Source organism: Idiomarina sp. (assembly GCF_048260185.1).
Lineage (GTDB): Bacteria > Pseudomonadota > Gammaproteobacteria > Enterobacterales > Alteromonadaceae > Idiomarina.
The window spans coordinates 1-57,671 of the sequence record NZ_JBLXHB010000002.1; the positions used below are offsets into that span (position 1 = coordinate 1).

General features: G+C 48.2%; 51 protein-coding genes (1 of these 51 running past the window's edge). 22 read left to right on the forward strand and 29 right to left on the reverse strand.

All coding sequences use genetic code 11. The features are described from left to right. Positions 1-312 precede the first annotated feature (312 nt). From ACN0RF_RS05720 to ACN0RF_RS05740, 5 genes are all read left to right on the forward strand, one after another. Positions 313-2,712, forward strand: a complete 2,400-nt coding sequence (locus ACN0RF_RS05720; RefSeq protein ID WP_417438329.1) for a TonB-dependent receptor plug domain-containing protein — start codon at positions 313-315, stop codon at positions 2,710-2,712. 172 nt (positions 2,713-2,884) lie between these two features. Continuing rightward, complete coding sequence (locus ACN0RF_RS05725) at positions 2,885-3,202, forward strand: hypothetical protein (RefSeq protein WP_417438330.1); 318 nt, start codon at positions 2,885-2,887, stop codon at positions 3,200-3,202. 46 nt (positions 3,203-3,248) lie between these two features. Then, positions 3,249-3,662 carry a copper chaperone PCu(A)C gene (locus tag ACN0RF_RS05730; protein ID WP_417438331.1) on the forward strand — a complete coding sequence of 138 codons (414 nt, stop codon included), beginning with the start codon at positions 3,249-3,251 and terminating at the stop codon, positions 3,660-3,662. 27 nt (positions 3,663-3,689) lie between these two features. Further along, a complete protein-coding gene (locus ACN0RF_RS05735) occupies positions 3,690-4,379 on the forward strand; it encodes a TIGR04219 family outer membrane beta-barrel protein (protein WP_417438332.1) in 690 nt (229 codons plus the stop codon). Between the two features lie 96 nt (positions 4,380-4,475). Further along, complete coding sequence (locus tag ACN0RF_RS05740; protein WP_417438333.1) at positions 4,476-6,689, forward strand: EAL domain-containing protein; 2,214 nt, start codon at positions 4,476-4,478, stop codon at positions 6,687-6,689. On the opposite strand, the gene ACN0RF_RS05745 is transcribed toward ACN0RF_RS05740, so the two are convergent. The 5 genes from ACN0RF_RS05745 to ACN0RF_RS05765 all read right to left on the reverse strand — a co-directional run bounded on the left by ACN0RF_RS05745 (position 6,686) and on the right by ACN0RF_RS05765 (position 10,760). Further along, complete coding sequence (locus tag ACN0RF_RS05745) at positions 6,686-7,159, reverse strand: DUF3299 domain-containing protein (protein WP_011235493.1); 474 nt, start codon at positions 7,157-7,159, stop codon at positions 6,686-6,688. The two genes, ACN0RF_RS05740 and ACN0RF_RS05745, sit on opposite strands and share 4 nt — an antisense overlap. Next, complete coding sequence (locus ACN0RF_RS05750; RefSeq protein ID WP_417438334.1) at positions 7,156-8,433, reverse strand: ABC transporter permease; 1,278 nt, start codon at positions 8,431-8,433, stop codon at positions 7,156-7,158. The genes ACN0RF_RS05745 and ACN0RF_RS05750 overlap by 4 nt, the downstream gene beginning before the upstream one ends. Next, positions 8,430-9,125, reverse strand: coding sequence for an ABC transporter ATP-binding protein (locus ACN0RF_RS05755; RefSeq protein WP_417438335.1), 696 nt, complete (start codon positions 9,123-9,125; stop codon positions 8,430-8,432). The genes ACN0RF_RS05750 and ACN0RF_RS05755 overlap by 4 nt, the downstream gene beginning before the upstream one ends. 24 nt (positions 9,126-9,149) lie before the next feature. Further along, positions 9,150-9,680, reverse strand: a complete 531-nt coding sequence (ppa, locus tag ACN0RF_RS05760; protein ID WP_011235490.1) for an inorganic diphosphatase — start codon at positions 9,678-9,680, stop codon at positions 9,150-9,152. 96 nt (positions 9,681-9,776) lie between these two features. Next, positions 9,777-10,760 (reverse strand): class 1 fructose-bisphosphatase, encoded by a 984-nt coding sequence (locus ACN0RF_RS05765; protein WP_011235489.1) that lies wholly within the window; start codon positions 10,758-10,760, stop codon positions 9,777-9,779. Positions 10,761-10,910: 150 nt separating this feature from the next. On the opposite strand from ACN0RF_RS05765, the gene mpl reads away from it, so the two are divergent. The 6 genes from mpl to panP are packed head-to-tail and all read left to right on the forward strand — an operon-like array spanning position 10,911 to position 16,930. Beyond that, entirely contained in the window at positions 10,911-12,248 is a 1,338-nt protein-coding gene (mpl, locus tag ACN0RF_RS05770; protein WP_417438336.1) for a UDP-N-acetylmuramate:L-alanyl-gamma-D-glutamyl-meso-diaminopimelate ligase, read from the forward strand. A gap of 23 nt (positions 12,249-12,271) precedes the next feature. Then, positions 12,272-12,892, forward strand: coding sequence for a flavin prenyltransferase UbiX (locus ACN0RF_RS05775; protein ID WP_034822004.1), 621 nt, complete (start codon positions 12,272-12,274; stop codon positions 12,890-12,892). Positions 12,893-12,900: 8 nt separating this feature from the next. Then, the gene (locus tag ACN0RF_RS05780; RefSeq protein ID WP_417438337.1) at positions 12,901-13,830 is read left to right on the forward strand and encodes an ABC transporter ATP-binding protein; all 930 of its coding nucleotides are present in this window, start codon (positions 12,901-12,903) and stop codon (positions 13,828-13,830) included. Then, positions 13,827-14,606 carry an ABC transporter permease gene (locus tag ACN0RF_RS05785; RefSeq protein WP_011235485.1) on the forward strand — a complete coding sequence of 260 codons (780 nt, stop codon included), beginning with the start codon at positions 13,827-13,829 and terminating at the stop codon, positions 14,604-14,606. The genes ACN0RF_RS05780 and ACN0RF_RS05785 overlap by 4 nt, the downstream gene beginning before the upstream one ends. Next, the gene (gene trmB, locus ACN0RF_RS05790) at positions 14,606-15,280 is read left to right on the forward strand and encodes a tRNA (guanine(46)-N(7))-methyltransferase TrmB (protein ID WP_417438338.1); all 675 of its coding nucleotides are present in this window, start codon (positions 14,606-14,608) and stop codon (positions 15,278-15,280) included. Before ACN0RF_RS05785 ends, trmB begins: the two co-directional genes overlap by 1 nt. Continuing rightward, positions 15,281-16,930 carry a pyridoxal-dependent aspartate 1-decarboxylase PanP gene (gene panP, locus ACN0RF_RS05795; RefSeq protein WP_417438339.1) on the forward strand — a complete coding sequence of 550 codons (1,650 nt, stop codon included), beginning with the start codon at positions 15,281-15,283 and terminating at the stop codon, positions 16,928-16,930. Here panP and panC read toward each other — a convergent pair. From panC to sfsA, 7 genes are all read right to left on the reverse strand, one after another. Then, positions 16,923-17,768 (reverse strand): pantoate--beta-alanine ligase, encoded by an 846-nt coding sequence (gene panC / locus ACN0RF_RS05800; RefSeq protein WP_417438340.1) that lies wholly within the window; start codon positions 17,766-17,768, stop codon positions 16,923-16,925. The two genes, panP and panC, sit on opposite strands and share 8 nt — an antisense overlap. Beyond that, the gene (panB, locus tag ACN0RF_RS05805) at positions 17,765-18,565 is read right to left on the reverse strand and encodes a 3-methyl-2-oxobutanoate hydroxymethyltransferase (protein WP_417438341.1); all 801 of its coding nucleotides are present in this window, start codon (positions 18,563-18,565) and stop codon (positions 17,765-17,767) included. Before panB ends, panC begins: the two co-directional genes overlap by 4 nt. Before the next feature lie 18 nt (positions 18,566-18,583). Next, positions 18,584-19,090: a 2-amino-4-hydroxy-6-hydroxymethyldihydropteridine diphosphokinase gene (gene folK / locus ACN0RF_RS05810; RefSeq protein WP_417438342.1), complete on the reverse strand. Its 507-nt coding sequence runs from the start codon at positions 19,088-19,090 to the stop codon at positions 18,584-18,586. Next, a complete protein-coding gene (pcnB, locus tag ACN0RF_RS05815; protein WP_110014302.1) occupies positions 19,077-20,396 on the reverse strand; it encodes a polynucleotide adenylyltransferase PcnB in 1,320 nt (439 codons plus the stop codon). The genes folK and pcnB overlap by 14 nt, the downstream gene beginning before the upstream one ends. Before the next feature lie 150 nt (positions 20,397-20,546). After that, positions 20,547-21,398 (reverse strand): tRNA glutamyl-Q(34) synthetase GluQRS, encoded by an 852-nt coding sequence (gene gluQRS, locus ACN0RF_RS05820; RefSeq protein WP_417438343.1) that lies wholly within the window; start codon positions 21,396-21,398, stop codon positions 20,547-20,549. Between the two features lie 6 nt (positions 21,399-21,404). Beyond that, complete coding sequence (gene dksA, locus ACN0RF_RS05825; protein ID WP_011235477.1) at positions 21,405-21,857, reverse strand: RNA polymerase-binding protein DksA; 453 nt, start codon at positions 21,855-21,857, stop codon at positions 21,405-21,407. 142 nt (positions 21,858-21,999) lie between these two features. Beyond that, the gene (gene sfsA, locus ACN0RF_RS05830) at positions 22,000-22,704 is read right to left on the reverse strand and encodes a DNA/RNA nuclease SfsA (protein ID WP_153849759.1); all 705 of its coding nucleotides are present in this window, start codon (positions 22,702-22,704) and stop codon (positions 22,000-22,002) included. 56 nt (positions 22,705-22,760) lie between these two features. Between sfsA and pepB the strand changes: the two genes are divergently transcribed. The 3 genes from pepB to mrcB are packed head-to-tail and all read left to right on the forward strand — an operon-like array spanning position 22,761 to position 28,795. Beyond that, positions 22,761-24,059 carry an aminopeptidase PepB gene (gene pepB / locus ACN0RF_RS05835; protein ID WP_417438344.1) on the forward strand — a complete coding sequence of 433 codons (1,299 nt, stop codon included), beginning with the start codon at positions 22,761-22,763 and terminating at the stop codon, positions 24,057-24,059. 6 nt (positions 24,060-24,065) lie between these two features. Further along, a complete protein-coding gene (gene hrpB / locus ACN0RF_RS05840) occupies positions 24,066-26,528 on the forward strand; it encodes an ATP-dependent helicase HrpB (protein ID WP_417438345.1) in 2,463 nt (820 codons plus the stop codon). Next, on the forward strand, positions 26,528-28,795 hold the full coding sequence (gene mrcB / locus ACN0RF_RS05845; protein WP_417438346.1) for a penicillin-binding protein 1B: 2,268 nt from the start codon (positions 26,528-26,530) through the stop codon (positions 28,793-28,795). Before hrpB ends, mrcB begins: the two co-directional genes overlap by 1 nt. Positions 28,796-28,832: 37 nt before the next feature. Here mrcB and hemL read toward each other — a convergent pair whose 3' ends face one another. The 4 genes from hemL to ACN0RF_RS05865 form a co-directional block, all read right to left on the reverse strand. Then, the gene (gene hemL / locus ACN0RF_RS05850; RefSeq protein ID WP_417438347.1) at positions 28,833-30,116 is read right to left on the reverse strand and encodes a glutamate-1-semialdehyde 2,1-aminomutase; all 1,284 of its coding nucleotides are present in this window, start codon (positions 30,114-30,116) and stop codon (positions 28,833-28,835) included. A gap of 14 nt (positions 30,117-30,130) precedes the next feature. Continuing rightward, positions 30,131-31,144 carry an aspartate carbamoyltransferase gene (locus ACN0RF_RS05855; protein ID WP_417438348.1) on the reverse strand — a complete coding sequence of 338 codons (1,014 nt, stop codon included), beginning with the start codon at positions 31,142-31,144 and terminating at the stop codon, positions 30,131-30,133. A 70-nt stretch (positions 31,145-31,214) separates the two neighbouring features. Then, positions 31,215-31,646, reverse strand: a complete 432-nt coding sequence (hemJ, locus tag ACN0RF_RS05860; protein ID WP_272988964.1) for a protoporphyrinogen oxidase HemJ — start codon at positions 31,644-31,646, stop codon at positions 31,215-31,217. Next, positions 31,643-33,337, reverse strand: a complete 1,695-nt coding sequence (locus ACN0RF_RS05865) for a chloride channel protein (protein ID WP_417438349.1) — start codon at positions 33,335-33,337, stop codon at positions 31,643-31,645. Before ACN0RF_RS05865 ends, hemJ begins: the two co-directional genes overlap by 4 nt. A gap of 96 nt (positions 33,338-33,433) precedes the next feature. Here ACN0RF_RS05865 and ACN0RF_RS05870 point away from each other — a divergent pair, with 96 nt between their 5' ends. From ACN0RF_RS05870 to pepQ, 3 genes are all read left to right on the forward strand, one after another. Beyond that, the gene (locus ACN0RF_RS05870; protein WP_417438350.1) at positions 33,434-34,180 is read left to right on the forward strand and encodes a DUF6776 family protein; all 747 of its coding nucleotides are present in this window, start codon (positions 33,434-33,436) and stop codon (positions 34,178-34,180) included. A gap of 56 nt (positions 34,181-34,236) precedes the next feature. Next, entirely contained in the window at positions 34,237-34,587 is a 351-nt protein-coding gene (gene erpA, locus ACN0RF_RS05875) for an iron-sulfur cluster insertion protein ErpA (protein ID WP_011235467.1), read from the forward strand. Between the two features lie 82 nt (positions 34,588-34,669). Beyond that, positions 34,670-35,986 (forward strand): Xaa-Pro dipeptidase, encoded by a 1,317-nt coding sequence (pepQ, locus tag ACN0RF_RS05880; protein WP_417438351.1) that lies wholly within the window; start codon positions 34,670-34,672, stop codon positions 35,984-35,986. 5 nt (positions 35,987-35,991) lie between these two features. Here the strand turns inward: pepQ and ACN0RF_RS05885 are convergent, their stop codons facing one another. Both ACN0RF_RS05885 and ACN0RF_RS05890 read right to left on the reverse strand, forming a co-directional pair. Further along, entirely contained in the window at positions 35,992-37,101 is a 1,110-nt protein-coding gene (locus ACN0RF_RS05885) for an anhydro-N-acetylmuramic acid kinase (protein ID WP_417438352.1), read from the reverse strand. Continuing rightward, a complete protein-coding gene (locus tag ACN0RF_RS05890) occupies positions 37,101-38,393 on the reverse strand; it encodes an OapA family protein (protein WP_417438561.1) in 1,293 nt (430 codons plus the stop codon). Before ACN0RF_RS05890 ends, ACN0RF_RS05885 begins: the two co-directional genes overlap by 1 nt. Positions 38,394-38,629: 236 nt before the next feature. Here ACN0RF_RS05890 and tyrS point away from each other — a divergent pair, with 236 nt between their 5' ends. After that, positions 38,630-39,835 (forward strand): tyrosine--tRNA ligase, encoded by a 1,206-nt coding sequence (gene tyrS, locus ACN0RF_RS05895; RefSeq protein WP_417438353.1) that lies wholly within the window; start codon positions 38,630-38,632, stop codon positions 39,833-39,835. A gap of 94 nt (positions 39,836-39,929) precedes the next feature. On the opposite strand, the gene ACN0RF_RS05900 is transcribed toward tyrS, so the two are convergent. Genes ACN0RF_RS05900 through ACN0RF_RS05930 form a run of 7 tightly spaced genes read right to left on the reverse strand, consistent with a single transcriptional unit; the run spans position 39,930 to position 48,577 of the window. After that, a complete protein-coding gene (locus ACN0RF_RS05900) occupies positions 39,930-41,930 on the reverse strand; it encodes a methyl-accepting chemotaxis protein (protein WP_417438354.1) in 2,001 nt (666 codons plus the stop codon). A 33-nt stretch (positions 41,931-41,963) separates the two neighbouring features. Continuing rightward, a complete protein-coding gene (locus tag ACN0RF_RS05905; protein WP_417438355.1) occupies positions 41,964-42,782 on the reverse strand; it encodes a symmetrical bis(5'-nucleosyl)-tetraphosphatase in 819 nt (272 codons plus the stop codon). Between the two features lie 2 nt (positions 42,783-42,784). After that, on the reverse strand, positions 42,785-43,159 hold the full coding sequence (gene apaG, locus ACN0RF_RS05910) for a Co2+/Mg2+ efflux protein ApaG (RefSeq protein ID WP_417438356.1): 375 nt from the start codon (positions 43,157-43,159) through the stop codon (positions 42,785-42,787). Next, complete coding sequence (rsmA, locus tag ACN0RF_RS05915) at positions 43,146-44,012, reverse strand: 16S rRNA (adenine(1518)-N(6)/adenine(1519)-N(6))-dimethyltransferase RsmA (protein WP_417438357.1); 867 nt, start codon at positions 44,010-44,012, stop codon at positions 43,146-43,148. Before rsmA ends, apaG begins: the two co-directional genes overlap by 14 nt. Next, complete coding sequence (pdxA, locus tag ACN0RF_RS05920) at positions 44,005-44,997, reverse strand: 4-hydroxythreonine-4-phosphate dehydrogenase PdxA (protein ID WP_417438358.1); 993 nt, start codon at positions 44,995-44,997, stop codon at positions 44,005-44,007. The genes rsmA and pdxA overlap by 8 nt, the downstream gene beginning before the upstream one ends. Beyond that, complete coding sequence (gene surA, locus ACN0RF_RS05925) at positions 44,994-46,292, reverse strand: peptidylprolyl isomerase SurA (protein ID WP_417438359.1); 1,299 nt, start codon at positions 46,290-46,292, stop codon at positions 44,994-44,996. The genes pdxA and surA overlap by 4 nt, the downstream gene beginning before the upstream one ends. Before the next feature lie 11 nt (positions 46,293-46,303). Beyond that, the gene (locus ACN0RF_RS05930) at positions 46,304-48,577 is read right to left on the reverse strand and encodes an LPS-assembly protein LptD (RefSeq protein WP_417438360.1); all 2,274 of its coding nucleotides are present in this window, start codon (positions 48,575-48,577) and stop codon (positions 46,304-46,306) included. 137 nt (positions 48,578-48,714) lie between these two features. Between ACN0RF_RS05930 and ACN0RF_RS05935 the strand changes: the two genes are divergently transcribed. From ACN0RF_RS05935 to djlA, 3 genes are read left to right on the forward strand one after another with little or no spacing between them, the layout of a single operon-like run. Then, positions 48,715-49,719 carry an aminoglycoside phosphotransferase family protein gene (locus ACN0RF_RS05935; RefSeq protein WP_011235455.1) on the forward strand — a complete coding sequence of 335 codons (1,005 nt, stop codon included), beginning with the start codon at positions 48,715-48,717 and terminating at the stop codon, positions 49,717-49,719. After that, positions 49,716-50,384: an N-acetylmuramate alpha-1-phosphate uridylyltransferase MurU gene (gene murU / locus ACN0RF_RS05940; RefSeq protein ID WP_417438361.1), complete on the forward strand. Its 669-nt coding sequence runs from the start codon at positions 49,716-49,718 to the stop codon at positions 50,382-50,384. Before ACN0RF_RS05935 ends, murU begins: the two co-directional genes overlap by 4 nt. A 1-nt stretch (position 50,385) precedes the next feature. Further along, positions 50,386-51,216 (forward strand): co-chaperone DjlA, encoded by an 831-nt coding sequence (gene djlA / locus ACN0RF_RS05945; RefSeq protein ID WP_011235453.1) that lies wholly within the window; start codon positions 50,386-50,388, stop codon positions 51,214-51,216. Positions 51,217-51,255: 39 nt separating this feature from the next. Here the strand turns inward: djlA and ACN0RF_RS05950 are convergent, their stop codons facing one another. The 3 genes from ACN0RF_RS05950 to rapA are packed head-to-tail and all read right to left on the reverse strand — an operon-like array spanning position 51,256 to position 55,402. Then, entirely contained in the window at positions 51,256-52,041 is a 786-nt protein-coding gene (locus ACN0RF_RS05950; protein WP_417438362.1) for a DUF3530 family protein, read from the reverse strand. A gap of 44 nt (positions 52,042-52,085) precedes the next feature. Further along, entirely contained in the window at positions 52,086-52,742 is a 657-nt protein-coding gene (locus tag ACN0RF_RS05955) for a pseudouridine synthase (RefSeq protein WP_417438363.1), read from the reverse strand. Further along, positions 52,742-55,402: an RNA polymerase-associated protein RapA gene (gene rapA, locus ACN0RF_RS05960; protein WP_417438364.1), complete on the reverse strand. Its 2,661-nt coding sequence runs from the start codon at positions 55,400-55,402 to the stop codon at positions 52,742-52,744. Before rapA ends, ACN0RF_RS05955 begins: the two co-directional genes overlap by 1 nt. A 149-nt stretch (positions 55,403-55,551) precedes the next feature. Between rapA and ACN0RF_RS05965 the strand changes: the two genes are divergently transcribed. After that, positions 55,552-56,937 (forward strand): PhoH family protein, encoded by a 1,386-nt coding sequence (locus ACN0RF_RS05965; RefSeq protein ID WP_273025382.1) that lies wholly within the window; start codon positions 55,552-55,554, stop codon positions 56,935-56,937. Here ACN0RF_RS05965 and ACN0RF_RS05970 read toward each other — a convergent pair whose 3' ends face one another. Beyond that, a protein-coding gene (locus tag ACN0RF_RS05970) for a hypothetical protein (protein ID WP_417438365.1) crosses the window boundary here: on the reverse strand, positions 56,938-57,671 show its 3' portion. 226 nt of this gene lie beyond the right edge of the window; only the last 734 of its 960 coding nucleotides appear in the window; its start codon lies beyond the right edge, outside the window; the stop codon is at positions 56,938-56,940.

Consider the following 57,671-nt stretch of genomic DNA (forward strand, 5'->3'; position numbering starts at 1 on the left):
AACTCAGAAGTGAAACACACCAGCGCCGATGGTAGTGTGGGGTCTCCCCATGCGAGAGTAGGTCACCGCCAGACTACTAATAAAACAGCCCTTCGCTTATGCGAGGGGCTTTTTTTATGTCTGTCCGGTAGCCTGACGTTCACGTCAGGTGAGATACTCTCATAATATCCCCCAGTATAATCCCCAATCACCCCACCTGATGCAATAGCATCAGGCTACTATAACATTTGCTTATACCTAATTGCTTTCCAGACTGAACCAAACTGTCAATTTACTGCTATATTCACTGTAATAATTATAAGGGAGAGCAGTATGAAACGTTTCAATGCTATTACGCTTGCTTTGGCGAGCTCATTTTTCATTACGCCAGTTGCGTCAGCGCAACAAGATTCTGCGCAAGACGTAGAAGAAGTGATTCAGGTTGTAGGTTCCAGACTTTCAATGAGAACGGCAACCGACGGTGCAGCACCAGTGGACATCATCAGTGGCGCTGACTTAGCCGCTACAGGTATTACTGAAACGGCTAAAGCGCTTCAGTACGCGGTACCTAGCTTTAATTTTCCATCATCATCGGTTACAGACGGCACAGACGCAGTTCGTCCGGCTTCTTTAAGAGGTCTGTCTCCAGATCACACATTAGTACTCATTAATGGTAAAAGACGTCACAAGTCGGCCTTAGTTCATTTAAGCGGAACAACAGGAAGAGGCAGCTCGAACGTTGATTTGAATGCTATTCCTATGGCGGCTATAAAACGTATTGAAGTCTTGCGGGACGGCGCTGCGGCTTTATACGGTTCAGATGCTATCGCCGGTGTTATCAATATCGTTTTGAAAGATAACGACAGTGGCGGTAACGCGAGTATTCAAGGTGGCCAAACCTATAAAGGTGATGGCGAGCAATGGAAACTGTCTGCCAGCTCCGGTTTTGCTATTGGGAACGATGGTGCACTAACCCTGTCTGGCGAGTTGCATCATAAAAACAGAACCAATCGCGCCGGGCTCGATCCGCGCCAACAGTATCCAGAACTACCAAATGGTGATCCTGATCCAAGAGAAGAGACTTTTGACCGGCAGAGTTTCCACGTTGGTGACGCGGAGTACGAAAATGCTTCATTGTTTGCGAACATGGACATCGCTATAGGTGAAGGTAATTTCTACGCGTTTGGTGGTATCAGCGATCGAACTTCTGAATCGGGTGCGTTTTACCGTCGGGCAATTCAAAGTAATACGCTAACGGAACTGTATCCGGACGGATTTTTACCTATTTTAGCCCCTGACGTTAATGATCACTCAATTTATGCTGGCTATGAATGGCTAGTTGGCGAGTGGACATTAGATTTTAGCGGTGGCTACGGCTTTAGTAAGTTTCAGTATAACGTTGAGAACTCATTAAACGCGTCTTTAGGTCCGGAGCTTACACCGACTTCATTTGATGCAGGTACGCTGGAGAATAGTGAATCCAATGTTACCTTAGACGCCCAACGCTTTATTCCATTCGCGAATAACTCGGAAATTTCTCTGGCTATGGGTATCAGCTACCGGGAAAATTCTTATGAAGTTATTGCGGGTGAAGAAGCATCCTACATTAACGGCGGCTATGAAGATCGACCCGGTGGCAGTCAGGGCTTCACTGGATTTACTCCTGACTCAGAGGTAGATGAGTCGCGCGATAATGTAGGGGTTTATGTCGAAGCGGAAAACCAACTTACAACTGACTTTATGTGGGGCGCTGCCGTCCGATATGAAGATTACTCAGACTTCGGAAATAACACCAGTTGGAAGCTTTCTGGTCGCTATGATTTAACCGACAGAGTTGCGATACGTGGTGCCATTAATACTGGCTTCAGAGCACCTAGCGTACAACAATTGTACTTTAGCAATATCTCTACCCTGTTTGTTGATCGAGGCAACGGGTTAGAGCCTGAACAGTCAGGAACCTTTAATAATATTAGTCCGGTAACTCAGGCTCTGGGCATTGGTGCTCTGCAACCCGAAGAGTCTGAAAGCGTCAGCCTGGGTATGGTCTGGAACGGTTATGACGGTTTGGCAGTTACCATTGACGCGTTTCAAATCGAAATTGAGGATCGAGTAATTTTATCCGGCGATGTTGCTCCTGGTGACTCTCCGGCTGTTGAAGAAGCACTTGCCGGTACAGCGGCGGAAAACGCGCGGTTTTTCCTCAATGCTGTTGATACGACAACCAAAGGGCTGGATATTGTAGCCAGTAAAACTTTCGGTATCGGTGACTACGGCGACCTTAAAGCGCAGTTGGCTTATGGTTATAATACTACGGACATTGACTCTATTAACCTGCCGCAATTATTAGATGGGCTGGACGATGTTCTGTTTGATAGTGATGAGCAGATACGTATGACGCGCTCCACACCTGATCATTCAGGGTCAATTGGTTTAACCCATACTAAAGGTAAATGGACCAGTAATGTCCAGTTTAGTTATTTTGGTAACTATGCCATTGGTTACAGCAGCGGAACCGAAACCTACGGTCCTAACTGGATAACAGACGTAACGGTTAATTATCAGTGGAACGATGCTCTGGCTGTTAGAGTGGGCGCGCAGAACCTGTTCAACGAGTATCCTGACGAACGCTCTGAAGGGAATCAGTTTAATGGTATCTTTAAATACCCATTAACCAACTCGCCTATCGGTTTCAATGGTGGCTATTTCTACTCGGAAGTTGAATATAAATTCTAATTTCCTCCGAGAGCTAATATTAGTAAAAACCGCCAATTATTGGCGGTTTTTTTATTTCAGGTTAAGGTTTGAAATTTTAACCAATTGAAAAATATAAGGTAAATAGTTGGCACGGTAGTTGTAGCTATAAAGACTAAGTATAGTTAAATTGCTCACTATTGGAGTTATTATCATGTCGAATCGTAGCTTTGGCTGGTTATTAGTTTTATCTGTTATTGGTTTATTCTTTTTCGCTGAAGAGATATTTTCAGTTTTCGGAATGGCTCTTGGTTCGGTGATTGAGTTAACGGTTACTTTATTGATCAGCTTATTTTTTGTTGGCTTAGTATTTTTTGTGGTGGTCACGGTATTCGGTAGCGTGCTTCTGGGCGCTGGGGCCGCATTTATCGCCCTAATATTAAGTGGAATCGGCTTTTTCTGGCCGCTGATTCTCTGCGTCCTGGTTCTTTACTTTATATTTCGCAAACCAAAGGTTTCTAGAACGGGTTAATCACGTGTAATATAAAGCCTGAATTAAATCCAATAAGGCTTAGGCAATGTTTAAAACACTAGTTGCTGTATTGAGTTTGTTACCCGTTATAGTCGCCGCCGAGACATTAAAAGTTGATGATGCATGGGCTCGTGCGACTATTCCGGGAACCGAAAATGGCGCGGCTTATGCCACACTTGAAAACCTGAAAGATACCCCTGTCGAAATTACCCACATTAGCTCAGACGTCAGTAAAGTAGCTGAAGTCCATCGACACACAATGTCTGGCGGTGTAATGAAAATGGAAGAGGTTAAATCTCTGTCTATTGCTCCGGGGGAAACAATTAAGTTTCAACCAGGAGGATATCATTTTATGTTATTTGGCTTGAAATCTCCGCTTGAAGCCGAAGAAAGCTTTTCCCTGACCTTACATTTTGAGTCAGGCTCCAAACAAACCATTCAATTTCTAGTGAAGAAATAAAGAATTCGACATCTAATAGGAAGAGTTATGTATAAAAAAACATTAGTGTTAGCCGTTGCGTTAGCGGTTGCTCCTGCCAGCGCTTTAGCTGATACAGTTTTTGGTGTTTATGCCGGCGGACAATTCTGGGATGCTGATACTGAAGGCGAGTATGCTTTTGCTTCTAATTTAATAGAACCTAATTTCGACAATGAAAACCAAAGCAGTTACTACATTGCATTGGAGCATCCGGTCCCATTCGTTCCAAATATTAAAGTACGGGAAAATAGTTTAGAAGTTACCAGCGACTACGGGAAAAATGACTTTAGCCATAGAGATTACATTTTTTACTACGAAATTTTCGATAATGATTTAGTCTCATTTGATATTGGCGTCAATGCTATGGATTTTGATGGCAGTTTGTGGGTACTCGGTAGCGATACTATTGGTCGTCAGGATTTTTCCGTTGTTGTGCCTACAGCTTATGTTGCAGCGCGAGTGGGAATACCGGCTACCGACTGGACTTTCTTTGCTGATGCCAGTGCACTTAGCGCGAAAGACAGTAAAGTTCAGGACGCGCAAATTGGCATCGAATATCGTTTAGTTGATAACTTAGCTGTCGATGTAAGCCTTAATGCAGGCTATCGGCATTCAGTGATAGAGCTTGATGATGTCGATAATATTTACTCAGATGTGACCTTTAAAGGCCCATTTGTTGGAGTCGAAGTTCACTTCTAATCGATTAATTAGACTAATCAAAGCTTGCAGGTCGTTCAGCATATAAGCTAAATTGTTATATGTTTGTAACTTCTTATAGATGGATGGCCTCAACGCATGGTCAGCAGTCAAGATGAACCGCTGTTTCTTCACGACGACGATGAAGTAGCTCCGACAGAATATAGTAAAGGCTTTTGGAAAATTCTGATTGTCGATGATGATCAGGAAATTCATGCAGTCACTAAAATGGCGCTTGCTGATGTTATTATCAGTGGTCGTCAGTTGGAGTTCTTCCATGCCTACAGTGGTAGTGAAGCTCTTGATCGACTGACTGAACATGATGACATTGCCATGGTATTGCTTGATGTTGTCATGGAAACCGACGATGCCGGTTTAAAAGTGGCTCAGGCTATCAGAGAGCAATTGGGTAATGACGAAATTCGGATTGTGCTGCGAACAGGACAACCGGGTTATGCTCCCGAAGAGAGTGTCGTAAAAAATTATGATATTAACGACTACAAGACGAAAACAGAACTCACAAGAAGCCGCCTTTTAACCACAGTCTTTTCAGCTGTTCGCTCGTATCAGCAACTCTGCACCATTAACGAAAACCGCCGTGGTTTACGCAAAATTATTCACTCGGCTTCCAACTTAATGGAAAAACATTCCATTGTTAACTTTTCTGAAGGTGTAGTCACACAAATTGCTTCTTTGCTTGGTTTGCGTGCCGAAGGGATTGTCGGTGCCAGAGCGCCTCATAAAGACAATGATATTCTGGTACTCGGAGCCGCCGGACATTTCGCTGATAGCATAAATAAGAGTTTATCCACTCTCAACTCAGACGAGATAGAGAAAAATGTCAGAAAGTGCCTGAATGAACAACGCCATATTCATACAGACACGGCTACGGTTTTCTTTATTGACGGACAGGCACATCAGGCGGCGGCCTACATAGAAACAAAAAACGCTGTCGCTGAGTATGACCAGGAGTTGCTGGAAGTCTTTTTAGCCAATATTGCGGTCGGCTTCGAGAATGCGAATTTATTCGAAGAACTGCGGACTGCAGCGTATCTTGATCCTTTAACTGGCATCCCGAATCGGGCAGAGTTTACACGGTGTCTTCAAGTTCTGTCTGAAAAACCGGACAAAGACAAAATGATCGCTGTCATCGACATAGACCACTTCTCTGATGTTAACGATGGATTGGGTCAGGATGTCGGAAATTTATTGTTGCGTGCTGTGGCGCTTCGTCTGACAGACCAACTTGGAGATAAAGTCTTTGTTTCGCGGATTTCTGCCGACGTATTCGGCGTTTACGGTCCTGCGAATATTGTCACACCTAATGCTTTCAGTGAGCTTTTTGCCTTACCTTTTAGAGCCGGGGAACATTACATACCATTGCGGGTAACTTGTGGCTTTGCCTCAGCCACAAACCCTGAGAGTGTTAATGGCAAAGGGTTGCTGAAGCAAGTTTATATCGCTCTAAAAAATGCGAAAAATAACTCCTTTGACCGTTATAACTATTATGAGCCGTCGATGGAACAAGACACTCAACGACGGCTTCATTTGGTTCGTAGGTTGCGCGCCGATTTTGCCAATAGAAAACTGCAGGTTTGGTATCAGCCGCAAGTTGAGCTGAAAACAAAAAAAGTTGTAGGTGTAGAAGCACTTCTGCGCTGGCCTCAAAGCGACGGTTCTTTTATTTCTCCTGCAGAGTTCATTCCTTTGGCTGAATACTCCGGGCTGATTGTAGAAATAGGCTCCTGGGTTATTGAAGAAGCCTGTCGTCAAATTAATGCCTTTGATGAAATTGGTCTTCCCCAGCTTCGGGTGGCGGTAAATGTTTCAGTACCACAATTTCGAAAGCGTGACTTTCCTGAGCTGGTAGAAAAGCAAATAGAACAATGGGGAATCGATCCGACGCGAATTGAGCTGGAAATTACAGAAAGTATTGTGATGGAAGACCCTGATCTGGTTGCTGACATTTTAAGGCGTTTGAAGCAGCAAGGAATTCAGGTGGCAATTGATGATTTTGGTGTCGGCTTTTCATCACTCAGTTACTTACAAAAGCTGCCCTTAGATCGAATTAAAATAGACAAAACCTTCGTGAATAATTCAGATGAGAAGAGCGGCAAGATCATCATAGAGACTATTGTCGACATGGCTCGTCGTTTAGGTTTAAAAGTGCTGGCTGAAGGTATCGAGGAGCAGTCGCAACTGGACTACTTTTTAGGGTTGGACTGCACCGAGGGGCAAGGTTTTTTCTTTGCTAAACCAATGCCCGCTGACCAGTTAATTTGCTTGTTACAAAAGCAAATGAGTTATTCTTAGTTATAGACTTCTACGCTATCGGCTTTCATCTGATAGCCTACAACCGCAAGGTCACCTTCTTTGCGTTCTACCTTAATGGTGCCTTCTATCCAAACAGCATCATAAGTGTTTTCGTAGGGAACACCTTCCGGGTATTCAACGTGAATAATTTGGTTTGGCGGTGGTGGCGGAACGTGGATGCACGCACCAAAATAAGGAACCAGTAAAAATTCAGTGACGTTATCAGCGTTCCCTTCCAGTTGCACAACGTAGCCAGGAATCCGCACTTTTTTGCCGTCCAGAGATTCAACTACAGGCGCGTCCAGGCTAACCTGCTTGTCTTCGTCCGGATTGGCATCATAATATGACTGAGGCTTGACCGGAGGCGGAGTAAATCCTTCAGGGATGAGATCCTTCCAGCCAATTTTTTCAGCAGCCGCGAATGCGGGAAGGGTTAGCATTAAGAGTGCAACCGCAAATAACTTCTTCATATTTTCACCGTAAGTCCGTCTGCAAGAGATTGGCGATACGCACGCCATGCGGGAATTAAACTTAACATAAAGCCTGCACCAATCACGAGTACTATGCGCCACCACTCACTAATGCTGGGCCATGAGCTGGTGAAGATTAACCCTGTCTGCGACTGGATAACGCCGGCCAACGACCATTGCAGGCCATATAGCAAGAGTAAGCCAGAGAAAGCGCCGACCACGGTCAGTAGCAGTGCTTCACTGAGTAACAAGCCGAATATGGTTCCGGGACCTGCGCCTACGGCTCTTAAGACCGCCATTTCGCGACGTCGTTCTCGTAAACTGGCAAGCATAATGGTCAGCATACCCAGTAGACCAATCAGCACCACCATAGCTGAGATGGCGGTTAACGCCTGCTCGAACACTCTTAAGGTTTTCCATAATTCCTGCAGTGTCATCCCCGGCAGCAGGGCAGTTAAGGGCTCTTTTTTATAGGTGTTGATTTGACGTTGTAAGCGCAAAGCCAGAGGCTTGGCCTTTAAGCCAAGTAATGCGGCACTGATGCTTTCAGCCGGGGCTTCGCCATGATGCTCGTGCTCGTCGGCATGAGCATCGTTATGTTCGTGTTCATGGTTGTGGTTATGTTCTTCGTCGTGCCCGGCCCCACCGCTGTGAATCATCTCGAGGCTGTGCAAGGTTACCAGCACCGCTTGATCAACCGGGGTTCCTGTCCGCTGCAGAACACCAGTAACCGTCAATGGGTGCTCATCGTGTTCGCTAAAGCTAATGCCGCCACTGCCGTGGGCAATAATGATATCGTCACCAATGGCTTTTGACAGCTTCTCTGCCGCATCAGCTCCTAATACAACGTCTTCATTTGAGGCAAAAGGCTGGCCTTGTGAAAACTCTAAAGGTTGCTTATCAGCATATTTAAAATGCTCGAAATACGCATTGGTTGTCGCTACAACTGGCAACCCCTGGACACTGTCACCCAGCGAAATTGGCACGGCCCAACTGACTTCAGGACGGCTACTAATATCGGCAAAGCTTTCCCAGCTCATGTTGTTGGTCATGCTGCCAATATGAAAGACAGAAGACAGCAATAACTGAGTCTGTCCGGTTCTGGCGCCAATAATTAAGTCAGTACCAGAAACCGTATTGGCAAAATGACTTTGTACCTGGTCACGGACACGCTCCACTGCCAGTAATAGGGTGACACTGACAGCAATCGCTATAACAGTTAAAAGCACACTCGCGCGTCGGTTCAGTAAGCTTTTCAGGGCAAGGCGGATCATGATTTAGCCCCCGCCTGATTAAGTTCGTTAAGCTCGACGTGTTTATCAAAATAAGAAGACAAAGCGGCGTCATGAGTCACAAAAATAACCGTGGTGTTATTTTGGCTACTGAGCTCAAGTAATAATTGGATAAAGGTATCCCGGTGCTCAGCATCCAGCGCCGAGGTTGGTTCATCCGCTATCAGCAGTTTAGGTGCTCCCAGTAAGGCTCTGGCAGCTGCTACTCGTTGTTGCTGACCAACGCTGAGGGTATGAGCCTGTTGCTGAATTTGTTCTGAGGATAGACCCAAGCGTTTGAGCATTTCCAGCGCAGTCGCTTCTGCCGATGTTCCCTTCTCTGCCAAACGTTGTCGGCGTTTTTTCGAGAACTGACAGGCGAGTAAGGCGTTGTCTAAGGCGGATAAATAGGGCAGTAAATTAAATTGTTGAAATATATAGCCAATATTGTCGGCACGATAACGGTCTCGTTGCCTGCCGGACAGACTGGAGAATGCAGTATCAAACAGGTCTAACCGACCCTGTTCCGGTGTATTAATGCCGGCCAACAGCGATAGCAGTGTTGATTTACCACTACCGCTGGGGCCTCGAAGTAGCACCGTTTCACCTTGTTGTACCTGCCAGGCAGGAATATCCAGGGTTGGTTTTTGTCCCGCCCAGGAAAAACTTAGTTTTTCTATATTGACGGCATTCATGACGGCACTACTCCGGATACAGAATTAAGACTTTTTCGCACGCTCAAAAGAAGACACAATTTCTTCTTTTGCTGCAGCGGCATCACCCCAACCGTCAACTTTAACCCACTTACCTTTTTCCAGCTCTTTGTAACGCTCGAAGAAGTGAGTGATTTGTGCTTTTAACAACTCAGGCAGGTCATCAACGTCATTGATGTGATCGTACTCTTTAGTCAGCTTACTGACCGGAACCGCGATAACTTTCGCGTCTTCACCTGACTCGTCAGTCATTTTTAACACGCCAACCGGGCGGCATTTAATAACAGAACCAGCTTGCAGCGGGTACGGAGTCGGGACAAGTACGTCTACCGGGTCACCATCTAAAGACAGCGTCTGGTTAACAAAACCGTAGTTGGCCGGATAGAACATAGCGGTTGCCATAAAACGGTCAACCCACAATGTACCGGTGTCTTTATCAACTTCGTATTTAATCGGATCGGCGTTTGCCGGAATCTCGATAATGACGTTAACTTCTTCTGGCATGTTCGCGCCAGCCGTTACGTTTCCTAAGCTCATAGTACTTCCTGCTGTAGTAATAAAATAATAAAAGGTACTGCGCGATTATAGCGGCTCGGGCTACTCACGCAATAGCCGCGCACTATCGACATCAGTCTAATAAGGTTTTGGATGTTGCTTATGGTAATCCATACACACATCTACCTCATTGGCAGATCCCATAACCACCGAGACGCGCTGGTGAATATGCTCGGGTACAATTTCCATTAAACGGCTGTAACCGTCAGTGGCTTTCCCGCCGGCTTTTTCCACCAGCATAGCCATAGGCGCAGCTTCGTATAAAAGACGCAGCTTAAAGGGTTTTTCCGGCTTACGAGCATCCCAGGGGTAAGTGAATAAACCACCACGCGAAATAACCCGGTGCACATCAGAGACCATCGCGGCATTCCAGCGCATATTAAAGTTCTTGCCGCGCGGACCTTCTTCGCCTTCCAGCAAGTCGCTAATGTAAGCGCGGATTGGGTCAGCCCAGTGACGACGGTTCGACATATTAATGGCAAACTCTTTGGTATCTTTCGGGATTTCCGCTTTCTCGTGGGTCAATAAGAATTCACCAACGGTCTGATCCAGAGTGTAAATTCGCACCGCTTTACCGGTTGTCATAACCAGCATAGTTGCAGGACCATACAAGACATAACCGGCAGCAACCTGAGCTTTACCAGGTTGCAGGAACATGTTCTCGCTGGTCTCTTCGCCTTCAGGCTTACGCAGAATAGAGAAAATAGTACCCACACCACCGTTTATGTCGATGTTAGAGCTTCCGTCCAGTGGGTCAAATGCTACCAGGTAATGGCCTGAATTCGGGCTCTCAACAATGGAATCTTCTTCTTCAGAAGCAACAGCATGGACGTTAGGTGACTCAAGCAACAGAGTTTTTAACAGCTGATTGGCGACAACATCGAGCTTCTTTTGCGTTTCGCCCTGAATGTTTTCGTCCAGAGTTGAGCCTAATACACCGGCTAATGCGCCCTGATGCAGACGGAAAGAAATTTCCTTGGCCGCAATTTGAATGGTGTTAATAACAGAGATAAGCGACTCACTGGTTTGATCCGCTCTCAGTGTTGGTAATAAACGTTTCATGAAAGTTCCTGCAGCTCTGGTTATTGGGTGCTAACAAATGTTTGTTCAGAGAGCGCAAATGATACCTTATTTTTTGGTAAAAATCCTGCTTGTCAGTGAGTACGGTGGTACACTTTCGGTATTTTTAAAGCGAACGGATTTAGAGAGCACATGCACATTCATATTGTTGGGATTTGCGGAACTTTTATGGGAGGCGTGGCCGCCATTGCGCAGCAACTTGGTCATCGGGTAACCGGGTCTGATGCTAAGGTCTATCCGCCCATGAGCACGCAATTGGAAAACCTCGGTATTGAATTGATGCATGGCTACTCGCATAACAATTTAAAGCCACGCCCCGACATAGTGATTATCGGTAACGCGTTAAGCCGAGGTAACGACGAAGTTGAAGCTGTTTTACGGGAACGTATTCCCTATGTGTCCGGCGCGCAATGGCTGCACGACAACGTATTAACCCAGCGCTGGGTATTGGCGGTTGCCGGAACTCACGGCAAAACCACCACCGCGAGTATGCTGGCCTGGATCTTAGAGGACAACGGATTCGACCCCGGTTTTATGATTGGTGGCGTACCGGGGAACTTTCCGGTCAGTGCACGTTTAACCGATTCGAACTTCTTTGTGATTGAAGCCGATGAGTACGATACGGCGTTTTTTGATAAACGATCCAAGTTTGTTCATTATGCACCAGATACGTTAATTCTGAATAATCTGGAATTTGATCATGCAGACATCTTCCCTGATTTAGCAGCTATCCAACGACAGTTTGCGCATTTGCTGCGGGTTGTTCCCGACACCGGTCAGGTGATTCTACCCGCGGGCGATAAAGCACTGGATGAAGTTCTGGAGCAAGGCTGCTGGAGCCCAGTGGTGCGTATGGGTGAGCAGGGCGACTGGCAGACAAAATTGCTTAAAACTGACGGTACGGAGTTCGAAGTGCATTATCAGGGCAAGTGTATTGCGCAGGTTAGCTGGAACGTATTGGGTACTCATAACGTTAATAATGCCATGATGGCCATTATCGCCGCAGCCCATGTTGGCATAAAAGCTGAGCAGAGTGCGCAGGCGTTAAACCGTTTTAGAAGTCCCAAACGACGTATGGAGTTACTGGGCGAGCACCGCGGCGTAAAAGTCTTTGATGATTTTGCTCACCACCCAAGCGCGATTAAGACAACCGTATCCGGTTTGCGGCAGCATCAGCCTGACAGTCGCATTATTGCGGTACTTGAACCGCGCTCAAATACCATGAAAATGGGCGTCCACAGCGATACCTTGGTTCAGTCATTAGAAGACGCAGACAATGTATTCGTATTGCAGCCCGAAGGGCTACAATGGCAATTGGCCGAAAAAATGCCCAAGGCGCATGTGTTTGAGTCGACCGACGACTTGCTGGCAGGGTTGCTAGCCGAAGTCAGAGCCGGAGACGCCGTACTTATTATGAGTAATGGCAGCTTTGATGGTTTGCACCAGCGCTTTCTTAAAGCCTTGCAATAACTGGATGACACAGGAACCGTTCAATGAAAACCGACAATAGAATTACTGTTGCGATAACCGGTGCCTCGGGTGCCCCTTACGCGCTGCGTTTGTTACAATGTTTGCTTGATCAGGATCAACAGGTGCTGTTGCTCATTTCCAGTGCTGCCCGGGTCGTATTGGCAACGGAGCAGGGCATGCAAATTCCGGCAGCTCCTGACAAAGCAGCGGCAATGCTGTGTGAACACTTTTCGGTTGGTGCTGAGCAACTCAAAGTTTACGGCAAAGAAGAATGGTTTTCGCCGGTGGCTTCAGGTTCAGCGGCGCCCGCGAAAATGGTGGTGTGCCCTTGTTCAACCAGTACCTTGTCGTCAATTGCGCATGGCAGTAGTAATACGTTGATCGAGCGCGCCGCCGATGTCGTACTGAAGGAGCGCGGACAATTAATTTTAGTTCCGAGGGAGTCTCCGCTTTCGACAATCCATTTACAAAACATGCTGCAACTCAGTCAGCAGGGCGTAACGATAATGCCGGCAGCGCCGGGCTTCTATCATCAACCAGAAAGTATTGATGATTTAATCGATTTTATGGTGGCCAGAATGCTGGATCATCTTGGCCTTGAGCAGCGTTTAGTCAGTCGCTGGGGCTATGGAAAGGAGTCATAAAGAGGTCTATGAAAGCTTTAGAAATTACAGGCTTACGCAAAACATACCGTGGTGGTTTTGAAGCCTTAAAAGGTATTGATTTAGAGGTTGAAGAAGGTGATTTCTATGCACTGCTTGGCCCTAATGGAGCCGGGAAGTCGACCACTATCGGAATTATTTCATCGCTGGTAAATAAAACCTCGGGTCAGGTGAAGGTTTTTGGTTACGACTTAGACACGCAGCTCACCGATTTAAAACGCCAGATTGGTTTGGTGCCGCAGGAATTTAACTTCAATCAGTTTGAAACGGTTCAGCAAATTGTCGTGAATCAGGCGGGTTACTATGGTGTTCCTCGCTCGCTGGCTAAGGAACGTTCTGAAAAATACCTGAAACAGTTGGGGTTATGGGATAAGCGCAATGAACCGGCCCGCTCTTTGTCTGGAGGCATGAAACGCCGCTTGATGATAGCCCGCGCATTACTGCATGAACCTAACTTACTGATTCTGGATGAGCCAACGGCAGGTGTTGATATCGAACTGCGCCGCTCCATGTGGGACTACCTGACTAAGATTAATCAGCAGGGCATTACCATTATTCTGACTACCCACTATCTGGAAGAAGCCGAAATGCTGTGCCGTAATATCGGTATTATTGATAGTGGCCGAATTATAGAAAACACGTCAATGAAGCGCTTGCTGGCGCAGCTAAGCCGGGAAACCTTTGTCTTAGATTTAGAGCCGGGCCATAACGGCGCAGAAATAGAGAACTTTAATCACCGTTGGACAGATGAGCAGACACTGGAAGTGGAAGTTGATAAAAATGCCGGGCTGAACGCCGTGTTCGAGCAGCTTTCTGCCCAAAAAGTAAAAGTATTGTCAATGCGTAATAAAGCCAACCGTTTAGAGGAATTGTTTGTGTCTATGGTCGAGCAGGGGCGTCAGCAGGAGGAAGCCAAATGAGCCATTCCGCAGCTAATTTTATTGCGTTAAAAACCATCTGGATAAAAGAGTGCACCCGCTTTCTTCGTATTTGGATACAAACTCTGGTGCCGCCGGCTATTACCATGACGCTGTACTTCGTCATTTTCGGTAGCATTGTGGGCGAACGAATTGGTGAAATGAGTGGCGTCGGCTACATGGAGTTCATTGTTCCGGGCCTTATTATGATGTCCGTTATTACTAACTCCTATTCTAATGTCGCGTCGTCTTTTTTTAGTGCTAAGTTTCAGCGCAATATCGAAGAGATGCTGGTGTCCCCTGTTCCTACCGCAGTTATTATTGCCGGTTATGTCGGTGGCGGTATGGCCAGAGCGTTGATCGTCGCGGTTATTGTCACTTGTGTGTCTTTTTTCTTTGTAGAAGACATCCAAATTGCTCATATTGGTTATGTCATATTAACCGTCATTTTAACCTCCACACTTTTCTGTCTGGGCGGGTTAATTAATGCCGTTTACGGCAAAACCTTTGACGATATTTCTATCGTACCGACATTCGTACTGACGCCGCTAACCTACTTAGGCGGTGTGTTTTACTCGGTCAGTCTGTTGCCGGAATTCTGGCAGAAAGTATCTATGGCAAACCCGGTATTGTACATGGTTAATGGCTTTCGTTATGGTTTCTTAGGCCAGTCAGACGTGAGTATAGGTCTTGCCATAGCGGTTCTGGTGGGCTTCAATGTGCTGTTCTTTGCGGCGGCTTACTATATTCTCGATAAAGGCATAGGAATCCGCTCCTGATGCAGCAGGCAAGACCGGTTACAACTAACCAGAATGGACCGCATGAAGACACTGAAGCAGCAGTCCGTCGCCATTTAGAAAGTGAGTTTTTGAAACCTATTCAGGAGCACAACCAGCAGGCGTTTGACGAAATCAACGCGCAGGTTGAAAGCTGGGGTGGGCCGATTATTCTAGATTCCTGCTGCGGCGTGGGTGAAAGTACTGCAAAACTGGCAGAAATTCATTCCGATGCTATGGTTATCGGCGTTGATAAGTCGGCGCATCGGGTCGACCGTCACAGCCATTATCAGACCAGCGAGAATGGTCAGCGGTACTGGGTGGTAAGAGCCGACCTGAATGATTTCTGGCGGTTGGCGAACAGAGCCGGATGGCAGCCCCGGCAGCATTGCATTTTTTACCCTAATCCCTGGCCTAAATCGGCTCATTTAGCACGCCGCTGGCATGGTAGTCCGGTATGGAAAGATGTGGTTGCGCTTGGCGGTGAATTGCATATGCGTTCTAATTGGAGCCTATACTTGTTAGAAGTGGCGCAGGCACTTAAGGTGAGCGGGCATTATGCCGATATCTCGCTGCTGTCCGATGACGTTGAGCCAATAACGCCTTTTGAGCGCAAATATAAGAACAGCGGTCAGGCTTTATGGCAACTGCACGCGAATTTATCTAAGGAGTCTTGATTGAGCCCTAAAACAGAAATAGCGGAAGTGAACCAGGAGTCGTTGTATCGCATTTTTACGATACCCGAGGCTCCGGACTCAACGCTGGGTAAAATCGAAAAGCATCTTTCAGAAAACCTGATGGGTTTTTTGGGTGAACATATTGTTGCCCGCGAAAAGCCGTTGCAGGAAATTGAGCGTGACTTTGATAAGTCACAGATACCTGAAGAGCCAGCTTTTGTTTCCGACCATACCGAATTTTTGTTGGATAAGCTGGTCGCTCATTCGGTGCATACGGCGTCGCCGCGTTTTATAGGTCATATGACATCAGCTCTACCATATTTCCTGCTGCCTTTGGCTAAGCTCATGGTAGGTCTGAATCAGAACCTGGTAAAAATTGAGACCTCTAAAGCTTTTACGCCGCTTGAACGTAACGTTATTGGCATGATGCATCATCTGGTGTATCAGCAGGACGCGCCTTTTTATAATCGCTGGATGCACAGCGCTCAGCACTCGCTGGGGGCTTTTTGCTCGGGCGGAACCATAGCCAACATGACGGCTTTGTGGGTAGCGCGCAACCGCTTGTTGCAGGCAGATGGTGATTTCGCGGGCATTTCAGCCGATGGGCTGGCTGCGGGTCTTCAGCATTATGGCTACTCGAAGTTAACCGTCGTGGTGTCAGAGCGTGGGCACTATTCATTAAGTAAAGCCGCGGACGTACTTGGTATTGGTCGCCGAAATTTAGTGTCGGTGGCAACGGACAGTGATAACCGTATTCGTATTGATGAATTACGAAAAACCTGCGAAAAAATTGCAAAAGAAGGCGGGAAAGTGCTCGCGCTGGTTGGTGTCGCGGGTACAACAGAAACTGGGCACATTGATCCGCTTGACGAAATGGCAACTGTTGCAGAAGAAGTGGATGCTCACTTTCATGTGGACGCCGCCTGGGGTGGCGCGACGTTATTGTCTGAACAGCACCGTCCGCTACTGGCCGGTATTGAACGAGCCGACAGTGTCACCATTGACGCGCATAAGCAAATGTACGTCCCTATGGGCGCGGGACTGGTGTTATTTAAAAGCCCGTCATTGGTTAAGTCTATAGAATATCATGCCGAGTATATTATTCGTCAGGGCTCAAAAGATTTAGGTTCGCATACCATGGAAGGTTCACGCGCGGGCATGGCTATGATGCTGTTTTCGGCTATGCACGTTATTGGTCGCCGTGGTTATGAGCTGCTGATTAATAACAGTATTGATAAAGCGCGTTATTTCTCTAAGCTGATCAGCGAGCAGGATGATTTTGAAGTTATTACCGAGCCGGAGCTTTGTCTTTTAACTTATCGGTTTGTGCCGAAGAAAGTGAAAGCGGTTCTGGATAAAGCAACACCTGAACAGCTGGCGCGTCTGACTCCACATTTAAACGCACTGACGCGATATATTCAGAAGCGTCAGCGGGAGACTGGACAGTCATTTGTATCCCGGACTAAGTTAACACCGGCCCAATACCATCATGAGCCCACGGTGGTTTTTCGTGTGGTTCTGGCTAACCCATTAACAACCGACGACATGCTGCAGGAAGTTTTATGCGAACAGCGTAAAATTGCGGCAAAAGCGACCAGTTTACGTGGCGCTCTGCACACTGAAATGCGCGAACTGGGTATGCTTATTTAGTTGCCGCGTTGGTAACCCGTAAGTTATCAATTAAGCGCGTTTTGCCCATAAAAGCGGCTGCCAGAACGACCCATTCGTGGTCTTCAGGCGTCGCTTCCTGCAAATCTGCTGCGTTACGAATACTGAAATAATCCGGCACAAACCCCGCCTGGGTCAGCTTTTCTTTTGCTGCAGCTTCCAGCTCACCAAAGTCGGTGTTTACACTCAGTTTAGCTTTGGTTTCTTCCAGAGTTTTATAAAGCGCCGCCGCTTGCTGCTTTTGCTCTGTGGATAAGTAACCGTTACGCGAGCTCATGGCAAGACCACTGGTTTCACGCTGTGTGGCTGTTCCCAGAACCTCTACTGGCAGGCTTAGGTCTTGTACCATTAAGCGAATAACCTGAAGCTGTTGATAATCTTTTTCGCCAAATACAGCCAGCTGTGGCTGCACCATATTAAATAGTTTACAGACAATAGTGGCGACGCCGGTGAAATGCCCCGGGCGACTGGCTCCGCAAAGAATGTCACTGATGCCGGGTACTTCAATACGAGTCTGTTTGTCGAGACCGCGCGGGTAGACATCAGTTACCTGAGGGGTAAATACCGCAGAAACACCTAAAGCGTCCAGCGCCTGGCAGTCGGCCTCCAGCGTGCGTGGGTAACTGTCGAGATCCTCGTTTGCACCGAATTGCATCGGGTTGACAAAAATACTGACAACCACGTTGTCGCATCGTTCTAACGCTGTTTTAACCAGCTGCAGGTGACCATCGTGCAGGTTGCCCATAGTCGGTACTAAAGCTACTTCAGACTGCTGCTGACGCCATCTGCGAAGTTCAGCAAGTGATTTTAAAATTCTCATTTGTAGCTGTGCTCTGCTGTCGGGAACTCACCTGAACGCACTTGCTCGGAGTATAAACGGAATGCATCAGCAAGCGAGCCGCCCTGAGCTAAAAAGTCTTTGGCAAATTTGGGCAAATAGTCACTGTTCATGCCGAGCATATCGTGCATAACTAAAATTTGTCCGTTCGTGTCTGCGCCTGCGCCAATACCAATAGTAGGAATAGATACCTGCTCGGTAATACGTTTACCCAGAGAAGCGGGTACGCATTCCAGAACAAGTAATTGCGCGCCGGCCTGTTCGAGAGCCAAAGCCTGGTTCAGTGTGTCGTCGGCCTGTTGCTGCTCTTTGCCTTGTACTTTATAACCACCAAGAACATTAACCGATTGCGGCAGTAAACCAAGGTGAGCGCAAACCGGAATGCCCCGGGTTTTCAAGCCTTCAATGGTTTCAACCAGCCAGTGACCACCTTCCAGTTTGACCATGTTGGCACCGGCCTGCATTAAAGCTGCCGCCACATCATAGGCTTGCTCGGGTGTGCTGTAAGTCATAAATGGCATGTCTGCTATAACAAAGGCATTGCTGGCACCACGACGCACACACTGAGTGTGGTAAATCATATCATCGACGGTTACCGGCACAGTTGAGTCGCGTCCCTGCACAACATTACCCAGTGAATCGCCCACCAGAATAAAGTCGACGCCTTGCTCGGTCATGAGTTTAGCAAAACTTGAATCATAGGCGGTGAGGGAACTGATTTTGGTTCCTTCCCGTTTCATTTTTTGTAACGTTGCAATGCTGGTTTTGGTTGTTGCCATGACGCACCTTCAGCAGTTTTAGATGGTTATATCAGACCGACAGATTAGCACGTCCAGACCCTCTTCGGTAAGACTCTCTGTTTGTTGTTTTGCGGTATTGCCATTAGGCAAAAGTTTGTCGGCGGCTATTTCGGCCAGAGGGTAAAGTACAAAGCTGCGTTCGTATAACCCCGGGTGAGGAACCCGGAGAGAGTCCGATTGATGTTGTTGCTCATCAAACAGCAGCAGGTCAAGGTCCAGTGTGCGCTCGCCCCAATGCCTGACTCGTTTACGACCAAAAGCATCCTCTATATCGTGTAAGGCTTGCAGAAGCTCGGCCGCCGGTAAGCTAGTGCTTACGGAACAAACGGCATTAACGTAATCGGGCTGGTCTTGCGGGCCCATAGGTTTGCTACCGTAAAGAGAGGAATAAGCTAATAATTGCCAGCGGGAATCATTACTCAGCGCCTTTAAAGCCGATAGAATATTGTCCACCGGCTTACCGAGGTTACTCCCCAGCGCAATAAAGGCTTTATGTTGCGTCATTACCTTTATTTTCCTGAGGCTTACGGCGTGGACCACGACGACGGCGCGGTTTGCGTCGGCCTGATCCCGCCTCCGGCTTTGAGGACTTTAATTGCGCCGGGTTGTCCTGCGCTTTACTCCAGTGCTCTGCCAGTCCGGCTAATTTTTTATCGCTATTTTCCGCATAAGAGCGTAACAATAAAAAGTCGTAAGCGGCGCGGAACCGCTTATGTTCAAGCACTTTTTGAGCGCGCACACCTTTAGTGATATTCAAACGACGCTGTAACTGCCAGATATCTCTGGCTGGCAGACTGAACCGTTTGGGCAACGAAACACGTTGCGACTGTCTGTGAATAACATCAGCGGCGGCAACGTTTAACGCGTCCATAGGTGGCAGGCCACCTTCGTTCTCAAGTTGTTCGCGTCGAGCCTGTAATGGCCACCACAACAACACGGCAATTAAATAGGCCGGAGTAACACGCTGCTCTTCTGCAATGCGTCTGTCGGTGTCTTTAAAGGCCTTCAGCATCATTTGGTAGGCCGGGCTTTGTTCGTCAGCGACGTAATCTTTCAGCATTGGGAATAACTGCTGAAACAGTCCGAAATCTTTCATCATCAGGAAGTTAGCTTCTGCTTTACCCGACATAAACATTTTCAGGAATTCGTCAAACAAACGTGCCGGTGGAATGTTTATCAGTAACGGCGCAAGTTCTTTTAGCGGGCCGCTGACCGAGTTATCCATCTGCATATTCAGTTTTGTGGCAAAGCGAACGGCGCGAAGCATGCGCACCGGATCTTCACGGTAGCGTACTTCCGGGTCACCAATCATCCGCAAAATGCCAGCGTTAATGTCATCAACGCCGTTGGCAAAATCGTAAATGGCGAAGTCAGCGATATTGTAATACAGCGCATTGGCCGTAAAGTCACGACGCTCGGCGTCTTCTTCTATGCTGCCGTAGACATTATCGCGAACCAGCTGACCGTGCTCGTCCTGGTCTGCCGTGCGGTTTTTCTTATTTTCTTCCTGCGGGCTGTCACCGTGGTGGCCGCGGAAAGTCGCAACTTCAATAACTTCTTTTCCAAACACCACATGGGCCAGGCGGAAGCGACGACCAATTAGGCGACAGTTACGAAATAGGGACTTAATTTGCTCTGGTGTGGCATTAGTGGTGACATCAAAATCTTTTGGTTCAAGCCCCAGAAGAATATCGCGGATGCAGCCGCCAACCAGATAGGCTTCAAAACCACTGTTGTGCAGGCGGTAAAGAACCTTTATTGCATTTTTACTGATATCGTTGCGGGATACTGGATGTTTGTCCCGTGAGATAACTTGTAATTTGGGTAACCGGCTGGATTCAGGCTCTGCCGCTTTACTGGAAAAGGCGCGCTTTGCCAGTGCTTTTATTCGCTTAATAATGGTGGTTCTCCCTTACCATTGTTTTTATTTAGATTCAGTTGTTGTCTGCATATTGTACCGTTAACGACCTGCTATATGCCACTTTTTGCACCAACTTTGCAACGCCTGTTGCAATATTTCACTGACAGGGCTGTGTCGCAGCTCTGATTCTGGTTTAATACCCAGATAATCCAGCGCTGTGAAAAGGTTATTTCTTGCCTGGCTGGACTCAATTGACGGTGCATGGTTTTGCTTACTCAATTTGAGTCCATCGTTATTCATTATCAGAGGTAAGTGCATCATTCTTGGCTGCTTTCCGGTGAAATACTGCCATAAAGTCAGCTGCCAGAAGCTTGGAGTTATCAAGTCGCTGCCACGCACAATATCGGTAATACCCTGTTCAATATCATCAACGACCACAGCCAGCTGGTAAGCATACAATCCGTCGCGACGTTTAAGTACGAAGTCTTCACTGACTGAGGCTGAGTGATCTTCTAATAAGCCGTGTGCGCGGTCATTAAATGTATCAACCGGGTTATTATTAATGAAGCGCAGGGCGTAAGGGGTTGAACGAGGCTGGCGGTTACGACAGTAGCCATCGTAGTGATCGCTGCGGGCACGAATAGCCCGGCGACTGCAGTCGCATTGATAAAGACGTTGAGCGTTTCCCAGCTGATTGAGCTGATGCTGGTAAACCGAATCGCGCTGGCTTTGGTATAAAACGGAACCGTCCCATTCTAAACCATGGGCTTCCAACTGCGTTAAAATAGTATCGGCCGCTCCGGGCACGGCTCGCGGTTTATCGACATCTTCAATGCGAACCAGCCACTCACCTCTATGCGCTTTAGCATCTAAGTAGCTACCAACGGCAGCTACTAACGATCCCAGGTGCAAAGGCCCTGAAGGCGTTGGAGCGAAACGGCCACGATACATGAGCCTTTAGGCTCCGGTCATTTGCTTCTCTTTCATCTCGGCCAGCGTTTTACAGTCGACGCACTGGTCAGCTGTTGGGCGAGCTTCTAAACGGCGGATACCAATTTCAATTCCGCACGATTCGCAAAAGCCAAAATCATCTTCTTCTATCTTTTGTAAGGTTTTTTCAATCTTCTTAATCAACTTACGCTCACGGTCACGTGTACGCAGTTCGATACTAAATTCTTCTTCCTGCGCAGCGCGGTCTACCGGATCAGGGAAGTTCGCTGCTTCGTCTTTCATATGATGCACTGTGCGATCAACTTCCTGACGTAATTGACGACGCCATTCTTCCAGAATACGACGAAAATGCGAACGTTGCGCATCGTTCATGTACTCTTCGCCCTGTTTTTCCTGATACGGCTCCAGGCCGGCCATCGCCAGGATGCCATGGGTTTTCTTATCCTTGCCTTGAGGCATCATGGATCTCCTACATTCTCTATAAAAGAGTGCTTAAAAAGCAGTACATTAAAAAAAGGACGCTACGTATACCAGAAAGGTTTACGGTTGGCAACGTCATTCGGATTAAATTTCTGCGGTGAAATTGTGAAGGCATTGAGTTTTAAAGGCTTACGGGAACTGGTCTCTCCAGTTTTATTTCTTTCGCCGACGCGCGGCACTTTACTGCATAAAACTCGACTCCGACTGACGCTGCTTTTTTACACAGCTCAGCATACTGGCTATCAATATGTGCGGCGGGAGAAACTCGTTCGATACCGTCGTGCATTACCATGTAAAGCTGCACTGCGCGATGACCATCGGCCACAACCTGCATCAGTTCATTAAGGTGTTTGTGAGCGCGTTGGCTGACTGCGTCGGGAAAGTAACCTTGACTTGCGTCCGCTAAAGTGACGCTTTTTACTTCAATAAAGCATTCACGGTTATGCTGGTCTACGCCCCACCAGTCGATGCGGCTTTTTTCCTTACCGTAGCGTTGCTCTGGTTTCAGCTCTTGCCACTGACTTAATTCAGGTACAAGGTTGGTTTGTAGTAACTCTCCGGCCATGCGATTGGCGTGCTGTGTATTGACCACAATCATTTCACCGTTGTTATTCTGCGCGAGCTCCCAGGTCAGTGAGTATTTACGTTTGGGGTTATCGGAAACACTGCACCAGGCTGTAAAGCCGGGTTCTGCACACCCGGTCATGGCTCCGGTATTAGGGCAGTGGGTTGTCGTCGTTTCGTTGTCACCAAAATCAATGTCGGCGAGAAAACGTTTGTATCTTTTTTGCAAAACTCCCTGGCGCAGGGGCTTGTTAAATTGCATCAGAGACCTCATAACTCTAGTATAAACAGACAGCAAATTATCGGGAGAGGTACAGAATGTCCAGCGCACTCGCAATCTATTTAACTCAGGAAGCCCCCGCAAGTTATTGGAATCCAAAATCAAACTTAGTCTTTGGTGACAACAAAGCACAAATCATCTTAGTTGAAGATGAAGCTGAAAACTTGCGGCGTATTCAGAAAGCAGGCCGGACTCTGGACAACACCGGAGCAGTAACCATTGAAGCTGCCGGCAGTGACTGGAACCTGGAGCGTCAGTGGGCGTTGTCACAAGGTTTTACTTCAACCTTGTCGACCAATCAGGTTATCTGGAATAAAACTGACGAGCCTGCAGTCAAAGAACTTGATGCTATGCGTGAAGCGACTCGTTTCAGCCGTGAACTGACCAATTTGTCAGCGGAAGAAATTTACCCTGAAAGTTTGGCGCAACGTGTAACCGAACACTTTAAGGCTCTGGCGTCAGACGCCATCAGTGCGGAATTTATAAAAGGCGAAGCGCTGAAAGACGCTGGCTGGATGGGAATTTACACCGTAGGTCGTGCCAGTCAGCACGCACCAGGCTTGTTGGTATTAGATTACAACCCAACCGGCGATGACAATGCGCCGGTAGAAACCGCGTTAATAGGTAAGGGTATTACCTATGACAGCGGTGGTTACAGCATTAAACCAAGCGAAGGTATGCTCGCTATGAAGTGCGACATGGGCGGTGCAGCTACCGTATCCGGTGCATTGTCTCTGGCTATACGCCGGGGCCTGAATAAGCGTGTTAAGCTCATTCTTTGCTGCGCCGAGAACATGATTGACGGCCGCGCATACAAACTGGGTGACATTATTCGCTATAAAAACGGCCTGACGGTTGAAGTTGTTAATACCGACGCAGAAGGTCGGCTGGTGTTGGCCGATGGCTTACAGGCTGCGGGCGAGTTTGGTGCGAAACAGATTATTGATGCGGCTACCCTGACCGGCGCCGCGCAAATGGCGGTTGGTAATGAATACAACGCGCTGTTTAGTGTGGATGAAGTGGCTGCTACTAAAGCATTGGCTAATGCGGATAAAGAAAATGAGCTATTGTGGCGCTTACCGTTGGCTCCGTGGCACAGTGAAAATTGTCCGTCAGCTTTTGCTGATACAGCTAACAGCCGCCCGCAAAAAGGTGGTGGTGCCGGTGGTGCAAGTAACGCCGCGGGCTTTTTATTGCGCTTTGCACCGAACAGCGGTAAAGGCTGGCTGCACTTCGATTTAGCTGGTGCTTACCAAAAATCAGCTACCTCTATGTGGGCTACGGGCGCAACTGCCGCGGGTGTTCGTACTATAGCTGCAACTGTACAAGGTGATTAATTTGGCATGACCTTGCCAATTGAGAACGTGCTGCCAGAGCTGGCGAAAGCCTTTCCGGCAGCACGTGTCGTTATTGAGGCACCGCCCGGTGCCGGTAAATCAACACAGCTTCCGCTATTTCTGTTGCAGCAGGGCATTGCTAATGACGGTCTTATTGTCATGCTGCAGCCCCGGCGTGTTGCTGCGCTCAATATTGCTCATTATTTGGCTAAGCAGTTGGGCGAGTCGGTGGGTGAGCAGGTCGGTTACACGGTGCGCGGCGACAGCAAGCGCAGTAAGGCAACTAAGTTACTGATCATTACAGAAGGCGTGTTGGTTCGATGGCTGCAGGGAGATCCTGAACTTAGCGGCATTGGCACGCTGATCTTCGATGAATTCCACGAACGCAATTTGCACAGTGATTTAAGTCTGGCGCTGGTGATTGATGCCCTACCATTGCGTCCGGATTTAAACCTGCTAATTATGTCGGCGACCCTACCCGCAGAAAGCCTGAAACTCTGGTTAGAGAACTACTGTGATCAGGTGCAGGTTTTGCGTAGCGAAGGTCGAAGTTATCCAGTTGAATACCACTATCGCCCTCCACCTCATGTTACTCAATGGCTGGCTGAATTACCCAAAGTGGTTGCTGAAGCCTTTGCTGCTGCCGAAAAAGGTGTTCTGGTTTTCCTGCCGGGGGTCTATGAAATACAAAAGGTTGCGACTGAACTGAGTCAGCGCATGCCGCCGGGCACAATCATTTTACCCCTGCATGGGCGTATCCCCTTGCAGCAACAGCGGCAAGTATTAAAGGCGTCGGACGAAAAACGCATTATTCTGGCAACCAATATTGCTGAAACCAGCTTAACTCTGGACGGCATTGATGTGGTTGTCGACAGTGGCCGCGAGCGCCGGGCTCAGTACCTGCCGCAATACGGATTAAGCCAGTTAACGACGCAACGTATTGCTAACGCTTCGGCAACACAGCGTGCCGGGCGTGCGGGTCGTCAGCAGGCGGGGCAATGTTTTCGTTTGTGGGCGCGCTCCGACGAACATGGCTTTGCCGATTATGCGCCTCCGGACGTTGCCACTCAGGATTTATCAGCACTGGTACTGGATGTGTTGCGCTGGGGCAGTGAGGTGAGCCAACTGGCCTGGTTTTCTCAGCCCGACCCGGGGCATTGTGCCGCGGCGACCGATTTTTTAGCCAGTACCGGCTTAATAAGGCAGGGGCAGTTAACCGCAAAAGCCCGTCAGCTGGAGTCCGGCGGTTTTGATCCCAGAATTTTACTGGTGGCGGATGCAGCCAAAATGCTGAAGAACGAGCAGCAAGCCGCTATGGCTCGTGTTCTGGCGACACTGGAAGAGCCGCAAACTAGCATAAAATCAGTCGATCTGTTTGAACGCACCCAGCAGCATTATCAACAACGAAACCAGGCGCCTTTGTGGCAACAACGCTGGCGCTATTGGTTAAACCATTATGGGCTGAAAGAAGCTGCAGAAACCGCAGAAACCAGTGAGGAAGGCCTTGCCGTTGCCTTACTGCAGGGGTACCCCGACCGAGTCGCAAAGTACGATGTCAGCCGCGGAGACTTTCAACTGGCCTGTGGTGGTAGGGTTAGTGGCGACAGCAGTCGCCTTAAGCAGCCAGCCTGGGCAATTATTTTTGATGTCACCTTTCATGAGCAAGACACCATAGGCCGCAGCCGCTGTCTGCTACCTGTGGACGATGCCCAGTCGTTACTGAAAAAAGCGGACATTCCTTTGCAGACCGTGCAAACAGCTGAATGGGTAGGTGAACAGCAACAACTGCGACAAATAACCCGCACTCAGCTGGGTTTCCTGGTACTCAGTCAGACTACTAGTAATGGACCGGTTTCTAGTGAACAAAAAGCCGAAGCCTTCTGCCTGTGGTTGCGCGATAAAGGCCTGGGTAAACTCAACTGGAGTCAACGTGCGAGACAGCTACAACGTAGGGTCTATTGGCTGCAACAAGCCGGAGAGCTGGGCGCTTACGATATGAGCGATGCAGGGTTACTCAGTAACCTGGAGCACTGGGCTGCGCCATACTGGACGAATATCCGGTCGTTAAAGCAATTGCAGCAATGGGATCCATACGAAGCTTTGTGTTATTTTCTCGACTACTCAGAACAGCAACGTCTTAATACGGCCTGTCCTGAATGGTGGCAAACTCCGACAGAACGTAAAGTGTTTATAAATTATCTGGACGACAACCCCCGGGTTGAGGTCAAATTACAGGAAATGTTTGGTGTCTCTGAGTCGCCTAAAATTATCGATAATCGACAAGTTGTGACCGTTGATCTTCTGTCGCCGGCCGGACGTCTGTTACAGCGAACCAATGATCTCGCGAGTTTCTGGCAAAATGCATACGCCGACGTGCGCAAAGAAATGCGCGGTCGCTATCCTAAGCATCCGTGGCCCGAAGACCCTCTGAATGCAACCGCAACGTTTAAAACCAAAAGGCAGCAGTAGTGATAAAAAGTCGATGGTTTCAATACCTATTCTGGACAAGCTTTAAGATAGGGCTGGTACTTATCGCCGTCATTGGGCTTTATGCCATTTATCTGGATGCCAGTTTATCCCGCCATTTTAGTAACAAGCGCTATCAAGCACCGGCTTTAGTCTATGCGGGAGAAGTGACGCTGGTAAAGAATCATCCTATGCGTTTGCAGCGGTTGGTCGATGTTCTTGAGCGGGTGGGTTATCAGCGTAAAAGTAACACTGAGCAGTCGGGTTATTACTCGGTGGGTAAAAACAATGTCATGGTGCACAGGCGGCCTTTTGACTTTTCCGATGGGCCGCAAATGTCGCAACGTGTGCAAATCAACTTTCGCGGTGACCGTATTGAGTCGATAAAAAGTTGGCCCAGTGGCAGAGAGCTGGAAAGCTTTCGTCTGGAACCCGAATTGATAGGCCGTATTAGCACCTTAAGTAAAGAAGATCGCTTGTTAGTGGGGCTGGAAGTGGTGCCTAACTTGCTCATTGAAACTTTATTAAAAGTTGAAGATCGGGACTTCTATCACCATCAGGGCGTATCGCCATGGTCTATTCTGCGGGCATTAGCGGCTAACTTAAAAGCGGGCAGAACGGTTCAGGGCGGCTCTACTCTTACTCAGCAATTGGTTAAAAATATCTATCTGAGCAGAGACCAGACGTTGTGGCGCAAGTTTCACGAGGCCATGATGTCGCTGGTTATCGATTACCGGTTTGATAAAAACACCATCTTAGAGACCTACTTGAACGAAGTGTATTTTGGGCAGGACGGAAGCAATGCCATTCACGGTATCGGACTTGCCAGCCAGTTTTATTTTGGTAAGCAGGTACAGGAGCTGAACCCCGGCGAAATTGCTTTAATGGTGGGGATGATAAAAGGTCCCTCTTATTATGACCCAAGGCGCTTCCCGGAGCGTGCCCGAAGCCGCAGGGACACCGTGCTTAAAGTCATGTTTGAGCAGGATTTGCTCGGTAAAGATAACTACGTTGCTGCGGTTGAACAGCCGCTCGACGTTAAAGAAAGTCGCCGTCTGGTTGAACACCCGTACCCTCATTATATGGACTTAGTACGTCGGGAGATGAAGCGCATTATTCTGCCGGAAGACTGGCAGGAAACCGGGTTAAAAATCTTTACGCATTTGCAGGTGGATGCACAAAATGCAGTACAGCGTTCGTTAGCACAACAGCTGATGGCTGACGGCGAAGATGAAAAGTTAGAAGGTGCAATGGTAGTTGCCGATTACCGTAACGGCACGGTTAGTGCGCTCGCTGGTGGCCGCTTAAGCCAGGCTATAGGTTATAACCGGGCGTTGTTAGCACTGCGACCAATAGGCTCATTAATGAAGCCTATTATTTATGCCGCCGCGATGCAGGATTCAGGCGTTGGTCTGCATACCCCTGTCGCAGATGAATCCATTACGTTGTCTGACAAAAAAGGGAAGGAATGGAAGCCGCAAAACTACGATAAAGAATTTGACGGTAGTTTGCTGTTGTACGATGCCCTGGTTCAGTCGCGCAACTTACCGGCCGTTCGGGTAGGGATGGAAGTGGGCGTAGATCAATTAGTGAGTTACTTACGCGAATTAGGTGTGACAACGCCACTACAAGCTTACCCTTCGCTAACTTTAGGCTCAGCGTCGTTGTCGCCTGTGGCGGTGACACGAATGTACAGCGCGCTTATGAATGATGGTCGTTATCAGCCCCTGGCTGCGGTTTCGTCTATCACCACACATCAGGGCGAGGTGCTTTATAGGCGCGAAGCACCTGAGACAGAAGAGGTTTTCGATAAAAATGTGTCTTACCTGACTCGCTATGGTTTGCGTGGAGTGGTAGCAGAGGGAACTGCAAGCCGCCTGCAAAGTGCTTTAGCCGGTCAGGTAGTTGGTGGCAAGACAGGTACAACGAATGATTATCGCGACAGCTGGTTTGTTGCAGTAGATGGTGAGCACGTGGTTACGGTCTGGTTAGGCCGTGACGATAATCAACCGGTTGGTTTAACCGGCAGTAGTGGCGCTCTCAAAGTTGTGGCGGACTTTTATGATTACTTACCGCCGTTAAGCATGGCTTTAGATGTACCGGAGCCTCTACAAATGCAAAACTTTCACCCGACAACGGGACAGCGAATTCCTGAAGACTGTAACAATGGTCGGAAATTACCGGCTGAGGAAATCAGGCTTCCCGAGGATATTACCTGTGAAGGCGATATCCGCGAGAAAAGCTGGTGGGAACGTTTATTTGGTGGCTAAAGCGCCCAGACCAGGGCCAGGCGCTATAGCCGCGGAACTAGACTAACTTAGCAAAAGCTTTTTCAGCGGCATCCAGAGTGTTCTGAATGTCTTCTTCACTGTGCGCTGCCGACATAAAGCCACCCTCAAAGGCCGATGGCGCAAGATACACGCCTTGCTCTAACATAGCGTGATAGAACGTCTTAAAGTGTTCCATATTACACTGCGTAGCCTGAGCGTAAGTGGTCACTTCGGGCTCTTCGGTAAAGAAGAAACCAAACATAGAACCGGCACGGTTCGTTGTCATTGGTACACCAGCTTTGTCAGCGCGTTCCTGTAGACCGTCCAGCAGTGTGTCAACGCGTTGGTAAAGCTGGTCGTAAAGCCCGGGGATGGATAATTGCTGTAACGCGGCTAAACCAGCTGCCATAGCAACCGGGTTACCCGATAAGGTTCCTGCTTGATACACAGGGCCCACCGGCGCAATGTAGTCCATGACTTCTTTTTTGCCACCGAAAGCGCCAACCGGCATGCCACCGCCAATGACTTTACCCAAAGTAGTGAGGTCAGGCTTAATCTTGTAACGATCCTGAGCGCCGCCCGGAGCTACACGGAAACCGGTCATAACTTCATCGAAAATCAGAACGGAACCGTGGTCGTCACAAACGCTGCGTAAGCCTTCCAGAAAGCCTTCAACTGGAGGAATGCAGTTCATGTTACCGGCTACCGGCTCAACAATAATGCAGGCAATTTCATCGCCCATTTCAGCGAAAATTTGTTTCACTGACTCAAGGTCGTTATAAGTTGCGGTTAGAGTATGTTTCGCAAAATCTTCCGGAATGCCGGGAGAGTTAGGAACGCCCAGAGTTAAAGCGCCTGAACCCGCTTTAACCAGCAACGAGTCGGCGTGGCCGTGGTAGTTACCTTCAAACTTCAGAATTTTATCCCGGCCGGTATAGCCGCGCGCCAGACGAATGGCCGTCATAGTGGCTTCGGTACCGGAATTCACCATGCGCACTTTTTCAATCGAAGGGACTATTTTGCGAATAGTCTCAGCCATGGTGATTTCAACTTCCGTTGGTGTACCGAAGCTCAGGCCTCGCTTGGCCGCCTGCAGGGTGGCTTCTAATACTACCGGGTGGTTATGGCCTAAAATCATTGGGCCCCATGAGCCGACGTAATCGATATAACGTTTGCCGTCGGCATCCACCATGTAAGCGCCTTCAGCACGCTCAAAGAAGATGGGGCTGCCATCAACGCCATTAAACGCCCGAACCGGCGAGTTAACGCCACCGGGAATACTGATTTGTGCCTGAGTATATAATTCTTCTGAGCGACTCATGTCGTACTACCTCTTTACTGTTGGCTTTTTTCGCTGTACCAGATGACATCACATTGGTGTTTATCAACCTGGTCAACGACTCCAAGTGTTAATGCAAACAGAGCCATACGAATTAGCACTCCGTTGTCAGCCTGACGAAAAATAGCCAGGTTGGGGTTTTGGTTTAAGTCGTTATCCAGTTCATTCGCTTCGGCGCGCGAATCCCGCGGCAAAGGATGCATGATGACCGTGTTGGGTTTGTAGTGCTTAGTGTAAATAGCCTGGTTTAAACGAAACTTACCGCGATATTGATCAGCGTCTTCCGGACTTGCGAAGCGTTCTTGCTGTATGCGGGTTTGATAAACAATGTCAGCATCGACAATACCGTCGACTTTTTCTGTCACCGTTACACGATGGCCTGCATTTGCCAGCGTATCCAATACGGAATCCGGCATGGAAAGTTCACGGGGCGAAATTAAAGTGAATTTAATGTTTTTGTACATAGAGAGCAGAGTGGACAACGAATGCACGGTACGCCCGTACTTCAAATCACCAATCATGCAAATGTGCATGTTATCGATGCTCTGCTGATGGTACGCCAGTTCTTTCTGGATGGTGTAAAGGTCCAGCAACGCCTGAGTAGGGTGCTCGTTCGCTCCGTCACCGCCATTAATGACCGGTACCCGGCTGCCTTCAGCAAACTCTTTTACTGAGCCCGACTTGGGGTGGCGCATGGCAATAACGTCGCTGTAGCTGCTTAATACGCGGGCGGTATCGTAAAGCGATTCGCCCTTTGCAATGGCCGAACTTTCCATACCGGTGGTTTCGCGGACTTCGCCCCCTAACAGGTTGAATGCCGTGCCGAAGCTTACCCGGGTACGAGTTGAAGGTTCGAAGAAAAGATTACCAAGGATAGCGCCGTCAAGAACTCGAGTGCGTGTTTTACGCCGGGCGTAAGGTTGCATTTTGTCCGCAACGGAGAATATGTAGTCAATGCTGTCGCGATTGAACTGGTTTACAGAAAGAATGTTGGAGCCGGTGAAATTCATCTTTGGGTGCGCCTCTGCCGCAGAATGTCACTGGGCGCACACTATAGCAAATCATGCGGCACAAGAGAATCTAATAAGGCTTAACTACCGCTAAAATGATAATAGCGAAAAGAGCCAGTACCGGGAGCTCATTAAACACTCGGTAAAACCGGTGGCTGCGGCGGTTGGTACCGGTTTTAAAGTCCTTCAATAGTTTGAAACAGTAACCGTGATACGCAAAAAGTAGTAACACCAGTACCAACTTAGTGTGCATCCAGCCACTGGCGGCAAACCAGGCTGAGCCATAGGCAAAAATAAGCACGACCCCGAAAATGAGCGTAAGGATGGCGAAGGGGGTGACGAAGTAGAGTAAGCGCCTTTCCATTATGCAAAGTTGCTCGTCTACGGCTGGCTTGGCGTTCATTGCGTGATAAACGAACAAACGTGGTAAGTAGAAAATGCCGGCAAACCAGGCCACCATAAAAGCAATGTGCAGGGCTTTAACCCATAGTATCCATGTCATGCGAGTTCTCTCTGTAAGGCTTTACGGACTATTTCCCAGGTAACAATGCCACAGGGCTGGCCGTCATCCGTTTCATAGACGTACACGGCACCGCGGCGCTGGGCACCAATTTCGTCATACACTTCGGCCAGAGTCGACGTGACCCGAATGCCCTTAATAGGAGTGTAGCTTAGGCTGGGACTGTCACCGGCGTTGATATCATAAGTCACCAGACGATAAAGTGCCTGATTATCTTCATCGACTGACATAACAATAACAGTTTTTGCCTGCGCGGATTCAAGTGAATCAACCAGCTCGTTCTGAGTGGGCTCAAGCAGCAATTTGAAATCTGTTTCCATGACGTTTTCAACACCGGTTTTTTGTAAAGCGACATGCACCGGAGCCAACTGGTACGGCAAACCCTGCAGCTCCAACTGGGAGATGAAAATAGACTTCGATTTCAGCAACTGACTGGAAATAAGGTAAGCAGGCACAATAACTAACATAGCGGGAATAATAATTTCCACACTGCGTGACAACTCGACAATTGCGAGCAGGGCTGCCATTGGAGCGTGAATACAAGCCGCTAAAATACCAGCCATTCCCAATAGAATGAAACTGTCGAAAGACAATGGCTGTTGAATATCCAGCCCGTTAACTGCACCGACAAATACCGCTGCAATAATGGCTCCGATACCGAACACGGCACCAATTAAACCGCCGGGTATACCCATGCCCAAAGCAATAGCTGAGGCAAAAAGCTTGGCGATAAGTAAGGTGGTCAGCAGCGACATTTCACCCTGATGATTCAATACCTGCTCAATAGCGGTAAGCCCCGGACCTAAGCTGCTGGGAATGATGACAGCCAGCATTGCCGTGATAAGTCCGGCAAAGAGCAAGCGCGTAAGCAACGACATATCCTGCACGGTTTCCATGACATCCAGCATGAGCTTTTTGAACAATACCCCAACAAACCCCAGCACAACGCCCAGTAGCATTACCCAGGGTAACTGTGTGGTGGGAATATCCTGAGCTGAAAGCACGGCCAGCTCAGAAGCGACGCCAAAAATTTCTTCGGTAATTAACGAACCTGCTACCGCCGACAGCATTACGGGTATAAAAACGTGAACTTTGTATTCCCGCAATACCACTTCCATTACCAGAACCATAGCCGCCAATGGCGTGTTAAAGGAGGCCGCGATAGCTGCAGCGATACCGCACGCGGCAAGGGTTCGTACAGCGTTTTTGGGGGCGTCAAAGTGAAAGCCAAGCCAGGTAGCTGCTGCAGCACCTAAATGAACTGCCGGCCCTTCGCGGCCAACACTGAAACCGGCAACCAGCGCAATTATTCCGCCAAAGAACTGGTTTACGGTACTGCGCCAGGGCAGCATGCCGTAGTGCTGCTTCATACGATGGATAACGTAGGGGATACCCATACGTACGTGTTTAGAGCCCGACAGCCGAAACAGAACATAAACAATGGCGGCGGCAATAATAGGGAGTAAAAAGCGGTAAGTAGTTGGTAAAGGCTGTTGCCAGTAACTGTCATTCCCGACAAGATAAGCGCCTTGCTCTATTGCAAGACGAAACCCGGCAATCATCAGAGCGGCGAGAATACCGCCGGCCAGTCCCATTAAACAAATGGCGATAGTGGTCGATGGCATCGCCAGCTGTTTGCGCAATTGTTGTCGGAGTACCGAGTTATAGGCCATTTAAAATAAGATCCTTACCTTAAACCGTGGGATGGCGCTTGCATATTTATCAATAACATATCAGCATAAACGCTTGATGGAAATGAGCTGGAAGTTATGAAGCCCTATTTTAACCTGAAATACTGGCAACAACGCTGGGGATCCTTCCCGGTATTTGTGTTGTTGATCTGTGTTGCTGTTTTGGTTGTTTACCTGGCCTACTTAGCTGGTGTGTGGCACGCAAAGGCATTAAAAGAAGAAGTTTCGAAGCAGTCGCAGCAACTTGAACAGCTTTATCAGCGACTTGAGCAGATGGAGTATCAACGCCATGTGCTGCAAGTTGAGCTAGATATTGAGCGTTCGGCGAACCAAAGTTTGCAGGACGAGTTGAGCGCGTTACAAAATGATAACTATGGTTTGCGTCGTGACTTAGCGTTTTATCAAAAAATTATGGCGCCGGAGCTACAGGAAAGCGGCGTTACTATAGACTCTTTAACCGTTACTCAGAATCGTTCGGAAAACCATTTCCATTTCTCTCTGGCGGTTTTGCAAATTGAGCAGCGCCGCAACTTTGTTCAGGGAAATGTTACTGTTGAGCTGGTTGGACGTATTGATGGCAAGAAAAAGCGTTATGACTTACTGCAACTTGCCAATATAGCGCAAGACGATCGCAGTTTTTCTATGCGCTATTTTTCCTTGTACGAGGGCGACTTCTTTATGCCGGAAGGACTTGCTCCTGAACGGGTAGAGGTGAAAGTCAGAATTACCAAAGGTGGTAACGGCACGCTGGATAGAACCTTTTTCTGGAAAGAAATTAGTCGTGGCGATGCCAACCCTGGTGTGCGTAGTGACGGCGATACTTGACCAAAATACTCAGGTAAGAGAAAATAGCAGTAGAGTTCAACCAAGGTAGAGAAATCATGAGCAGTGCAGCAGAGCAGGCAATGCCGATTGAGTTCACTGAACAAGCGGCGAGCAAAGTGGGTAAGCTGATTGCTGAAGAAGAAAACCCAAATTTGAAGTTGCGTGTTTACGTAACCGGAGGCGGTTGTTCGGGCTTCCAATATGGTTTTACCTTTGATGAAAAGAAAAACCCGGGTGATATGGAAATAGAAAAAAACGGCGTCACCCTGCTGGTTGATCCAATGAGTTTACAATATTTAATGGGTGGCGTGGTCAGCTATGAAGAAGGGCTGCAGGGCTCTCGCTTTTTTGTCGACAACCCGAATGCCACAACAACCTGTGGCTGTGGCTCCAGCTTTTCCGTTTAGGCTTTAGCTTCCCCCCGGGAACAGCTGAAATTTTTCGCCTTTTCCGCTAGAATAACCTCACAATTTTTTGTGAGGTTTTTTTATGAGCGCGTACGCAGAACACATCAAGACAGTTTGTAGTCGCTTTGATAAAGCGTTAGAGGACAACAATTTTGAATCGGTACTGGTTTACTCGGGCCAGCCACGAGTCGATTTTCTCGATGATAACGCGCCGCCGTACCGGGTTAATCCGCTATTTAAATATTGGGTTCCGGTCACAGAAAGCCCCAAAAGTGCTATTTTTTATCGCAAGGGCAGCCAACGTCCTACAGTTTACTTATTTCAGGCTCGGGACTTCTGGCATGCTCCGGTTAACGTGCCGGAGGAAGAATGGCAGCAGCACGTTGATTTAAAAATTATCGACGACTTAAGCATGCTGACTGAAGACTTAGGCAGCGATTTAGAGCAGTCCGCTTTTATTGGTGAAGACTTTGCTCAGCCAGCCAGTGACTGGAAAGTAAAAGCACGTAACCCACAGGCATTGATTGATCATCTGCATTTTCACCGCTCAATAAAAACACAATGGGAAGTGGACAACTTGCGCGAAGCCAACCGCTTAGCGGCAAAAGCCCATGTTGCGGCAAAAGAAGCCTTTTTTGCCGGTAAAAGTGAGCTTGAAATACACCATGCTTATCTGAGTGCTATCGACTTTCGTGAGTCACAAGTGCCTTACAACAGCATTGTTGCATTGAACAGCAATTCCGCCATTTTGCATTACGACGTCTACGACACCGTTCCGCCTAAGCAAATCCGCTCGTTCTTAATTGATGCTGGCGCACGCTACCGTGGTTATTGCTCTGATATAACCCGCTCATACGCTTATGAAGAGGGTTTCTACGCGGACCTGGTAGAAGCTATGGATAAAGCTCAGCAAGAGCTATTGAGCGAAATTAAGCCCGGTGTGAGCTATTACGATCTGCATGTGTCGATGCATTTGAAAGTCGCGCAAATTTTAAGTGACTTTGAGTTTATTAAAGGTGATGCACAAAGCATTTACGACAAAGGTTACACCAGTGCCTTTATGCCGCACGGGTTAGGTCACTTTATCGGTTTGCAGGTACATGATGTTGGCGGTTTCCTGAAGGACGACAAAGGCAACAGCTACGAGCGCAGTGAGCGTCATCCCTTCTTACGCTTACTACGGGACATTGAAGTTGGTCACGTCTTCACTATTGAGCCGGGCTTATATGTGGTCGATCAGCTACTGGAAGAGCACAAAGACAGTGCAGATATTAACTGGGAGAAAGTTGATGAGCTGCGTCCATACGGCGGTGTGCGTATTGAAGACAGTATTGTCGTTGGAACTGATGGGAACGAAAACCTAACCCGGGACGCCTTCAAGGAGCTTGGTGCTGAATAACGCTTCTATTGATGTAGGACTTTAGCGCCTAAAACCACCGGGTGACTGGCTCCTGTAACTTCAGGCTGGTTACCCGGTTTTTTATGCTCATAACACCAGCCTAACCAGGCAAACGCGATTGCCTCAACCCATTGTGGGTCAACGCCTAAACTCGCTGTTGTATCGCATTGAATCGGCGCTAAGAGCTCAGTTAAGCGCTTCATCAATAATGGGTTTCGGGTGCCTCCACCACAAAAATAAGCCGTATCGGGCTGTTGCGGCAAAGTTGTCAGTGCATCTTTGATGCTAATAGCGGTAAGTTCGGTCAAAGTGCGCTGTACATCAGCCGGGGATATATTCTGCCCGGCCAATTGTTGTTGCAGCCATTTTAAATTGAACTCCTCGCGACCTGTACTTTTGGGAGCTGGCTTAGCAAAAAACGGATGCTGCAATAAACGCTTTAGCAGGTCAGGCTGAAGTTTGCCTTCATTCGCAAACCGGGCATTTTCATCGAAGCTTTTACTTGAGTCATTATGCTGAACCCATTGGTCCAGTAAGGTGTTGGCAGGTCCCGTATCAAAGCCCAGTACTTGGCTTTTATGGCCAAGCCAGGTGACATTGGCAATACCCCCTAAATTAATCACTGCAATGCTTTGATTCTCGCGGGCAAAAACTTGCTTATGAAAAGCCGGAACCAAGGGTGCACCCTGGCCACCTGCGGCAATGTCCTTGCGCCGAAAATCGTAAATAACATCAATGCCCGTACCCAAAGCCAACCGTGTAGGGTCGCCAATTTGACAGGTGTAGGCTGGTATTGAATTGGGTTTGTGTCGAACGGTTTGCCCGTGACTGGCAATAGCGGTAACTTCTTTTGCTGTTATATCGGCCTGTTCAAGAAGTTGGCGTACCACTTTGGCACAAAGCTCGGAAAAAGCGATGTCTAAACCGGCCAGCTCATCTGCCTGCCAGGTATCTGTATGGCTTACAGCCAGTAGGCCAGCGCGCAGTTCCGGAGGGAAAGACAAAGAGTGATGAGCTTCAAGTTTAAGTGTGCCTTGCGTGTCTATCTGAACCAATGCCGCGTCAACCGCATCCATACTGGTGCCCGACATCAGTCCAATATAACGCTGAAACATTACTGCATCGCCAGGTAAACGCGTCTGTTGTCGTTTAGTATGGCCATTACCTGATCTGCGTGTTGGCGGAAAGAAGGCAATTCTGATTCGCCCAGCGACTTAGCTTCCGGCAATTCTACTGTACGAGGGTTACGATGTACGCCGTCTACGAGGAATTCGTAGTGTAAGTGTGGGCCCGTTACCCGACCTGTAGCACCGACACGGCCAATAACCTGACCCTGCTTAACACGGTCACCTTTTTTCACGTGCTTACGGCTAAGATGCAAATACTTAGTTACATAGCGCTCGCCGTGCTGAACAAAAATAAAGTTGCCGTTTAATGAGCTATAGCCTGCGGAAATAACTTTACCGTCACCGGATGACATTACTGGTGTGCCCGTAGATGCTGCGTAATCTATACCGTTATGCGGGCGTACCCGACCCGTAACAGGGTGCAGCCGACGAGGGTTAAAGCTTGAACTTATGTAAGTAAAGTTAACCGGTGAACGCAGAAAGGTTTTGCGCATGGCGCGACCGTTCGGCGTATAATATTGTCCATTATCGTGAAGAATGGCCTGAAAGTTCTCATCCCGGTTGACAAACTCTGCCGCTAAAATTTTGCCGTAACCAACAAACTCACCGTCTACATAGTGCGTTTCATAAAGTACGCTAAATTCGTCGTTTTTACGCAGGTCTAACGCAAAGTCGATATCCCAGCCAAAAATATCGGCAATGCGCATAATTTGGTTGTCAGTCAGACCCGAGTCGATACCGGCATTCCAGAAGCTGGAGTCAATAATGGCATGAGTAAATTCTGTGCGCACTTCAACTTCTTTAGTTTCTATTTCAGCAACAAAATTGTCGTTCTGGCGAGTGATAATAAGCGTTTCGGTATCGTTTATCTGGTGCGCTAGCTGTACCAGGTTGTCGTCACTGTCAGTCGCAAAGCGAAGCAAATCACCGGGGTGGACTTTACGCAGGTACTTCGCGTCGTCACCAGACTCGGTAACACGATACAGCTGCTGAGCACTAAAGCCTACTTTGCTAAATATTTTTGCTAAGCTGTCACCCGACTTAACCTGATAGGTTTGCCAGGTCAGTTCTGAGTTCTCGGAGGTTTCATCAGCACTGGATTGCTCAAAGGCTAAATCCAGCTGATAACGTTTACCCGGCATTAGCTGCTCTGCAGAAGTACTGTTTTTAGATGCCGTGGCGGGTTCCGACGGAATGATAAGTAATAGCAAGAGGGCAACGCTGATCGCACTGATCAGAATTTTATGAGAATGCGGAAGTTGCATAAACATCCGCTGAATTTTGGTGACAGATTTTAATGTCATATTTTAGCGCACTTCACTTTCTTTATTGTGATTATCCAGTAAACATTTGTCAGCAAACACTGGGATTACCGCACCTGTTTACGACCACGGAATAACCTTATGGTTTCGAGGATAATACGAAAAAATGGAGAATACCAGATTATTGAGCTTAAAACAGGGGTAATAATGGCGTAAAATGGCTGGTTTATGAGTTTTTACAGTTGGAGATGAGAATGAAAACCGAAGTGGCGGAAGCTATTGCCGAGATTACTCGCGGTGCCGAAGAAGTTTTACTCGAGCAGGAACTGGCTGAGAAGCTAGCCAGTGGTAAGCCGCTGATAGTGAAAGCTGGCTTTGACCCAACTGCACCTGATTTACACTTGGGCCATACTGTTTTAATTAACAAGCTGAGAGTATTTCAGGATTTTGGCCATAAAGTGGTTTTCCTGATAGGTGACTTTACCGGCATGATAGGTGACCCTACAGGCAAAAATGTCACCAGAAAGCCGCTAACCACCGAACAGGTTATTGCTAACGCTGAAACTTATAAAGAACAGGTTTTTAAAATTCTCGACCCGGCTAAAACCGAAATTCGTTTTAACTCCGAATGGATGTCGAAAATGGGGGCGGCCGACATGATTAAACTGGCGGCCCGCCAAACTGTTGCCCGTATGTTAGAGCGTGATGACTTTAAAAAGCGCTACCAGAACAATCAATCCATAGCCATTCACGAGTTTTTATATCCGTTAGTTCAGGGCTGGGACTCGGTTGAATTAAAAGCCGATGTTGAGCTTGGTGGTACAGATCAGCGCTTTAACCTGCTAATGGGTCGGGAACTACAAAAAGAAGAAGGACAGCGTCCACAAACTGTCATTATGACGCCGTTGCTGGAAGGGCTGGACGGCGTGCAGAAAATGTCCAAGTCGTTGAATAACTATATTGGCATTACGGAATCGGCGAATGACATGTTCGGTAAAATTATGTCGGTGTCAGACGAGCTTATGTGGCGTTACTTCCAGTTACTCAGCTTCCGTTCCATTACCGAAATTGACGAACTGAAAGCCGCTGTAGCTGACGGCAAAAACCCGCGCGATGTGAAAGTTTTGCTGGCAAAAGAAATTATCGCTCGTTTTCACTCGGAAGACGACGCAGAAAAAGCCGAGCAGGATTTTATTCAGCGTTTCCAGAAAAACGCCTTACCGGACGACATACCTGAAAAGACGGTGCAAGTTGGAGCTGAGGGAATGGCTATAGGTAATGTGTTAAAAGAAGCTGGCCTGGTTGAGTCCACTTCGGAAGCGTTGCGGATGATAAAACAAAATGCCGTTAAAGTGGACGGTGAGAAATTCAGTGACTCGCGTTACCTCTGCACAGAAAAGGATTCTGGAGTTTATCAGGTGGGTAAACGCCGCTTCGCTAAAATTAATTTAACCGCCTAAGGGCGTTAAATGTTGAGGCTATAAAGCCGTTAAATAGTAAAAAGGCGCCTTTAAAGGGCGCCTTTTTCGTTTCTGCAGTTTAGAGGCTTTTGTCTTAGACTCTGAAGCTCTTAATTGAGTCCTGAAGCTCATCGGCCAGTTTAGCGACTTCGTTAGACGCCTGAGCTGTTTGTTTGGAACCAGAAGCCGTTTGTTCGGCAATGGAAACAATAGACTCAAGACGCTCGCTGATATCCTGCGCTGTGCTGCTTTGTTCTTTCGCTGCATTAGCAATATGGTTACTGCTGTCAGACGCCTGATGCACTGACTCAGTAATAGACTGCAGTGCCTGAGCCGCCTCGTCAGACTGTTGCACACTGAGCTCTGCCTGTTCGCGACCTTTGTTCATTACGGTAACCGCTCGCTGAGAGTCATTCTGCAGATTCTCAATCATGTCCTGAATTTCTTCGGTGGACTCTTGAGTACGGCTTGCAAGAGTACGAACCTCATCAGCAACAACCGCAAATCCGCGGCCTTGTTCACCGGCTCGTGCCGCTTCAATTGCAGCGTTAAGGGCAAGCAAGTTAGTTTGATCGGCAATGCCACGAATAACATCCAGAATGCCGCCAATGTTTTTGCTGTTTTCTGACAACTGATCGATAACTTCTGATGCACCTTTAATTTCATTTGCCAGGCCTTCGATGGTTGCACGGTTTTTGTCCGAAATTTGACGAACCCGTTTTGCTTCATCATCAGAGTGTTGAATTTCGCGTAAGGCCTGGTCTGCACCGTCAGCCATTTCGCTGGCCGTGCTATTCATTTCCTGAGTAGCTGTGGCAACCTGTTCAATTTGACGGCGCTGCTCGTCAATGGCGTTAGTTGTCTCATCTGAAACATTGGATGACTGCTCTGCGGCCGTAGCAAGCTGAGTTGCACGGTTCGCAATACCTTCAATAAGTTTACGTAAATTACCGGTCAGTTTATTGGTATTTGAGGCTAACTCTCCAAATTCGTCCTGCGAGCTATATTCAACACGTTCGGTTAAGTTACCATCTGCCATAATGTTCAGCATGTAGTTAACACGTGACAGTGGACGGCTGATGCTGCGCACGGTATACCATGAAATAAACACGGCCAGAGCAATAGATATAATGGTGATAATGCTATTGAGCCAACTACTGGTAGAGATAGAATCTGTTACTGAGACCCGTGTGCCATCGGCTATTCCGCGAACCGCAGTTTGCAAACGGTCGGCTTCTCCCATCAATTTATTTAACTGAACTTCTGATTTATTAAGTGACTCTTCTGAGTCAACGCGCAGCTGCTGCCGACGAATGACATTGTCAGGATAAGAACCTGCACCCTGCAGGCTGTCGAGCGCATCGCGAACGGTTGCAATTGCGTCGTCAACCATTGTCCCGGCAGCCCCTGTTGGTTCGTCATCTAATACCTGAAGGCGGGGGCGGATACTGTCGATATTAATATCAATTTCGCTGCGGATGATTTCGGCACTGTCTAACTTATTTGCTTTGTTCAAGTCATACATTAAGGTGATAAGGCTGGACAGCGAAGACTCGATGTTATTGGCTTCACGAGAGATGACCTCGTTATTAGAGGCATCCATGGTGTCCAGCAGCATAATAGCCGCATCATCGATATTGAATGCAATTTCATCTAACTGAGAAGCGGTAACGTTTTGTAATTCCAGATATTCGCTGTGCTGACTAAACAGACGGTCTATCAAGTTAATGTACTGGCGTGAGTCTTTTTCAAGCTCGTTAATCTCGTCACTCTGACCGTTACCCTTAATAAGCTTTTTAAGCTCCTCAAGAGAGGAAAAAAGCAACTTGTTAGATTCGTTGAACTCTTTTTTGTGAGCTTCGACCTGCTCTAAACTTTCGTCATAGAAGGTTTCTAGCTGAACAGTTCCTAGCTCAAGAATATCGACTTTAATAGCCGAAACTTGATTCAGTGCCGGTACCGCCTCATCGTTGAGTTTATCAACCGACGAGCCGATGCTGTTGATATTAAACAACGAACTTAAGCTAATGATGAGTAACAGCAAAGTAATGATGGCAAAACCACCGATAACTCGCATGGCAACAGTAATTTTCATGAAACTTTCCTCAGCACTGCATGATTTTTATTATCACTTTCCGGTCAAAGCCGGTTCATGAAAGAAGGTTTTATTTTCAACGCTATATAACGTCATGTACTGACCCCAGACACAGCCTGTATCCAGCGCTATCACATCCTGACGGTTGGTTTCGCCCATTAGCGCAGCCCAATGCCCGAATAATACTCGATTCTCAGATTCTGACCAAAAGTTAAACCATGGCTTATACGAATCCTGCGACGAACGCTCATATGGATTATCTTTTTGAGAAAAATCCAGTTCACCTTCCGGATTGCAGTAACGCATTCGGGTAAACGCGTTCACTATAAAACGGTATCGGTCAAAACCTTGCAGACTTGAGTCCCATTTTCCCGGCGAGTTGCCAAATAATTGCTGCATAAAGTTTTCAAACTCATCGCCAGTAAGAACTTTCGTGACTTCATGTGCGTATTGACTGGCTTGTTCGAGTGTCCACCATGGGTAAATACCGGCGTGAGCTATTACCGTATTGTGCTCTTCCAGCCGGTGCAGCAAAGGCTGGTGGCGAAGCCACTCTAACCAGTCATAGCGGTTGCTGTCTTCTAGCAATGCGTTAAGTTTATCTTTCGGGTTAGACTGCCGGTAACCCAGCAACACTGCTATTAAGTTTAAGTCGTGATTACCTAATACGGTGTGTACCGAGTTACTGTTTTCGTAGAAAAAACGCAACGCATCGCGCGAATCGGGGCCGCGCGCGACAATATCACCTACGCACCATAATGAGTCGTTTGCCGGGTTAAAGCTGACTTGAGTAAGCAGAGCTTCAAGTTCGCGGAAGCAGCCCTGAATATCACCAACAACGTAATTGCTCATAATTAATGAATAATATTAGGAATGGCCAGCCGGAACGACGGAATCGGTGCTTTAAACTGCGAGCCGTGTTCATCTATCATCAGGTAGTGACCTTCCATAGTACCAATAGGCGTAGCCAGAACGGTGCCGCTGGTATAACTGAATGATTCACCTGCAGCCAGTTTAGGCTGTTGTCCCACAACACCGTCACCGGCCACCCGGGTAATCTTATTGTCGGCATCGGTAATGCGCCATTCGCGGGCAAGTAGCTGCACTAACTGGCTGGACTGATTGGTTATGGTTATGGTGTAAGAAAACACATATTGTCCGGCATCAGGGTTTGACTGCGCCGCTAAATATTGTGTTTTAACCTCTACTGTAATGTTACTGACTGTCATTCTTTTCCGCTTGTTTTGTGAGCGAGTGTTCAGTGAGCCAGTCGGATATCCTGCAGTAATCGTCTACAGAGAGTGTTTCCGGCCTTGCGCCCGGGTCAATGCCAAGGGCTTCCAGCTGCTCTGCAGGAACCAACTGTTTAAGATTGTTTCTTATTGTTTTACGGCGTTGATTAAACGCTGTCAAACATAAGCTGTGCAGTTGCGCTTTATCTTTAACTGGATGAGGACTTTCGGTGTAGGGTTCCAACCGAACCACCGACGACTCTACTTTCGGCGGAGGCGTAAACGCCGATGGCGGAACAGCAACTACGGGAGTGACCTTACAGGCTTGTTGCACGCCGACGCTGATTCGACCGTAACTCTTTGAACCAGGTTCTGCCGCCAGACGATCAACCACTTCTTTTTGCAGCATAAAGTGCATGTCTTTTACGTCATCGGCAAACTTTAACAGATGAAAAATGAGCGGCGTGGAAATGTTATAAGGCAGGTTGCCGAAGACTCTTGCCGGCTGCTCTTTTGCAAACTGGCTAAAATCTATGCTTAACGCATCGGCTTGAATTACTTCCAGTTTTGAACTTAAAAAAGGGTGATGCTGTAGTCGTTCAACTAAGTCACGGTCAATTTCGATAACTTTTAAATGACCACTGCGATCTACCGTCGGTTCAGTTAGTGCTGCTAAACCCGGGCCAATTTCAATCAGGTTTTCACCCGGCTGAGGGTTAATGGCATCAACAATCTGCTCAATAATGTATTCGTCATTCAGGAAGTTTTGGCCGAACCGTTTACGTGCCCGGTGACCCAAGTGGGTTTTACTTCCACCCTGGTGTTTACTCCCACCTTGGTTCTTATTCATAATACGCTGCTCTTGCCATATCTATAGCGGTTTGCATTGCCAGGCGGCAACTACCGTCGTTAATCTTGCCTGATCCGGCCAGCTCAAGTGCTGTACCATGATCAACAGAAGTTCGGATATAAGGTAACCCGAGTGTAATGTTTACCGCCTGACCGAAACCTTTATATTTTAATACCGGAAGACCCTGGTCGTGATACATCGCCACTACTGCACTGGCGTCCTCCAGATACTTAGGTTGGAAAATTGTATCTGCGGGGTAGGGGCCGTGAAGGTTCATGCCCTGCTGCTTAAGTTGTTCCAGAACAGGAGTTATAATCTCTATTTCTTCCCGGCCTAAATGCCCGGACTCTCCCGCATGAGGGTTTAATCCACAAACTAATATTTTGGGCGATGACTCGCCGAATTTCTTGGTCAGATCGTTATGCAGTATGGTAATAATGTTGGTCAGACGTTCGGCGGTAACCGCTTTTGCCACGTAGGCCAACGGAATGTGAGTTGTGACCAGTGCTACGCGCAGACCTTCTGTGGCCAGCATCATAACCACATCGTTGCAGTTTGCTTCATGGGCTAAAAATTCAGTGTGTCCTGAGAACGCCACGCCGGCTTGATTTATCACACCTTTGTGTACCGGGCCGGTAACAATGGCATCAAATTCGCCTGAAAGATTACCGTCAGAAGCCCTTTTTAAGCAATCAACAACGTAATGACCGTTGGCTGTGCATAACTCGCCCGGAGTCACTTCTTCGCACACTGGAATATGTTCTACCCAAAGGTGTCCGGGTTCATGTTGCGGTAGTTCTTCACCCTTTTTGTACTTGTGCAAAGTAATAGGAAGATCCAATTGCTCAGCTCGTTGTTTCAATAAATTCTTATCTGCACAGACAACGACAGCAGCCGACCAGGGCTGCTGTGCTATTTTTATAATCAGATCCGGGCCTATACCTGCCGGCTCACCCGGTGTGAATACAAGGGTTGGTATACTCACTCAGCAACTCTTCTGATAAAGGCCTGATCGCGAATTTCCTGCTGCCAGTTATCGAGTTCTTCACGGAACTTACGACTAAACAGCATTTGGTATGCGCGTTCTTGCTTGCTTTCTTCTGTTGCATCCGAGGTTCTGCGCTCGGTCACTTCAACAATGTGCCAGCCAAATTGTGTGCTGAACGGTTCACTTATTGTACCCTGCTCAATGTTTTCTACTTTTTGCTTGAACTCCGGCGCGTATTTATCAGGACGAGCCCAGCCTAAATCGCCGCCGCGAGAAGCAGAACCGGGATCGGCTGAATGCTCACGTGCCAGTTCTTCAAAGGTCTTCTCACCACTTTCTATTTGCTCACGATACTGAGCGAGCATTTCTTTTGCTTTGTTGTCCGACAAAATAACGGAAGGCTTGATAAGAATGTGACGCGCTTTAACTTCCTGCACTTCGACAGTCTGCTCTCCGCGCTTGTCCTGTACTTTCAAAATATGAAAGCCGATACCGCTGCGGATTGGGCCAACAACGTCACCTACAGATTTTCCGTCGACAGCTTCAGCAAATAAGGTCGGCATACTGTTAACCGTCATCCAGCCCATGTCACCGCCGTCAAGGGCGGCAGAACCTGAGGATGAACGTACAGCCAGGTCAGCAAAGTCGTTGCCTTTATCCAGTAAGCTCAGAACGGTATTGGCACGCTCTTTGGCTTTTTCTAGTTCGGCCTGAGACGAGTTTGAGTCAGCAGAAATCAGAATTTGCGCCAAACGGTACTCGGTCTGAACTTCCTGGTTACTTTCTATTAGCTTCACCAGGTTGTTGATTTCTTGCGGCGTAATAGACACGCGTTGCTGTACAGCGGCTCGTTGAACTTGCTGAATAACCAGTTCGTTACGAATGTTTTCGCGATAGGCCGCCCAGCTCATACCGCTACTGACCATGTTTTCACGAAGCTCAGCTGTTGTCAGGTCTTGATTATTCGCAATTTCGTTAATGGCTTGCTCTAACTGATTGTCGTCAATTTCGATACCCATGCGGTCAGCCATTTGCAGCTGAATTTCCTGCAATACCAGACGTTCTATAGCCTGAGTCTCTAAAACGTCGTCTGAAGGTGCATTACTTGCGTTGAAGTTCTGACCGTTTTTAACTTGTTGGATAAGTTGGTCAATTTGGCTTTGCAGTACCACACCATCGTCCACTACGACGACAACGCGATCCAGTATTTGCTGAGCCTGAACGGTGTTATTCAGCAAAAAAGACGATGCAATCAGCACAGCTGCTGAACAAAACGATGCAATTTTTTTCATTATACCTACCACTAGTTACTGAGATAAAAAGGACGGCGGTAACCGTACGTACTTTTCTCAAGCATGTTAATTAGACCACTGCTATCAGAAGCTAAACCGCTGATAATAAATTGTATACTAATGCCATTGTCAAATTGAGTTTCGCCGTTTATCTGAGTCGCACTAAAAGCGGGCTCAAGATCACGGTTTATGCGTCTGTATGCGCTAACCCGTAAGGCCCAGCAACAACTGCTGTATTGAACGCCCACCATAGCATCATTTAAACGATCATGTGTGAGATCGTAAAAGACATTTGATGCGACTTGCCAGCGTGAACTTGCTGACCAAACTGCCTGCGTTCCAACTTGTTCAATATCGTTGTTCAGAATGTTGGTTGCCGTGCGGTGACTGACCTGTATCAGGTTTGATTCATCTTTACGGAACTCTACCGCGGTCTGACTCTTGCGGGTGGTGTTAAGTTCCGTATCGTACTGAATTGAGCTGCGTAGTGACCAGTTTTCATCAACGGCCCAGTTAATGTCGGCAACCCATTCACTGTTACTGGAGGTTGTGGTTTCTTCATCGCTGGCAAACAATTGCGTACGACTGTCATTAATATTGTAAATTTGCCCAATACTGGCGCGCAGCACTTCGCGTTCATTCTGAGTGAATAAGCTGCTGCTAACACCGTAAGTTATCTGATTAGCCTCGGCGATACGATCCAACCCTGAAAAACGGCGGCTACGGAACAGCCCGTGATAATCGTCCTGCAATAAGGACGTATCGTAAATGCCGATGTTCTGTTGGTTTTCATAGGGCACATACAAATACTGAATTTGCGGCGACAGGGTTTGACGATATTGACTGTCACCCAGCTCAATGGCTCGCTCCAGATGTAAACGGGCTCTTACCCGGGCGCGGGGCAGTGTCCGGGTAACTTCTTCGGTAATGTTGGTATCCGGACTTTCCTGCCAGTAGCGCGTATAGAGGTAAGACAGCTCGGCTTCTGTGTCAAAAGCCGGTTTTTCAAAACGGTACTGAATGCTTGGCTCGACATGTGCCCGGGTTGCGTATTCGCGTGTCTGATCCTGATTCTGAAAGTAGGTTAGCTCGTTGTATAAGCTGGCGCTGAAGCCAGTGAAGTCGCCGGTATTATAGTCGATACTAAGCTGCGGCAATGTGCGATAAGGGCTGCGGTAGTCACCAATAAGCTCGTAGTCTTCGGTGCGTAATTGCGCGGTCCAGTTTTCATTATCGTAATCAAGCTGGGCGACGCGATACAAATGAGTGTCGGCGCGGCCGGCAAAGTCACTGCCAAAGTCATTCAGATAGTTGTCGTCACTAATTTCGGTCGCATCCAGGTAAAAACTCAAGTCCTGGTTTATCTGTGCCGAATGCTGAACGTGCCAAAGGTAGCGTTTTTTATTTGCAATGCGGGTGTCGTCATTGCCTAAATATTCTAAATTGAATTGCCCGGCATTTTGCTCAAACAAATACCGGTACTCACCTTTCATCATGGTGCCGCGCTCCGACATATAAACCGGAGCTATGGTCGCATCCATATTGGGCGCAATATTAAAGTAGTAAGGTACTTCTACTTCAAAACCACTGTTTGATGATGAGTCAAACGTTGGGTAGAGCAAACCGGTTTTACGCGCGTCACTTAATGGGAAATTAAAATAGGGTAAATAGAGAACAGGCACATCAAATAGCTCAAACCGGGCATGCCAGGCTTCACCGAAGTCGCTGGTTTCATTTATTTCAATGCGCTCTGCGCGTAATTGCCAGGCCGGGGTTTCGCCCGGGCAGGTGGTGAAGCTTGAGTCTTGCAATAGAACTTCCTGCCGGGATAACGAAAGTAACTCTGCATGGCCCCGCGCGTTATGATTTTGCAGGCGGTAATCACTGTTGTAGAGTTTGGCCTGGTCATCGTTTAAGTCCAGCGACAAAGAGTCACCGGTAACGCTTAAATAACCGTCATTAAAAGTAATGCCGTCTGAAGCGAGAATTTCGCCCCGCTGCTGGTCTATAGTGGCTTTTGAAGTTGACAGCCACTGCCCGTTACGCTGAATGATGACGTTACCGGTAAAATATGCTTTTTCATTGGCGAGAATTTCGGCACTACGCGACTCAACGCCAATAGTTCCGGCTTCGGTTTTCTGCAACTGGACAGCGCCAATCATACTTTCAGTGGGCTGAGCCACCGTACAAGTCATGTGTTGTGGTGCGTCTTGATTTTGTAAAGCCGCTAGCGCGCTGCCGGGAAAGGGCAGTAGCATTAGCGAAGTAATAAACCGTTGCAGCAATTTAATCTTCCGTCGTTGTTGTTAAATGCATTTATTCTGTTTTGCAGCGCGAGGGTATAATAAAGCAATTTTGTTTGTTTCGCTATTTGGTACACTGCTAGTTTTAAGGCTTTGCGACAAATTTGGTGGAGGATATTTTGGAAGACAAACGAGAAGTGGCTCTGCAGGCTTGGTGTGAAGCCCAGACAGGCGTTTCACAACCAACTTTAGAAGTTGTGTCTGGTGATGCCAGTTTCCGTCGTTATTTTCGGGCAACTAATGGTCAGGAAAGCCTGATAGCGGTCGATTGCCCTCCCGAAAAAGAACCAATGAAGCCTTTTTTGGCTGTTGCACAAGCCTATTCTGAAGCGGGTGTGACGGTACCGGAGATTATTGCGGCAGATTTAGATCAGGGTTTTATGCTGCAATCCGATTTTGGCCAGATATTGTTGCTGAGTAAACTGCATCCGCGTAATGCCAGGCAATACTACCAGCAGGCACTCGCCGCGCTGCCGAATATTATGTCGGTACGCCGGACTGAGCAGGGCGAATTGCCGGCTTTTGATACGGCTTTGCTGGAGCGCGAACTGTCGTTATTTAAAGACTGGTTACTGAAACAGCACCTGAACTTAGACTGGCATGCCGGGGACGATGAAATCTGGAACCAGTTTAGTCAGCAAATGATTGATAACGCATTGCAACAACCGCAGGTGGGAGTTCACCGGGACTTTCATTCACGTAACTTAATGCTGCTGGACGATGATCGTATCGGTATTATCGATTTTCAGGACGCGGTACTGGGACCGGTAACCTATGACGCAGTGTCGTTACTACGCGACTGCTATATTGAGTGGCCGCAAGAGTTGGTTAACGAATTGAGTGAAGGGTTAAGGCAACAACTGATACAGTCTGACTGTTTAGCGGCGCAGGTTGAGCCGCAGCAATGGCAACACTGGTTTGACTGGATGGGGCTGCAGCGTCACACCAAAGCGGCGGGTATTTTTGCCCGGTTGGCGCATCGTGATCACAAGCCCGGCTATTTACAGGACGTGCCAAGAACTCTGGGTTATTTGCAGCAAGTAAGTGCTAACTATTCTCAGCTTTCAAATTACAATCGCTGGTTGCGTGAGCGCATTATCCCAGCCTGGAAGGAGAGCCTATGAGAGCGATGATTTTAGCTGCCGGGCGGGGCAGTCGAATGCGGCCGTTAACGGATAACCAGCCAAAGCCTTTGTTACCCGTGGCGGGAAAACCATTGTTAGGTTACCACCTGGAAAAGCTTGCAAATGCAGGTGTTAATGAGGTGGTTATTAATCACGCCTGGCATGGTGAGCAAATTGAAGATTTTGTTGGTGATGGCAGTCAATGGGGGCTGCAGGTTTCTTTTTCGAAGGAACCGGAAGGCGGACTTGAAACCGCAGGCGGTATTATTAAAGCTTTGCCTTTACTCGGAGATGACCCGTTTTGGGTTATTAATGGCGACATCTGGACAGACTGGGATTACCGGGATTTACCAACGCGCTTAGACGAAGAGCAACTGGGGCATTTAGTTATGGTGGATAACCCAGTTCATCATCAAGACGGTGATTTTGTCATTGAAAATGGGATGTTGGTTAATGACGGAAACGACCGCAAGACGTTTTCCGGTGTGGGTCTGTATCGTAAGGAACTGTTGGCGCCATACCCTGATGGGAAGCAACCATTAAAACCTTTTTTCGACCGGGCAATAGACAAGAAGCAACTGGCAGCAAGCCATCAGGATGGATTTTGGACAGACGTAGGTACGCCGGAGCGCTTGCATCAACTTAACCAGCGGCTGGAGAAATAACATGGTTTGGGGAAAAGTAGTTGGCGCATTGGCTGGCTTCGCGTTTATGAAATGGCCGGGGGCTATTCTGGGTGCGCTTATTGGTCACTGGTTTGATCGGGGAATGGCTCAGGACTTTTCTCAAAAAGGTGCCTGGGGGCGCTTTTTGTATGGAGCAGAGCAAGCCGCCGGGGACGCCAATTTTATTTACACACTGTTTGCGGTAATGGGGCACGTTGCCAAGGCAAAAGGCAAAGTTACCACTAACGACATCTCTCAGGCGCAGGAGCTAATGCGCCGTTTGAATTTAAATACAGACGCCACCCGCGAAGCCCAGGAAGCGTTTCGCGAGGGCAAAGAACCGACGTTTCCTTTGCAGCAAGTTATGAAGGATTTTAGCGCCTCTTTTTACGGTAACCGCGACGTTCTTCAGTTGTTTATGGAGCAGTTAATTGGCCTGGCGCTAAATGACGGCATTCTGGAAAAGTCAGAGCATGAAGTCTTGGTTAACGTGGCTAAGCACCTTGGCTTTACCCGTTTCCAGCTGGACCAATGGTTGATGATGGAAAAAGCGGCGTTTCGTTTTCACCAGCATCGTCGGCAACAGCATCAGCAACAGCGAAAAACCTCCAGCCAGGATGAAATTCAAAACGCTTATGAAGTGCTTGGCGTAACGGCGCAAAACAGCAACGCTGAAATTAAGAAAGCGTACCGTAAGTTAATGGCCCGGCATCATCCGGATAAGCTGGCCTCTAAAGGCTTACCTGAAGAGGTAATGAAGCAGGCCCAGCAGCGTGCGCAGGACATTCAGGCGGCTTATGAGAAAATTAAAGAAAAGCGCGACATTCGTTAAACTAGCTAGTGTTAAAACCTAGCGATAAAGCTGAAAGGATTAAAAGCCGTGAAACTCCAGCCAACCTTTTATGGTGGAGGTTAGTTCACGTTGCCCGGCGTTACCTGAGTTGACCAGCTGCCGCTGGCGGTACGCCGGATGCTGATATTTATTCGCCAGCTTTTTACGTAGCGACCAATGTTCACCCACCCAACGATTACCCTCTGCGCTGCGAATATCCAGAACCGGCAACTGTGACTGACTGATGCGGTCGGCAAGAGCGCGGTTATACTGGAACTGCGGTACATAGGCATTAATCAGTACAATGGCATCGGGCATTATCGAGGGCTCACTCTCCAGCAGACGCAGGGCTATGTCTGCGGTAATTCCTTCCACTACCCATACCGAAAAGCCCGGGCGATCCAGGGTTTCGTCCAGCAGCAGAGTCATGCGCTGCTGCAGTGCACTAACCAGCGGGGTAAATACTTCTTCGTCTGCGGCATCAGGGAAATGCGTTGTCGTGGCTGGTGTCTGCAAATTGTCTGTGCGTATGTCGTTGTCGGGCGGGGTTAAAGCCCAGGTTGTCCAGCCAAAATCCGGGGCGTTTTCATAAACCGGACGAATATAAAAAGACTGCAGTGGATGGTAGTGCCAGTCGGGTAAAAGCACAATCTGGCCGCGTTCAAAGGCCTGTAAATATTCCTTTTTCAATGCCAAATAGCGCTCGTCGTCATCTCCGGTCAACCAATGGATCTGGTCTTGCGGCAAATAACGTTCTAGGTCGTCCTGGCTTACTGCGGGGCTGATAAAAACAACCGTCAGCAGCATTAATAGATAGCGATTCATGCAGCTTTTATCGGCTGAAGCGGCGCTAGCTTGAGTGCAAATTGCTAAAACTGAACGGGGCTGGAGAACTCTATGAGTTGTTCGGTTTGCGGATGGGTTACGCCAAGGTATTCCGCATGCAGTAATAAACGTTCAGCAGCAGCGAAAGCATCGCTGTGCGCATAGAATTTATCTCCAAGTATAGGGCAGCCAATGGCCTGCATATGAACTCGGAGCTGATGAGAACGGCCGGTATGAGGGGTCAGCTCAACGCGGCTGCAACCCTTGTCAAAAGCCGTTACCCGATAGAAGGTTATGCTGGGTTTACCGGTGAAAAAATCCATGTGCTGGCGCGGACGGTTAGGCCAGTCGCAGGATAACGGCAACTCTATTTCTCCTTGCGGAGCGGGTGGCTTGCCCCAAACTTGTGCAATATACCTTTTACGGGTTGTGCGGTTCTGAAATTGCCGGTTCAGATGGCTTTGTGCGGCTTTGGTTTTTGCCAGTAAAAGAACTCCGGAAGTTGCCATATCCAGCCGGTGGACCACTCTTATTTCCGGGTGTACGCGCTGTACTCGGGTATAAACCGAGTCTTTATGCTCTGGTCGCTTACCAGGAACACTCAGTAGCCCGCTTTGTTTATCAACCACCAACAACTGGCTGTCCTCATAAATAACCTGAAGAAATGGCGTTGTCGGCGGCTGATAATGGAGCAGAGTCATTAATGGTTATTCACCAGAATACGCACTGCCTGAAGCGATAACTGCGGGCTTTCCAGCGCCGCCGTAATTTGCTCTTCGCGCCAATTTATCGCCTCTATTTCACTGCTGCGTACCGACGGGTTTTTCTTCCTTAACTCAAGCAGGCGTGTGCGCTCGTGTTGCAGTGCGGCCAGCGCATTTTGCTTTACCTCATCCAGCTGCTTTTGTTGCCACTCACGGGCCTGTTGCTGGCCGGCCTGAATAATCTTTTGTGCGGGGTCACGTAACTGACGCAATATCTGCCGTGCGGTTTTCTTATCAATAAAGCTGGATTGTTGGTCCAGCAGCTCGCGTGACACTTTAGCGGACAGCTCCTGTCCCTGACCATTAAACAGCAGGCGTAAACTTTGTAATGGGCAGAACTCCTGCAATGCTGCGGCTTTAGGTGCCGGTACTATGCTGGCGAAGTCCAGTTCCAGGAACCAGGTGCCGGCCGGAATTGCCGGGTTTTTCAGCTCAGCAACGCAGGTGCTGCCAAAGTCATCAGCAGTCAGCAGTTCAAGCGCCGCCTGCACCATAGGGTGATCCCAACTTAAAAAGTCAGTATCTTCAAAGTTCAGCGCGGTGACTCTGTCAAAGGTTATGGTGATGCCGTCATCCGGCAGTCCCGGCAGGCTGCCGACACGCATATGCTCGCCCGGACGAATAAACCAGCGCTCTTCATCCAGCACTTCGTTATTCACGCCAAAGCGGTCAAAGAAGGCAATCATAAAGTCGGCCAGGGTGTCGGTATCGCTGTCGCTATGAATTTGCTCTATGATTTTTTCAGCGGTTTCAGGACGACAGGCGTTTAGTGCCTGTAACTTGTCCTGCCCTTCACGGTTGCGCTCCAGCCAGGTTTTGTGCAGTTCTTTTGTCTGCTCCAGCAACTCGTCACTGAGAGGCTTTTTCTCAGCAATAGCTTGCTCAATGTCCGTACCAAAAGCATCGTACAGTTTACGGCCTATCGCATTACATTGAGAGAAGGCGTTCATACCCTGCTCGTACCAGGGCAGCAATATGGCCTCCGCTGAACCTTTGCAGTAAGGCAGATAAATATCAATATTCTGCTGCTGACCAATGCGGTCTAAGCGGCCAATGCGTTGCTCCAGCAAGTCAGGGTTGCTCGGCAAGTCGAATAAAATAAGCTGATGCACGAACTGAAAGTTGCGGCCTTCGCTGCCAATTTCTGAGCACAGCAGAATAGGGCTACCGTCTTCTTCGCTGGCAAAAAAGGCGGCGGAACGGTCTCGTTCGGTCAGCGTCATACCTTCATGGAAGGTTGCCGCCTGCACACCAGACAATACCCGCAGGGCTTCGGATAAATCCAGAACCTGCTCTGCCGTTTTGCATATCAGCAGTGCTTTTTCCGAACGGTTTTGTTTAATGTGATTCAATAACCAGTCAATGCGCGGATCTTCCATCCACCAGGGCATGTCTTCATCGGGTTCGCATTCATCCAGTTCTACCGGATGAAAATGGCGTTCAGGAAAACCGCCAATATCGGCCCGGCGGTTACGGAACATAACGCGGCCGGTACCATGTTTATCCAGCAGATCATCGAGTTCTGCCGGGTCAGTAACAGACTCGGCCTGTTCTGCTAATTCTTTATACTGTGTTTGCTCTTGCTGGAAACTGGCAAAGTCGGAGAACCTGTCCGGGTCCAGCAGCTGCAGTCGCTGAAAATGGCCTTCGGCACCTTCCTGTTCAGGGGTCGCCGTTAACAGCAACAAGCCGGGTACTGCTTCACAAAGGTTTTTAACCGCACTAAATTCCGGCGCTTCTGGCTGTAAATGGTGGGCTTCATCAATAATCAGAAGATCGAATTCCGCCTCAAGCAACGCCTGACTCCAGCGCGACTCGTGCATAAAGCGGCTACTGATAATAATGTGCTGTTCAGTTAAAAACGGATTTTCACTGTCGGCTTCTGCCTGCTCGCAACGCTCATCATCAAACAGGGTAAAGTTCAGTGCAAAGCGACGGCGTAACTCAACCAGCCACTGATGCATTAACGATTCCGGTACCACAATTAAGACTCGCTGCGAGCGGCCGGTATTCAGGCGGCGCTTGATGATCATGCCGGCTTCAATGGTTTTTCCCAAGCCCACTTCATCGGCTAAAAGCACACGCGGGTGATAACGGTCGGCAACGGTTTTGGCAATATATAACTGATGCGGCAGCAAGTGGGTACGAACACCTAATAAACCGGCAACTTCGCTGGCCTGATGGTGCGCTAAGTGTTCACTGGCTTCGCAGCGTAACTGATACATATCCAGTCGGTCGGCCTGACCAGCCAGCAGACGAGTTAACGCGGGGTTACTGTCCACCTGATGCGATAACTGAGTTTCCGGAACCACAACCGACTCCTGGTTGTCATCGCGTAAACCATGGTAGGTCACAATCCCCTGCGACTCTGTCAGCTCCTGAATTGTGAAGCTCCAGCCGTCGGCGTGTTTGCCCTGTTGCTGTACTTGCAGTTGATAACGGGCCAGAGGGGCTTCCTGAGCTGAGTACAGTCGCACTTCACCGGTTGCGGGGAACATCACGGTTAAGTGACGACCTTCGGCCTGGGTGATCATGCCTAGCCCTAATTCGGTTTCAGTTTCACTAAGGTAACGCTGTCCAACTCTAAACTCGCTCACTACACACTCCCGCGCGCCATTTTCTAAGGTCGCAATGGTACTTAATTCGCTCGCCAATTCCGAGGAAAAATTTATTTCTGTAACCGTTGTGTCATGAATTTTAGGCTAAGCTGTAAGAAAAGAATAATCACAAGCAAAGGTACGCGCTAATGACAACAAACGCTGGCAAGTTCTTTATCCTCGACACTAATATTCTTCTGCACGACCCTCTCGCTTTTCTCAACTTCGATGAACACAACGTGGTTATCCCCATGGTGGTTCTGGAAGAGCTCGACAATATAAAAGATCGCAATAGAGACGTGAGCCGCGAAGCACGGGTCGCCATTCGCTCGCTCGAGGAGGTTTTGAAAGAAGCAACACCGGAAGAAATTGTTGCTGGTGTTCCGTTAAACAGGGTGCACGGCGAGCACACAGCGAACGGAACCCTGGCCATTTTTCCTGACTATCAGCTGGAGCAAACCGAGTCGGTATTGTCGCTGGCAGAAAACGACCACCGCATTATTCAGGCTGCACTGGAAATTCAGCGAGAGCGAGCCCCTGCTGGCGTGGTGCTGGTCACCAAAGACATTAATATGCGCCTGAAGGCCAAAGGCGCCGGTATGAAGTATGTTGAAGATTATCGTACCGACCAGCTTATAGACGACATTCGCTTGCTGACCAAAGGGTTTTATAAGTTTGAAGGTGACTTCTGGTCGCAGGTGGGTGAAGTGAAAACACAGCAGGAAGGTCGCGATGCCTACCATACGGTGAGCCGCGAATTGCTGCCTCAGGTTTTTGCTAATGAATACATTATTGACTCAACCAACAATTTTGCGGCGCGGGTGGAAGAATACGACAGCGAAACCGTAACGCTGATGGATTTAAGCGTAGAGCGAATGATGTCTTACGGAGCCTGGGGTGTTCACCCTAAGAATATTTATCAGGCTATGGCATTACACGCTTTACTGGATACCAGCATGGATATGGTGACTCTTACCGGACCTGCCGGTAGTGGTAAAACGTTTCTCGCCCTTTCAGCGGCATTGCAAATGGTGGTGGAGCAGGGCATTTATGAAAAAATTATCGTTACCCGCAATACGCCTGAAATTGCCGAGTCTATTGGTTACTTGCCCGGTACCGAAGAAGAGAAAATGGCACCCTGGCTGTCGGCCATAACCGATTCGCTGGAAGCCCTGCATAAGCAAGATGAAAGCATGGAGTCGAGCCTCAATTACATTATGAAAAAGGCAAATATTCAGTTTAAGTCACTGAACTTTATGCGCGGGCGCAGCATACAGAACGCTATTGTCATTCTGGATGAAGCTCAGAATTTAACTGCGTCTCAGCTAAAAACGCTTATTACCCGCTGTGGCGAGAACACTAAATTAGTGGTGTCGGGTAACCTGGCACAAATTGATAGTTACTATTTAACTGCCGTAACTTCGGGGCTAACTTACATCGTTGAGCGGTTTAAAGACTATCCGGGTAGCGCAACCATCAACTTAAACGGAGTGGTGCGTAGTCCTCTGGCTAAATTTGCGGAAGAGCATTTGTAATCAGTTTAGCGGCACTACAGTGTATTGCTGAGTTTTTACCTGAAATTTAGTCTCTTCACCAACCTGGCCCATCGGCATTGCCGCGGGGCCAGTCACATCAACCAGCACGTAGTTATTGCCTTTGTGTTTAACTGTGGTGTCTCCGGGCTGCCGACTAATGGCAATGCCAAAAACTGCGTGCTCAGGCAAATAAATAATGGCCATTTTGGGCGTTTCGATAATTTGCTTTATCACCGATGTCATTAAGGTGACTTTGCTGTCGCAGTCCCCCTGATTGTAATAAAGCAATTGGTTCGGAGGGACAAAGCCATCGCCCCGGCTATCCAGTTTGCTGTTTAAATCGTTGTACGGTATTTGCTGAATAAAGCTGGCAACATAGTTGATGTAATTACGTTGTGTATTCGTACCTAACTGCTCACCAATAGCTTTTATTAACGGCTTCAGCGTTGGAGTTACCTCACTGGCTATAGCCGGATGATCAGGGATAATACCCTGCTCACCCGGAGGCAAACTCAACTGGCGGTAGAAGTTTGCATTAAGATAATCGTCCCAGCGCTCATGGTAATAGTCACGTAAGCGCTTTTTGTAGTCGTTAAGTTGTTGCTGTTTTTGTGCTGTTCTGGCGTTAGCCGTAACCAACTCAACGGACTGCTGGCGCGGGGTTAAACGAGCCTGAATGCCTTGCCACTGTTGTTGCTTAATGTAACGGTTGAGTTGATGTGCCAGTTCGCGTT

What these genes read in the sequence shown, in the direction of transcription:
- ACN0RF_RS05955 (WP_417438363.1), bottom strand. Translation starts at nt 52,742, where the DNA reads ATGACTCTGCTCCATTATCAGCCGCCGACAACGCCATTTCTTCAGGTT.
- mpl (WP_417438336.1), top strand. Translation starts at nt 10,911, where the DNA reads ATGCACATTCATATTGTTGGGATTTGCGGAACTTTTATGGGAGGCGTG.
- panC (WP_417438340.1), bottom strand. Translation starts at nt 17,768, where the DNA reads ATGAGAATTTTAAAATCACTTGCTGAACTTCGCAGATGGCGTCAGCAG.
- hemL (WP_417438347.1), bottom strand. Translation starts at nt 30,116, where the DNA reads ATGAGTCGCTCAGAAGAATTATATACTCAGGCACAAATCAGTATTCCC.
- ACN0RF_RS05785 (WP_011235485.1), top strand. Translation starts at nt 13,827, where the DNA reads ATGAGCCATTCCGCAGCTAATTTTATTGCGTTAAAAACCATCTGGATA.
- rsmA (WP_417438357.1), bottom strand. Translation starts at nt 44,012, where the DNA reads ATGAATAAGAACCAAGGTGGGAGTAAACACCAGGGTGGAAGTAAAACC.
- ACN0RF_RS05965 (WP_273025382.1), top strand. Translation starts at nt 55,552, where the DNA reads ATGACAACAAACGCTGGCAAGTTCTTTATCCTCGACACTAATATTCTT.
- djlA (WP_011235453.1), top strand. Translation starts at nt 50,386, where the DNA reads ATGGTTTGGGGAAAAGTAGTTGGCGCATTGGCTGGCTTCGCGTTTATG.
- gluQRS (WP_417438343.1), bottom strand. Translation starts at nt 21,398, where the DNA reads ATGTATCGTGGCCGTTTCGCTCCAACGCCTTCAGGGCCTTTGCACCTG.
- ACN0RF_RS05745 (WP_011235493.1), bottom strand. Translation starts at nt 7,159, where the DNA reads ATGAAGAAGTTATTTGCGGTTGCACTCTTAATGCTAACCCTTCCCGCA.
- panB (WP_417438341.1), bottom strand. Translation starts at nt 18,565, where the DNA reads ATGGCAACAACCAAAACCAGCATTGCAACGTTACAAAAAATGAAACGG.
- pepB (WP_417438344.1), top strand. Translation starts at nt 22,761, where the DNA reads ATGTCCAGCGCACTCGCAATCTATTTAACTCAGGAAGCCCCCGCAAGT.
- ACN0RF_RS05950 (WP_417438362.1), bottom strand. Translation starts at nt 52,041, where the DNA reads ATGAATCGCTATCTATTAATGCTGCTGACGGTTGTTTTTATCAGCCCC.
- ACN0RF_RS05755 (WP_417438335.1), bottom strand. Translation starts at nt 9,125, where the DNA reads ATGAATGCCGTCAATATAGAAAAACTAAGTTTTTCCTGGGCGGGACAA.
- sfsA (WP_153849759.1), bottom strand. Translation starts at nt 22,704, where the DNA reads ATGCAATTTAACAAGCCCCTGCGCCAGGGAGTTTTGCAAAAAAGATAC.
- ACN0RF_RS05725 (WP_417438330.1), top strand. Translation starts at nt 2,885, where the DNA reads ATGTCGAATCGTAGCTTTGGCTGGTTATTAGTTTTATCTGTTATTGGT.
- surA (WP_417438359.1), bottom strand. Translation starts at nt 46,292, where the DNA reads ATGAAAAAAATTGCATCGTTTTGTTCAGCAGCTGTGCTGATTGCATCG.
- murU (WP_417438361.1), top strand. Translation starts at nt 49,716, where the DNA reads ATGAGAGCGATGATTTTAGCTGCCGGGCGGGGCAGTCGAATGCGGCCG.
- ACN0RF_RS05730 (WP_417438331.1), top strand. Translation starts at nt 3,249, where the DNA reads ATGTTTAAAACACTAGTTGCTGTATTGAGTTTGTTACCCGTTATAGTC.
- ACN0RF_RS05870 (WP_417438350.1), top strand. Translation starts at nt 33,434, where the DNA reads ATGAAGCCCTATTTTAACCTGAAATACTGGCAACAACGCTGGGGATCC.
- tyrS (WP_417438353.1), top strand. Translation starts at nt 38,630, where the DNA reads ATGAAAACCGAAGTGGCGGAAGCTATTGCCGAGATTACTCGCGGTGCC.
- ACN0RF_RS05775 (WP_034822004.1), top strand. Translation starts at nt 12,272, where the DNA reads ATGAAAACCGACAATAGAATTACTGTTGCGATAACCGGTGCCTCGGGT.
- pepQ (WP_417438351.1), top strand. Translation starts at nt 34,670, where the DNA reads ATGAGCGCGTACGCAGAACACATCAAGACAGTTTGTAGTCGCTTTGAT.
- hemJ (WP_272988964.1), bottom strand. Translation starts at nt 31,646, where the DNA reads ATGACATGGATACTATGGGTTAAAGCCCTGCACATTGCTTTTATGGTG.
- ACN0RF_RS05735 (WP_417438332.1), top strand. Translation starts at nt 3,690, where the DNA reads ATGTATAAAAAAACATTAGTGTTAGCCGTTGCGTTAGCGGTTGCTCCT.
- ACN0RF_RS05900 (WP_417438354.1), bottom strand. Translation starts at nt 41,930, where the DNA reads ATGAAAATTACTGTTGCCATGCGAGTTATCGGTGGTTTTGCCATCATT.
- ACN0RF_RS05780 (WP_417438337.1), top strand. Translation starts at nt 12,901, where the DNA reads ATGAAAGCTTTAGAAATTACAGGCTTACGCAAAACATACCGTGGTGGT.
- folK (WP_417438342.1), bottom strand. Translation starts at nt 19,090, where the DNA reads ATGACGCAACATAAAGCCTTTATTGCGCTGGGGAGTAACCTCGGTAAG.
- ACN0RF_RS05720 (WP_417438329.1), top strand. Translation starts at nt 313, where the DNA reads ATGAAACGTTTCAATGCTATTACGCTTGCTTTGGCGAGCTCATTTTTC.
- hrpB (WP_417438345.1), top strand. Translation starts at nt 24,066, where the DNA reads ATGACCTTGCCAATTGAGAACGTGCTGCCAGAGCTGGCGAAAGCCTTT.
- ACN0RF_RS05865 (WP_417438349.1), bottom strand. Translation starts at nt 33,337, where the DNA reads ATGGCCTATAACTCGGTACTCCGACAACAATTGCGCAAACAGCTGGCG.
- ppa (WP_011235490.1), bottom strand. Translation starts at nt 9,680, where the DNA reads ATGAGCTTAGGAAACGTAACGGCTGGCGCGAACATGCCAGAAGAAGTT.
- ACN0RF_RS05885 (WP_417438352.1), bottom strand. Translation starts at nt 37,101, where the DNA reads ATGTTTCAGCGTTATATTGGACTGATGTCGGGCACCAGTATGGATGCG.
- ACN0RF_RS05855 (WP_417438348.1), bottom strand. Translation starts at nt 31,144, where the DNA reads ATGAATTTCACCGGCTCCAACATTCTTTCTGTAAACCAGTTCAATCGC.
- ACN0RF_RS05905 (WP_417438355.1), bottom strand. Translation starts at nt 42,782, where the DNA reads ATGAGCAATTACGTTGTTGGTGATATTCAGGGCTGCTTCCGCGAACTT.
- ACN0RF_RS05750 (WP_417438334.1), bottom strand. Translation starts at nt 8,433, where the DNA reads ATGATCCGCCTTGCCCTGAAAAGCTTACTGAACCGACGCGCGAGTGTG.
- ACN0RF_RS05740 (WP_417438333.1), top strand. Translation starts at nt 4,476, where the DNA reads ATGGTCAGCAGTCAAGATGAACCGCTGTTTCTTCACGACGACGATGAA.
- dksA (WP_011235477.1), bottom strand. Translation starts at nt 21,857, where the DNA reads ATGCCTCAAGGCAAGGATAAGAAAACCCATGGCATCCTGGCGATGGCC.
- apaG (WP_417438356.1), bottom strand. Translation starts at nt 43,159, where the DNA reads ATGACAGTCAGTAACATTACAGTAGAGGTTAAAACACAATATTTAGCG.
- ACN0RF_RS05765 (WP_011235489.1), bottom strand. Translation starts at nt 10,760, where the DNA reads ATGAAACGTTTATTACCAACACTGAGAGCGGATCAAACCAGTGAGTCG.
- erpA (WP_011235467.1), top strand. Translation starts at nt 34,237, where the DNA reads ATGAGCAGTGCAGCAGAGCAGGCAATGCCGATTGAGTTCACTGAACAA.
- trmB (WP_417438338.1), top strand. Translation starts at nt 14,606, where the DNA reads ATGCAGCAGGCAAGACCGGTTACAACTAACCAGAATGGACCGCATGAA.